Genomic DNA, 54,309 nt, shown 5'->3' on the forward strand with positions numbered 1-54,309 from the left:
GTCGAAGTCGCCGTCCGGGTCATCGGCGGAGGACCAGAGCGGACCGGCGTCGTCCCGGCCGGCCAGGACCTGCCCGAACCAGCGGCGTTCGACGTCGGTGAGGTGCCGGATCAGGCCGAGCAGCGACAAGGTGGACGGCTCGACCGCCCGCCGGCCCAACTCCGCCGCCCGCGCCCCCTCCAGGCCGCGCACTTCAGGACCAGGGTCGCGCGCTGGTCCGCCAGGCACCCGACGAGCATCTCCCGCTCGTCCCCGGTCGCGGACCCGGAGAAACGCCGCCGACCCGCCGCACCACCCGTCTCGTCGAGCACCTCCGCGCGCCGCCCGCCCGCCGTAGCGCCCGTCTCGTCGAGCACCTCCGCGCGCCGCCGGGGGCTCACCGCGTCCGCCCCTCCGGCCTCGTCGGCCGAGGCCGGCGCGGGTACGCGTACCGCCGCGCCGCCCTTCTCCGTGTACGGCATGTCCTTGTCCCGCCCTGCGCGTTCCACCGGCATGTGTGGCCTCCCCGTCGGCGTCGGCCCCATGCTGGCACGGCGCGGCAGGGCCTCAGGGAGGGGCGACTCCTGCAAGCGGCTGCTTGCAATAGTTAGCAAAGGCTGGCATGGTCGGGGCATGGCATCGCTCAACGTCGGCAATCTCGGTGAGTACCTCCGTGAGCAGCGGAGGACCGCACAGTTGTCCCTGCGGCAGCTCGCCGACGCCGCCGGGGTGTCGAATCCGTACCTGAGTCAGATCGAGCGCGGGCTGCGGAAGCCGAGCGCCGAGGTGTTGCAGCAGGTCGCGAAGGCCCTGCGGATCTCCGCCGAGACGCTCTACGTACGGGCCGGGATCCTCGACGAGAAGGAGCGGGACGAGCTGGAGACGCGCGCCGTCATCCTGGCCGATCCCTCGATCAACGAGCGGCAGAAGCAGGTGCTGCTCCAGATCTACGACTCCTTCCGCAAGGAGAACGCCGCCGAGGCAGCCGCCGCAGCACACGCTGCCGCGACAACCGACGCGGAGGCCGCCGCAGCACACGCCGCTGCCGCCGCAGCAGCCGACGCCCACGCCGACGAGGCCCCCGGGCCGGCCGCCGACGCGGCCCCCGGGTCGTCCACCGACGCGCCCGATGCCGAAACGCCCCTGAAGTAGCTCGCCCGTACGTCATATCCGGGAGGACCACCAGCATGCCCATCATCGACGAACTGCGTACCCCTCTCTACTTCGCCGCCGGCACCGCCGACCTCGCCGTGCAGCAGGCCAAGAAGGTCCCCGGCCTGATCGAGCAGATCGCCGCCGAGGCCCCCGCCCGGATCGAGGCCGTACGGAAGACCGATCCCAAGGTCGTGCAGGAGAAGGTGGCCGCCCAGGCCAAGGAGGCCCAGGCCACCGTGCAGTCGAGGTTCGCCGATGTCGTCGGCGGTCTCGACACCGACCTCAAGAAGCTCGGTGAGACGGCCCAGGACCTCGCCATGCGCGGCGTCGGCGTCGCCGCCGAGTACGCGGTCAAGGCCCGGGAGAGGTACGAGGAGGTCGCCGCCCACGGCGAGGAGGCCGTCAAGGCCTGGCGGGGCGGGGTCGCCGAGGAGATCGTCGAGATCGCCGTCGTCGTCGAGCCGGACGAGAAGGCCGACGAGGACAGGGCCGGGGACAGGGCCGACGCGTCGGTCGCGGACGCCGCCGACACCGACACCGACTCGGCCTCGAAGGCGACCGTCAGGAAGCCCGCCACCCGTAAGGCCTCCGCCAAGAAGGCGCCCGTCGCCGCCGACGAGAAGTAGGACCGGGCACTGATACGGGTATCCAAGGCGTCGGAGCGGGTACCTTGACCGCGAGGCGCTCTTCCCCTCTTCTCTAGGCGGTGCTCAGCATGTTGCGCGCGGGATTCGACTCCCTTCTCTCCCTGGTGGTCTTTCTCCTCTTCACCGGCTTCGCCGTCGCCGCGCTCGTCTTCGCCGCCATGGCGCGCGAGGACGCGTACCGCGCCGCCGAGAAGCAGACGAAGAGGTTCTGGCTGATCATCCTGGGCATCAACCTCGTCGTGAACCTGCTGCTGCCGATGCTGTTCCTGCAGATCGCCGGCGTGATCGCCGCCATCGTCTTCATGGTGGACGTACGCCCCGCGCTCGCGCAGGTCTCCGGCGGAGGCCGCGGCGGCCGCCGCGGCGGCGGCTCCAGCAGCGACGGACCGTACGGCCCGTACAACGGCGGTCGGTAGCGACCACGGAAGTCCAGCGGAAAACGCAGGTGCGGGGCCCGGGGCTATCCCCGGGTCCTGTCCCGTTCCAGGGCCAGGACCGCGACGTCGTCCGTCAGCTCGCCGCCGTTCAGCGACCGGACCTCCGTGACCGCCGCCTCCAGGAGCTCCTCGCCCCGCAGGCCCGCGGCAAGCTGCCGGTTGATCATCCCGACCATCCCGTCCTGACCGAGGCGCGGCGAGCCGGGCCCCGCCGAGCGGCCCTCGATCAGACCGTCCGTATACATGAGCAGGCTCCACGCCCCGCCCAGCTCGACCTGCCGCCGTGGCCAGCGGGCGCGCGGCAGCAGACCGAGGGCCGGGCCGCCGTCCTCGTACGGGAGCAGTCGTGCCGCCCGTCCCTGCCGGGCGATCAGGGGCGACGGGTGGCCGGCCAGGCACATGCCGGCCCGGCGTCCGTCGGGCGCGATGTCGACGGTGCAGAGGGTCGCGAAGATCTCGTCGCTCTCCCGCTCGTGCTCCAGGACCTGCTGCATCGTCGAGAGCAGCTCGTCCCCGCACAGCCCCGCGAAGGTCAGGGCCCGCCACGCGATGCGCAGCTCGACGCCGAGGGCGGCCTCGTCGGGGCCGTGTCCGCAGACGTCGCCGATCATGGCGTGGACGGTGCCGTCGGGCGTACGCACCGTGTCGTAGAAGTCGCCGCCGAGCAGGGCGCGGGAGCGGCCGGGCCGGTAGTGCGCCGCGAACCGCAGGTCGGAGCCCTCCAGGAGGGGCGTGGGGAGCAGTCCGCGCTCCAGGCGGGCGTTCTCCTGGGCCCGCAGCCGCGACTCGGCCAGCTTCACCTGGACGGCGTCGGCCCGCTTGCGTTCCACGGCGTACCGGATGGCCCGGCTGAGCAGCCGCCCGTCGAGTTCCTCGCGGAAGAGGTGGTCCTGGGCCCCGACCCGTACCGCTTCGGCCGCCAGCTCCGCGTCGGCGGACGCCGCGAGGGCGAGGACGGCGTGGCGCGGGGCGAGGCGCAGGATGTGCCGGAGCGGGGCGAGCGGGTCGTCGCCCGCGGCGGCGCGGGGGCCGGGCAGGGAGAGGTCGACGAGGACGCAGTGGACGTCGTCGGTGAGGAGCCGCTCGGCCTCGGTGAGGTTGCGGGCGGTACGGATGCGGACCCGGGTGCCGAAGGCGTCGGCCGCGTCGAGGAGCCGGGGTACGGCGAGGGCACCCGCCGGGTCGTCCTCGACGACCAGGAGAGTGAGATCGGTGCGGTCGGTACCTGTGACTGTGCCTGTCATAGCGGTGGCGTCCATGGGGGTGGCCTCGCCGGGTCCCGCAGCTGCAGAGACGACTCTCTGACGCGGTAGCGATACGGGCATCGGTCCGGTCTTCCTTCTCTCCCCCCGAGGGTGCGCGGGGCGCCGGGTGGCGTCCCGCCCGTCCCGGACCCTAGCGGTAGGGCGGTGCGCAGCGGAATGGTGGTCAGGGGGAGAGCGACCGTGGCGGGATTGGCATATGCCGCGGAAGGGGAGGTACTTGCCGCCGTACGCCGTGCGGGAGGGCGTCGGCGGCAATGAGAAAGGTCACGCGGGGGGTGGCGGTCCGCCGTCCGGAGGGCCACGGGGGTCGCCTCCGGGCGCCACGCCCTTGCCTCCAGGCGTCACGCGGTCGCGTTGGGGCGCCGCATGGTCGCCCCCCGGTCGCCACGCGGTCGCCTCGGGGTGCCACACGGTTGCCACGCGGTCGCCTGGGGCGCCGCACGGTCACCCCGGGTCGCCCCGGGTCGCAGGCGCCGGTCCGCTTCGGTTCAGGCCGGGCGTACGACTCCCAAGATCTCCATCGAGCCCGCTCCCGCCAGCGTCACGTCCCGTCCCGGGCGGGGGGCGTGCACCATCGTGCCGTTCCCGACGTACATCCCGATGTGGCTCGCGTCCGCGAAGTAGACGATCAGGTCACCCGGCTGCATGTCCTCGACGGCCACGCGCGGCAGCAGGCGCCACTGCTCCTGCGAGGTGCGCGGGATCGGCCGGCCGGCCGCGCCCCAGGCGCTCTGGGTCAGCCCCGAGCAGTCGTACGACCCCGGTCCCTCCGCCCCCCACACGTACGGCTTGCCGATCTGGGCCGTCGCGAACGCGATCGCCTTCGCGGCGTCCGGCGTCGCGTCGGCCGTCAGGCCGGTGAGGACACCGGTGCCGAGCCAGGTCGTCTGGGCCCGCTGCCGCTCCTGCTCCTCGAGGCGCCGCAGCCGCACCCGCTCCTCGGCGGCGAGTTCTGACTCCAGCTTCTTCGCGGCGGCGATCTTCTCGTCGATCTGCTTCTTCGCCTGGGCCTGCCGGATGCGGTGGGCCTCCAGCTTGGTCCAGTTGGCGCCCGCGTCCTCGGCGTAGACGTCCAACTGGGCCTGGGTGCGGTTCATCTCGCCGAGGAGGTCGGTGGTGGCCTTCGCTCCGGCCTTGAGCCGTCCCGCCGCGTCGAGGAAGAGCTGCGGGTCGTCGGTGAGGACGAGCTGCGCGCCGTCGGGAAGCCCGCCGTTGCGGTACTGGGCACGGGCGGAGGCGCCGGCCCTGGCCTTGAGCGCCTCGATCTTCGCGCGGCCCTCCACGATCATCCGGGCGACCCGGACGATCTCGGCGGACTGCTCCTCGGTCTTCTCCTCCGCGAGGTTGTACGCGTCGGTGGCGACGGCGGCCTGCCGGTACAGGGCGTCGATCTCCTGGCGTACCTGCTCCAGGCTCTTCTTCGGCGGCGGAGGAGGGAGGGGAGCGGCGGCGGCCTGGAGGGTCAGTGCGGGAGAGGCCAGCACGGTCAAGGCGCAGATCATGGTGATCGCGGCGGTGGCGTGGCGGCGTCGGTTCACTGGCTACCCCTTTTGGACGGCCACATCTGATTTACCGTCAGTAACGTGATGTCAACGATGGCGATAGTGCCATGTGAGACCGGAAAGTAACAGGGGAAACCGGGGCCCGTCGGGCCTCCTCCCCCTCCTTGGGACGGGTGAGGCGGGCGGGGCGTTCCCGGTGGAACGGAAATTCAGCGGGAGTTGGGGAAAGGCTCCCGGAACCGCGTCACCCCGTGCCCTTGGTCACCCGATCCGCCGGCCCTCACTCCCGCGGCGCCAGCGCCTCCCACCGCACCGTCACCTCGCCCTGGCGCCACCGCCGGGGACCGTCCGTCAGCGGCCAGTCCGCCGCCAGGTCGCGGACGGAGCGGATCCACCGCTGCCGCGCGCCGAGCGAGCCGTACGGGGCGGCCGCCGCCCACGCCCGGTCGAAGTCCCGCAGGAACGCGTGCACCGGCTCGCCCGGCACGTTGCGGTGGATCAGTGCCTTCGGCAGGCGCTCCGCCAGGTCCGACGGGCGGTCCAGCGAACCGAGCCGGGTCGCGAAGGTCACCGTGCGCGGCCCGCTCCGGTCGAGCGCCACCCACACGTGCCGGCGGCCGATCTCGTCGCAGGTGCCCTCCACGAGCAGCCCGCCGGGCGCCAGCCGCTCGCACAGCCGCCGCCACACGGCCGCGACCTGCTCCTCGTCGTACTGGCGCAGCACGTTCGCCACCCGGATCAGGGACGCGCGGCCGGGCACCGGCACCTCGAAGCCGCCGTGCAGGAAGGAGAGGCCCTCGTGCTCGTACGGCTTCGCGGCCTCGACGCGGGCGGGTTCGATCTCGATGCCGTACAGGCGGGTGCGGGGGTCGGCGGTGCGCAGCCGGGCGAGGAGTTCGACGGCGGTCCAGGGGGCGGCCCCGTACCCGAGGTCCACGGCGACGGGCGGTTCGGGGGAGCGGCGCAGGGCGGGTCCGTGGACGGCGGCGATCCAGCGGTCCATGCGGCGCAGCCGGTTGGGGTTGGTGGTCCCACGGGTCGGGGTGCCGACGGGGCGGGTGGTGCGCGGGGCCATGTCATGAGCGTAGAGGAGGCCGCGGGGGCGCCGACGGGGAGGCCGGGGCCCGGAGCGGCCGGTCCTGCGCACGGGCGCCGACCGGGAGGCCGGGGCCCGGGGTGCCCCTGCGCGAGGGCGCCGACCGCGGGGCTGGGCGTGGGGGGGGCGCCCACTGCGAGGCCAGTCCTGGGGCGGCCGCCCCCTGCCCCGCGGTCGCCCGGCCCCGAGCCCCCCGCCGGTAATGACTTGGCAAAGCGCCCCACCCACCGGAAATGAAAGGTGCCATTCCGGTGTTGTGGCGGCTGAAGGACGGACCGCGCCCTCCGGCGTGCCATGCCCGACCCAGGCCCCCCAGCGGAAGGACCGCCGACGTGAGCCAGTACGTGTCCCGGTTCGCCGGTACCCGGCACCGGCACCCGGCACCATCCAGGCTCCGGCTCCCCGGCCGGAACCGGACCCCCCGCCGCGTGGCCATGCTCAGCGTCCACACGTCCCCGCTGCACCAGCCGGGCACCGGGGACGCGGGCGGCATGAACGTCTACATCGTCGAACTGGCGAAACGTCTCGCCGCCATCGACATCGAGGTGGAGATCTTCACCCGGGCCACGACGGGCGGTCTCCCCCCGGTCGTGGAGCTGACCCCCGGCGTGCTCGTACGGCACGTGGACGCCGGCCCGTACGAGGGTCTGGCCAAGGAGGAGCTGCCGGCCCAGCTCTGCGCCTTCACGCACGGCGTGATGCGGGCGTGGGCGGGCCACCGTCCGGGCCACTACGACCTCGTCCACTCCCACTACTGGCTCTCCGGACACGTCGGCTGGCTCGCCGCCGAGCGCTGGGGCGTGCCGCTCGTCCACGCCATGCACACCATGGCGAAGGTCAAGAACGCGGCGCTCGCCGAGGGCGACACGCCCGAGCCCGCGGCCCGGGTGATCGGCGAGACGCAGATCGTCTCCGCGGCCGACCGGCTGATCGCGAACACGGCCGAGGAGGCCGACGAGCTGGCCCGGTTCTACGAGGCCGACCCCGGCAAGATCGCGGTTGTGCACCCCGGCGTCAACCTCGACCACTTCCGTCCCGCCGACGGTCGCGCCGCCGCCCGGGCCCGGCTCGGGCTGCCGCAGGACGCCTTCATCCCGGTCTTCGCCGGCCGCATACAGCCGCTGAAGGCCCCGGACATCCTGCTGCGGGCCGCCGCGGTGCTCCTGGAACAGGACCCCTCGCTGCGCTCGCGCATGATCGTGCCGGTGGTCGGCGGGCCGAGCGGCAGCGGCCTCGCGAAGCCGGAGGGGCTGCACAAGCTGGCCGCGCGGCTCGGCATCGCGGACCTCGTGCGCTTCCACCCGCCGGTGGGCCAGGACCGGCTCGCCGACTGGTTCCGCGCGGCGAGCGTCCTCGTCATGCCCTCGTACAGCGAGTCCTTCGGCCTGGTGGCGATCGAGGCGCAGGCGGCCGGCACCCCGGTCGTCGCGGCGGCGGTCGGCGGCCTGCCCGTCGCCGTACGGGACGACGTGACCGGTTTCCTCGTGCGGGGGCACGATCCGGCGGACTACGCCCGCGCGCTGGGCCGGTTCGTGGCGGACCCGTCCCTGTCCGACCGGATGGGCGCGGCGGCGGCCCGGCACGCCGGCTCCTTCGGCTGGGACACGGCCGCGTCGGGGACGGCGGACGTGTACACGGCGGCCATGCACGACCATCGGCTGCGCGAGAACCGCCGTCGCGTACGCTCCCCCCATGGCTGAGGCTGAAGACGTCCGGCGGATCGTCGAGGACACGTTCAAGGACGCGGAACTGGAGTGGGAGTCCCCGGAACCGGGCTCGTACGTGGTCAAACTCCCCGGCACACGCAAACTGTTCACGACGCTGTCGCTGCGCGCGGGCCGTCACTCGCTCTCGCTCAACGCCTTCGTCATCCGCCACCCCGACGAGAACGAGGCGGGCGTCCACCGCTGGCTCCTCGAACGCAACCTCAAGCTGTACGGGGTGAGTTACGCGGTCGACGGCCTCGGTGACGTCTATCTGGCCGGCAAGCTGCCGCTGTCCGCCGTCACTCCCGAGGAACTGGACCGGCTGCTCGGCTCGGTCCTCGAAGCCGCGGACGGCGACTTCAACACGCTCCTGGAGCTCGGGTTCGCGTCGGCGATCCGCCGCGAGTACGAGTGGCGGGTCTCGCGCGGCGAGTCGACCCGGAACCTCGACGCGTTCAGGAACCTGACGCGGAAGTCCGACGGCGACGGGCCGACTGACTGATCACGCCGTACCCGTACGAGGCGCGGCGGGAGTTCAGGCGTTGACGGTGTCCTGGTCCTTCGGGGTGACGGTGGGAGCGGCCACCGCCGGGTCGATGTCGTCCGCCTTGTCCGCGCCGTAGGAGTCGTCGGCGGCGTGGTCGTCGTCCGTGAGAGCGGTGCGCAGGCGGGTGAGGTAGCCGACGGCGGCGAGGACGCCGATCGCGGCCGTCGCCGCCCACAGGACGCCTGGGCCGGGGCCGTCGACGATCGCACCGGCCGCGATGGGGGCGACGAAACCGGCGACGGCCCAGGACATGCCCATCACGCCCTGGTAGCGGCCCCGCGCGTGCTCGGGGGCGAGGCGCGCGGTGGCGGCGGCGTTCGTCGGGACGTGGATCATCTCGCCGACGGTCCAGACGACCACGGTCACGGCGAAGGCCACGGAGGAGCCGGCGAGGGCGGTGGCGCCGGTGCCGACGGCGAACAGGAGAGAGGAGAGGCTCAGCAGGAGGACCGGTGAGTGCTTCTCGGTCAGCCTGTTGACGAGCAGCTGGAAGCCGACGATCACGATGCCGTTGACGGCGATGACGACGCCGTAGGAGGAGGGGGAGAGGCCCTGGCCCGCCATGGTGAGGGGCAGGCCGATCCAGGGGGCGGTGAAGACGACGCAGACCAGCAGGTTGAGCAGGACGAGGGTGCGGAAAGGGGCGTCGCGCAGCACGGTGAACATGCTGACCTCGGCCTCGACGACCGGCTCGCCCGCCGTGTCGACGCGCGCCTCGGGCCGGGTCTCGGGGAGCCGCAGGAAGACGATGACGGCGCACAGCACGGTGGCGACGGCGTCGACGACGAAGAGGGTGCGGTAGCCGAGGAAGATCGCGGCGCCGCCGCCGATGGAGGCGATGGCGAAGCCGAGGTTGAGGGCCCAGTAGTTGAGGGCGTAGGCCCTGCGCACGTCGTGGGCGGGGACCATGTCGGCGATGGTGGCGTTGATGGAGGGGCGGACGGCCTGCATGGCGACGCCCATGAGGAGGACGACGACGGCGATGGCCCAGGCGCTGGTGACGACGGCGAGGGCGGCGGCGCAGGCGGCGGCGCCGAGGTGCATGGTGACCATGGTGGGGCGCCGGCCCCAGCGGTCGGTGAGCGCGCCGCCCAGCGGCGAACCGGCGACGCCGCCGAGGCCGTGGAGGGCGACGACGAGCCCGGCGAACCAGGCGGAGTGCCCGAGCTCCACCGTCAGGTAGAGCGAGAGGAACGTGAGGACGAAAGCACCGGTCCTGTTGACCAGGGTCGACAGCCAGAGCCACCAGAAGCCCTGGGGGAGTCCGGAGACCGTCGCCCGCGCCGATCGTCTGAGCGAGTCGATGGACATGTGAGGCCGCCCCCTGCTGTACGTAAGCCCTGCTTCTGGCTTCCGTAACTTACGTATCTCACCCGTCGGACGCCAGCCAATTGACGACGCGCGTCAATCGTCAGAGGTCGATTAGGCTCGTACGCATGGCCGACGCACCGTACAAGCTGATCCTCCTCCGCCACGGCGAGAGCGAGTGGAACGAGAAGAATCTGTTCACCGGTTGGGTGGACGTGAACCTCACCGCCAAGGGCGAGAAGGAGGCGACGCGCGGCGGCGAGCTGCTCAAGGACGCCGGCCTGCTGCCCGACGTGCTCCACACCTCCCTCCAGAAGCGCGCCATCCGCACGGCACAGCTCGCGCTGGAGTCCGCGGACCGCCACTGGATCCCGGTCCACCGCTCCTGGCGCCTCAACGAGCGCCACTACGGCGCCCTCCAGGGCAAGGACAAGGCGCAGACGCTCGCCGAGTTCGGCGAGGAGCAGTTCATGCTGTGGCGCCGCTCGTACGACACCCCGCCGCCGGTCCTGTCCGACGACAACGAGTACTCGCAGGCGCGCGACGCCCGTTACGCGACGATCCCGCCGGAGCTGCGCCCGCGGACCGAGTGCCTCAAGGACGTCGTCGAGCGGATGCTCCCCTACTGGTACGACGCCATCGTCCCGGACCTCCTCACCGGCCGCACGGTCCTGGTCGCCGCCCACGGCAACAGCCTCCGTGCCCTGGTCAAGCACCTCGACGGCGTCTCGGACGCGGCCATCGCGGGCCTCAACATCCCGACGGGCATCCCCCTGTCCTACGAGCTCGACGAGAACTTCAAGCCGCTCAACCCGGGCGGCACCTACCTCGACCCGGACGCGGCCGCCGCGGCCATCGAGGCCGTGAAGAACCAGGGCAAGAAGTAACCCTGACGCACCCTCAAGGCCCCTGCCCGCGGAAGTTCACGCCGGTGGGGGCCTTGTGCCGTGCCGGGGCAGCCCCCGGGCCCGGGTCCGACAATCCGCCGCGGCCATCCCGTGGAGGCGTTACCGTCCAGGCCATGAGCACCCCCCACAGCACCTCGCTGCGCCTGGAGCGGGTCACCCCCGCCAACGTCGACGCCGCCGTCGCCCTGCGCGTCCACCCCCACCAGGAGCGCAACGTCGCCCCCGTCGTGCGGTCCCTCGCCCAGGCGTACGCCTTCGGGGAGGGCGCCTGGCCGCGCCTCGTCTTCGACGGCGACACGCTCGTCGGCTTCCTGATGGCCTTCATCGACCTCCCCTGGGACGAGGAGAAGGACCCCGCCGACCGCCGCAGCGGACTCTGGCGCCTCAACATCTCCGCCGACGCCCAGGGCAAGGGGTACGGCCGGTTCGCCGTCGACTCCGTACGCGACGAGCTCCGGCGGCGCGGAACACCGCAGATGTACGTGACGTGGGAGCCGGGCGAGAACGGCCCCGGCGCCTTCTACCGCCGACTCGGCTTCCGTACGACCGGCGAGGTCAGCGGCGGCGAGACCGTCGGCGTACTCGACGTCTGAGACGCAGGGGGAAGCGGGGGGAAGCAGGGGGAGTGGGGGCGGGGTGCGGAACCGTCCGCGCCCCGCCCCCTCGCCGTCAGCCCGTGAAGCCCCCGCACTGGCAGGGCGCGCCCGACTGGCAGCCGCAACCGCAGCCCGAACCGCAGCCGCAGGCGCCGAGCAGCGGCAGGAACACCGCCTCGCGCGGGGCCTCCGCGTCGGAGTCGGTCGTCGTCATCGGGGATTCGGCCATGGGGTCCCTCTCTTTCGAGGCGTGCGTCGCCTCCCCCCATTGCATGCCCAGTCGGACCGGCGCATCAACGGCGCATCGGCGCCCGCGCCGCCCGACCGGCCCGCGCCAGGACCTACGCGCCCTCCACCGGCGCGTCCGACGCCTGCAGCTCGTCCGCGTGCTCACCCGTCACCAGGTACACGACCCGCTTCGCCACCGACACCGCGTGGTCGGCGAACCGCTCGTAGTACCGGCCGAGCAGCGTCACGTCCACCGCCGTCTCGATGCCGTGCTTCCACCGGTCGTCGATCAGGTGCTGGAACAGCGTCCGGTGCAGCAGGTCCATCTCGTCGTCGTCCTGCTCCAGCTGGAGCGCCAGGTCGACGTCCTTCGTGATGATGACCTCCGCCGCCTTCGCCATCAGGCGCTGCGCCAGCTGCCCCATCTCCAGGATGGTCGCGTGCAGGTCACGCGGCACCGCGAAGTCCGGGAACCGCAGCCGCGCCAGCTTCGCCACGTGCTGCGCCAGGTCACCCGAGCGCTCCAGGTCGGCGCTCATCCGCAGCGAGGTCACCACTATCCGCAGATCCGTCGCGACCGGCTGCTGCCGCGCGAGCAGCGCGATCGCGCGTGCCTCCAGGTCGTGCTGCAGGTCGTCGACCTTCTGGTCCGCCGCGATCACGCTCTCCGCGAGCTTCAGATCCGCGTCGAGCATCGCCGTCGTGGCGCGCCCGACGGCCGACCCGACAAGTCGGGCCATCTCGACCAGGCTCTCGCCGATCGAGTCCAGTTCCTCGTGGTACGCGTCCCGCATGGGCTGTCCCTCTCTACGCAAAGCTCCGGGGTCCGGGTGGGGCTCGGAACCCCCACGCTCCCACGTTCGGCCCCCTACGCGTCCGGTTCCACCCCCACACATGAACCGGCACTTTCCCCCAGGTGAACTCTGGGCTACACGCGCCACCGTCCGGTCCGGGGCAAATGAACCGGCCCCGTCTACACAGTGAACTCTGAGCGACGAGTGTTCGAGTAGCCACTCGGACGGCTGGGAGAGTGTCCCTCCGCCCGCATAACCTGGTTGGCATGGACGTGAACGCGGCAGTCGCCGCATTGGCCGCGATCGCCGGAGTGTGCACCGGCGTGATCGCCATGCTGGCGTTCCGCTGGAGCGAGCGCGACCAGGCCAGGCCCACCCGTACCTCCCTGCACACCGACGCCGTGCTCCCGCCCGGCGTCGACACCGTGCTGTCCGTGCTGCGCTCCTCCGCGGTCGTCCTCGACGAGAGCGACTCCGTGGTGAAGGCCAGCTCGGCGGCGTACGCCCTCGGCCTGGTCCGGGGCGGCAAGCTGGCCATCGAGCCCATGCTCAACATGGCCCGCGACACGCGCCGGGACGGGGAGATACGCCAGGTCGAGCTGGACCTGGCGCGGCGCGGCAGCGGGCGCGGAGAGGCCCTCGCCGTCTCCGCCCGGGTCGCCCCGCTGGGCTCACGGCTGGTGCTGCTCCTGGTCGAGGACCTCACCGAGGCCCGCCGTATCGAGGCGGTACGACGGGACTTCGTCGCCAATGTGAGCCATGAGCTCAAGACCCCCACGGGCGCGCTCTCCCTGCTCTCCGAGGCGGTCATGGACGCATCGGACGACCCCGAGGCGGTCACCCGCTTCGCCGGCCGGATGCAGATAGAGGCGACCCGCCTCACCAACCTCGTACAGGAGCTGATCGACCTCTCCCGCGTGCAGAACGACGACCCGCTCGAAGACTCCGAGCCGGTGTCCGTGGACGAACTCGTCGCCGAGGCGATCGACCGCTCCCGGCACACCGCCTCCACCAAGCAGATCACCATGGTCTCCGGCGGCGCCGCCGACCTGCACGTCTGGGGCAGCCGCGGCCAGCTCGCCGCCGCCCTCGGCAACCTCGTGGAGAACGCCGTCAACTACTCACCGGCCCGGACGAGGGTGGGCATCGCCGCCCGCACCATCGCGGCGCCCGGCGGCGACCTGATCGAGATAGCCGTGACCGACCAGGGCATCGGCATCTCCGAGAAGGACCGCGAGCGGATCTTCGAGCGCTTCTACCGGGTCGACCCGGCCCGCTCCCGTGCCACCGGCGGTACGGGACTCGGTCTGGCCATCGTCAAGCACGTGGCCGCCTCCCACGGCGGGGAGGTCACCGTCTGGAGCACCGAGGGTCAGGGCTCCACCTTCACCCTGCGGCTGCCGGAGGCGGGCACCGTACGGGCCCGCCGGCCCGTCTCGTCCTCCACCCCTGATCTCATGACCGAACCGCTTCCTGCCCCGGAGGTCCTTCCGTGACCCGAGTGCTCGTCGTCGAGGATGAGGAATCCTTCAGCGACGCCCTGTCCTACATGCTTCGCAAGGAAGGCTTCGAGGTCGCCGTGGCGGCGACCGGGCCCGACGGTCTCGACGAGTTCGAGCGCAACGGGGCCGATCTGGTACTCCTCGACCTGATGCTCCCGGGGCTGCCCGGCACCGAGGTGTGCCGACAGCTGCGCGGCCGCTCGAACGTCCCGGTGATCATGGTGACCGCCAAGGACAGCGAGATCGACAAGGTCGTCGGGCTGGAGATAGGAGCCGACGACTACGTCACGAAGCCCTTCTCCTCGCGGGAGCTGGTCGCCCGCATCCGCGCGGTCCTGCGCCGCCGGGGGGAGCCGGAGGAGGTCACCCCCGCGGCCCTGGAGGCCGGCCCGGTCCGCATGGACGTCGACCGCCACGTGGTGACGGTCGCGGGCGGCAAGGTCGACCTGCCGCTGAAGGAGTTCGACCTCCTGGAGATGCTCCTGCGCAACGCGGGCCGCGTGCTGACCCGTATGCAGCTCATCGACCGGGTGTGGGGCGCGGACTACGTCGGCGACACCAAGACCCTCGACGTCCACGTCAAGCGCCTCCGCGCCAAGATCGAACCGGACCCGGGCGCCCCGCGCTACCTGGTCACGGTCCGAGGCCTGGGCTACAAGTTCGAGCCGTAGCCCCGCCCGGCCCCGGGGAGCCGGACGGAGTCCGGCACAGCGTCCCGAAGCCCGGGAGGCCCTCCGGGGCCGAGCGGCGCGAGGGGCGCACGCGGGGGAGGGGCTCGAACCGGACCCGGGCGCCCCGCGCTACCTGGTCACGGTCCGAGGCCTGAGCTACAAGTTCGAGCCGTAGACCCCGCCCGGCCCCGAAGGGCCGTGAACCACGCCCGGCCCTCAGGGGTCGCGGCCCCGCCCGGCCCCCCAGGGGACGGACGGGTCGGTGTACGTGTGAAGGGGCGCCCCCGGCCGGGGGGCGCCCCTTCACACGTGCCTGGCGGTGTCAGTGGCCGGAGCCCGTGGACTCCTCGCCGTGCTCGGCGCCGTGCTCGGCCTCGCCCGAGGGCGTCGCGGAGGCGCTGGGCGTGGTGCCCGGCGGGGCCGGGACGATGGACGGGCCGAAGTCCTTGAAGTAGCTCGACGCCGGGACGACGAAGGCGTTCATGCCGACGTCGCCGGTCTTGCTCAGCTTGAAGACGACCTTCTGGGCGTCGCCCTTGCGGGCGGCCTCGGAGCCGTTCTCGATGGTGGCGGTGGCGTTGCCCGCGCCGCCGATCACGACGGAACCGCCGGCCGGGACGGTGATCGGGCCGGTGCCCGCGGCCGCCTTCAGCTTCACCGTGGCGTTGCTGCCCGGGAGGCTGATGGCGTCGAGGGTCTGGGACGCGTCCCCGTTGTTGAAGACGGTGGCCGAGACGACGGCCGGGCCCTTGACACCCGCCTCGGGCTGGGTGATCACGAGCGCGTTCTGGATCTTGACGTCGTCCACGGTGACGGCGGGGTTGTCCGGCCGGACGCCGAGCGTCTGTGCGTCGTTGCCCGCCCCACAGGCGGAGAGCGTGGCGATGGAGAACACGATGGCGGTGGCGGCGAGGGCGCCGCGTCGAAGGCTGCGGCTCACGGCGGCGGCATCTCCTAGGACGTACGGACAGGCTTGAGGACAGGGCTTACGGACGAGCTGACGGACCGGCTGTGGAGCTGAGAGCCGACTAAAGGTGCGTCAGCGCGCTTAGGTTACCGAGCCCCACTCTCCGTCCCGCACCCGACCCGCCCCTAACCGCCCCCAACCGCCCCCGGGGTGTCGCCGCGGGGCGGCCGAGGACCCCCGGACGCCGGGCCGGACGCCGACCCGCCCGCGTCGGAAGTCGGCCGGTGTGGCCGGATCACGACCCACTGACCCGTTGTTCACATAACCGCCTTGATCAATTCGGCGGCGACCCCGCATTCCCCGGGCCGTACCTCCGGAAAATCCCGCTCCCGCGTCCACTGATCAATTACGGAATCACCCCGTGATGCGTCCGTACGGGTGGACGATCCTCGAACGGAGTAGGTGAAGAAGCCCTCTCTGAACCCGACAAATCGGGACATTGAGCCTCCTCGGCAGGGCGCCCGGTAGGTGTAACGTGCGGGTTTCTCTGCGTCCGCGCAGCCGCTCCGACCTGCGAATACCGCCTTCCGGAAGCCCTCCGCAGCACGTTCGTGGCGCCGTTGTCAAGCCCCGAGATATGCCCTGACCTGCGAAAACGCCATTCAGAAGAAGCTGAATCCGTGTTACTCTGGATAGCCACGGAAGGGGTACCTGTCACATGACGTTCAAGGTTGGCGACACCGTGGTCTATCCCCATCACGGGGCCGCGCTGATCGAGGCCATCGAAACTCGCCAGATCAAAGGCGTGGACAAGACCTACTTGGTGCTCAAGGTCGCGCAGGGCGACCTGACGGTTCGCGTGCCGGCGGACAATGCGGAGTTCGTCGGTGTTCGCGACGTTGTCGGTCAGGACGGGCTGGACCGGGTCTTCGAGGTGCTGCGCGCGCCGTACGCCGAAGAGCCGACGAACTGGTCCCGTCGCTACAAGGCAAACCTCGAGAAGCTCGCCTCCGGCGATGTCATCAAGGTCGCCGAAGTAGTCCGCGACCTGTGGCGGCGCGAGCGCGAGCGGGGTCTCTCCGCAGGCGAGAAGCGCATGCTCGCCAAGGCTCGGCAGATCCTGGTCAGCGAGCTGGCGCTCGCGGAGAACACGAACGAGGACAAGGCCGAGGCTCTCCTCGACGAGGTCCTCGCGTCCTGAGCGTGCTCTGACGACATTCGAGCGCGTATCCAAGTGAAGCGATGCCGCGGTGCCCGTTGGCGTGCTGTGATCCACACAGTGCTGCCGTCGGGCCCTGCGGCATGTTCGCGTACGCATGCGGGCATCACCGTATGCGGAGCACACGCCCACCGCCGGGAAAGAACCCGCACCCCACTGTGCCGTCCGAACCCCAGTGCTCGGGCGGCACGCCTCGACCGTCGTCACGGAAAGGGCCCGGTCAAGGCGGAGCGTCCGGCACGGTGAGGCCATACCCATGTCGGCCGCGGAAACAAACCTGCCGGAGTGCAACCGATGTCAGACGAAGCGCGTCCTTCTCGTACCGCCGTGGTGATCCCGGCGGCCGGCCGGGGCGTACGCCTCGGGCCGGGCGCCCCCAAGGCGCTGCGCACGCTGAGCGGCACCCCCATGCTCATCCACGCCGTCCGTGCGATGGCCGCCTCCCGCGCGGTCTCGCTCGTCGTCGTGGTCGCACCCCCCGAGGGCGCCGCCGAGGTCAAGAACCTCCTCGATGCCCACGCGCTCCCCGAGCGGACCGACTACCTCGTCGTGCCCGGCGGTGAGACCCGCCAGGAGTCCGTACGGCGCGGGCTCGACGCGCTCCCCGAGGGCGTCACCACCGTCCTCGTCCACGACGCGGCCCGCCCGCTCGTCCCCGTGGACACCGTGGACGCCGTCATCGAGGCCGTACGGGACGGGGCCGTCGCCGTCGTGCCCGCCCTGCCCGTCTCCGACACCGTCAAGGAGGTCGAACCGGCCGAGAAGCCGGGCGACCCCGAGCAGGTCGTCGCCACCCCGGTCCGGGCCCGGCTCCGCGCCGTCCAGACCCCGCAGGGCTTCGACCACGACACCCTGGTCCACGCCCACGCCACCGTCGCCCTCGCGGGTGAGGGCGCCACCGACGACGCCGGCATGGTCGAGCGGCTCGGCGCGCCCGTCGTCGTCGTGCCCGGTCACGAAGAGGCCTTCAAGGTGACCCGCCCCCTCGACCTCGTGCTCGCCGAGGCCGTACTCGCCCGCAGGAGGGCCAACGATGGCTTCTGAGCCGACCACGCCGCCGACCCTGCCGCTGACCCCGCCGCCGACCACGCCGCCGCTCGTCCCCCGTACCGGCATCGGCACCGACGTCCACGCCTTCGAGCAGGGCCGCGAACTGTGGTGCGCGGGTCTGCTGTGGGAGGACTCCGAGGGGTACGGCCTCGCCGGGCACTCCGACGGTGACGTCGCCGCCCACGCCGCCTGCGACGCGCTCTTCTCCGCCGCCGGGATCGGCGACCTCGGCGCCCACTTCGGCACCTCGCGCCCCGAGTGGTCCGGCGCCTCCGGCGTCACCCTCCTCGCCGAGGCCGCCCGGATCGTCCGCGCCGAGGGGTACGAGATCGGGAACATCGCCGTCCAGGTCGTCGGCGTCCGCCCCAAGGTCGGCAAGCGGCGCGACGAGGCACAGAAGGCGCTGAGCGAGGCGGCCGGAGCACCGGTCTCCGTCTCCGGCACCACCACGGACGGGCTCGGCCTCACGGGTCGCGCCGAGGGCCTCGCGGCGCTCGCGACCGCCCTCGTCTACCCCGTATCGCGACAGGGCCGGTGAAAAACGTCGTGGGAGACGGGCGACAGGTATCGGGGCACTACCACACGCCCACTACCCTGGAGTGGTGACTATTCGCCTGTACGACACCAGCGCCCGGCAGATCCGTGACTTCATCCCGCTCACGCCGGGCTGCGTCTCGATCTACCTCTGTGGCGCCACCGTCCAGGCGGCCCCGCACATCGGCCACATCCGGTCGGGGCTGAACTTCGACATCATGCGCCGCTGGTTCGCGTACCGCGGCTACGACGTCACGTTCATCCGCAACGTCACCGACATCGACGACAAGATCATCACCAAGGGCGCGGACCAGGGCCGCCCCTGGTGGTCCATCGGCTACGAGAACGAGCGCGCGTTCAACTCGGGTTACGACGCGCTCGGTTGCCTCCCGCCGACGTACGAGCCCCGGGCCACCGGGCACGTCCCCGAGATGATCGAGATGATGCGCGGCCTCATCGAGCGCGGTCACGCCTACGAGGCCGACGGCAGCGTCTACTTCGACGTGCGGTCCTTCCCGGGCTACCTGGAGCTGTCCAACCAGGACATCGACGACCTCCGCCAGCCCTCCGAGGACGGCATCACGGGCAAGCGCGACCCCCGCGACTTCGCCATGTGGAAGGCGACCAAGCCGGGCGAGCCCGACTGGGAGACCCCGTGGGGCCGGGGCCGCCCCGGCTGGCACCTGGAGTGCTCGGCCATGGCCCACAAGTACCTGGGCTCCGCCTTCGACATCCACGGCGGCGGCCTCGACCTGATCTTCCCCCACCACGAGAACGAGATCGCCCAGGCCAAGGCCTTCGGCGACGACTTCGCCTCGTACTGGGTGCACAACGCCTGGGTCACCATGAGCGGCGAGAAGATGTCGAAGTCGCTCGGCAACAGCGTGCTGGTGTCCGAGATGGTGAAGAACTGGCGGCCCATCGTCCTCCGCTACTACCTGGGCACCCCGCACTACCGCTCGATGATCGAGTACAGCGAGGAGTCCCTGCGCGAGGCCGAGTCGGCGTTCGCCCGTATCGAGGGCTTCGTCCAGCGCGCCACCGAGAAGGCGGGGACGAGCGTCGCCCCCGCCGCCGAGGTGCCGCCGGCCTTCGCCGAGGCCATGGACGACGACCTGGGCGTGCCGCACGCGCTCGCGATCATCCACACCACCGTCCGCCAGGGCAACAGCGCCCTCGCCGCGGACGACAAGGACGAGGCCATCGCCCGCCTCGCCGAGGTCCGGGCCATGCTCGGCGTCCTCGGCCTCGATCCTCTCGACCCGCACTGGGCCGAGGAGACCGGTGGCGGCGAAGAGCTCCACGGCGTCGTCGACACCCTCGTACGCCTCGTGCTCCAGCAGCGCGAGTCGGCCCGCGAGCGCAAGGACTGGGCGACCGCGGACGCGATCCGCGATCAACTGGGCCAGTCCGGCCTCGCCATCGAGGACAGCCCCGACGGCCCCCGCTGGACGCTGGGCAACCGTTAGAAGAAGTGCCGCTCGGACCCCCGGGCGGCACACTTCAGTTACAGACCTTGTACGTGGGCCGCATACGCCTCCGTACGCAATACCGAGGATGAGAGTAGTCATGGCCGGGAACAGCCAGCGCAGGAACCGTCGCACGTCCAACAAGAAGGGTGCGACGATCGGCAGCGGTGGCCAGCGGCGCAAGGGCCTCGAAGGCAAGGGCCCGACGCCCAAGGCCGAGGCCCGCAAGGGCCACAAGGCCTTCCGCGTCACCAACGCGATGGCCCGGAACACGGCCAAGCGCAAGCCCGTCGCCCGCCGCGGCGGGAAGGGCCTGTCCGAGATGGTCGTCGGCCGCAACCCGGTCTTCGAGGCCCTGCGCGACGGCGTGCCGGCCTCGACGCTGTACGTGCAGCAGTTCATCGACAACGACGAGCGCGTGCGCGAGGCCCTGAACCTCGCCACCGGCCGCGGCAACATCAACATCATGGAGGCGCCGCGCCCCGAGCTCGACCGGATGACGAACAACCTGAACCACCAGGGCCTCGTCCTCCAGGTCCCGCCGTACGAGTACGCGCACCCCGAGGACCTCGCCGCGACGGCCTACGACCACCACGAGGAGCCGCTGATCGTGGCCCTCGACGGCATCACCGACCCGCGGAACCTCGGCGCCGTCGTCCGCTCCGTCGCGGCCTTCGGCGGCCACGGCGTGGTCGTCCCCGAGCGCCGCGCCGCCGGTATGACCGCCGGTGCCTGGAAGACCTCGGCCGGCACCGCCGCCCGTACCCCGGTCGCCCGCGCCACCAACCTGACGCGCTGCCTCGAGGCGTACCAGAAGGCCGGTCTCGCGGTCGTCGGCCTCGCCGCCGACGGCGACCACGAGGTCCACGAGCTCGAAGCGCTGTCCGGCCCGGTCGTCATCGTCGTCGGCTCCGAGGGCAAGGGTCTCTCCCGGCTCGTCGGCGAGACCTGCGACTTCCTCGTCCGCATCCCGATGCCGGGCGGCGCCGAGTCGCTCAACGCCGGTGTCGCCGCCGGTGTCGTCCTCTACGAGGCGGCCCGCCGCCGTATGGCGTAACACCCGGGAGTGACACCCCGCGCACCACCCCGGCCCCGGCCGTGGCGTTGATCTTGACGGGTCTCGGACATTTGCGAGCCGTCAAGGCAGTGTCCTAAACCCAGATCACTCGGTTAGATGAGTGTGGACACCAGAACGCCCCGGCCGGGGTTCGACGATCAGCCCGCGCTGAGCATGGTCAAGGTGGATTCCGATCCCGCCCAGGTGATCGTGAACCACGCCAGCTTCCGTGTGCGGCTCGCGCCGGCTCCGCAGCCGAAGTTCGGCGCCGGCGCCCGTACCGCCGCCCTGTCCGGGGCCGCGGCCGGAGCGGGCGGACCGCGCCGTCGTCCCGTCGTATGGACCGGAAAGTCCTCACCGGGCGCGACCGGCCTCCTCCAGGCCGTCCGCGAGTCCTCCGTCTCCACCCTGGAGCCGGGCATCGGCCACCCGGGCCGGCCCGGTCTCGAGGCGGGCGTCACCCAGGCCATCCCGCGCATCGACGACACCAGGCCCACCCCCGTGGTGCCCCCCGCCGCCGGACCTCTGCTGCCGCCGATGCGCCGCGCCGAGGGCGCGTACGACGAGCTGTACGACCTCCGGTCCGAGCCCGAGGGCCCCGGAGCGTACGAGGGCGAGGACGCGCACGGCCGGCCCGCGCAGCGCCACGGCCAGGACAGCGTCCGGCACGCCTACTACCCGGGCCGCCGGATGAACCTCGGCGTCGTCCTCCTCCCGCTCCGCGTCTTCCTCGGCTTCATCTCGATCTACGCGGGCATGGGCAAGCTCTGCGACCCCGTCTACTTCGACGGCGGCGAGCGCGGCTCCATGGTGAAGTGGCTCAACTCCCTCCACCCCTGGGCCCTCGCCGAACCCCTCCGCGACTTCGCCCTCCAGCACCCCGTCGGCGCCGGACTCACCGTCGCCTTCCTCCAGGTCGTCGTCGGCGTCCTCACCGTCCTCGGCCTCTGGCAGCGCGTCGCCGCCGTCGTCGGCGCCCTGCTCTCCGCCGCGCTGCTCCTGACCGTCAGCTGGAAGACCGTCCCGGTCTACGACTCCGCCGACATCATCTACCTGGCCGCCTGGTCCCCGCTGATCATCGCCGGAGCCCCCGTCTACTCCCTCGACGGCCGCCTCGCCGGAGAGGCCTGGCGCACCCTCGGCCCCCGTGCCGACCTCTGGGACCTCCGCCGCCGCGTCATGCGCCGCAGCATCCTCGTCGCCTCCGTCGTCGTCGGTCTCACCCTCCTCGTCGGCTCCGTCCTCGGCGGCGCCGTCCGCTCCACCGAGATGGTCACCGTCCCGGGCCCCAACGACGACCCGATCAACCACCTCCCCGGCCGGCCGCTCCCCGCCGAGCCGACGCGCCGCGCCCCCTCCAAGGCCGCGCCCACCGAGCCCGCGCCCTCCGCGACCGGCGAGGCCCCGGCGGAGCGCGAGGAGACGCAGGAGGCGACCCGGCCCACCGAGCCGACCCGCGAGTCCACCCGGACCCGCGAGCAGCGCCCGACCGCCACGCAGGGCAGCGGCAGCACCGGCGGCGGCAGCAGCCGTACGCCCACGCGGTCCAGGCCGGAGCCCCCGCCGACCACCAGCGACACGCCGACCACCACCGGCGGTACGACGGGCGGCGGTTCCACGGGCGGCTCGACCGGCTCGACCGGCTCGACCGGGACCCCGTCCGAGAGCGGCTCGACGACGGGCGGCGCGAGGAACCCGATCGGTGGCCTGCTGGGCTGAGAGCCCGTACGGACGAACAACGGAAGGGCGGCACCGCAGGGATGCGGTGCCGCCCTTCCGTTGTGCCTGGCACCGCACGGAGCGGTGCCGCCCTTCCGGCGTGCCTGGACCCTGTGGTGTGGGCCCTCAACCCCGCTGCGCGGCGAGCTCCTTGGCGGCCTCGGTGAGGTCCTTGGCGGTGTCGATGGCCCTCCAGTACGCGCCCTGGGGCAGCGGGAAGCCCGCCAGGCGCCGCTCGCGGGCGAGCCGGGGGAACGTGGTGCGCTCGTGGTCGCCCAGGTCCGGGAGGAGCTCCGTGAAGGCGGCGGAGAAGACGTACACGCCGGCGTTGATGAGGAACGGCGACGGCGGCGACTCGACGAAGTCGGTGATGTGCCCGAAGGTGTCGGTCTCGACGGCGCCCCACGGGATGCGGGGGCGGGCCAGGGCGAGCGTGGCGAGGGCGTCGCGCTCCGTGTGGAAGGCGGCCATCTCGCGCAGGGAGAAACGGGTCCAGATGTCGCCGTTGGTGGCGTACCAGGGCTGGTCCGGCGCGGGCAGACGCGCGGCGGCGTGCTTGAGACCGCCACCGCGGCCCAGGGGCTCGGTCTCCACGACCGTCGTCACCCTGAGGGGCAGGTCGGCACTCTCCAGCCACTCCTGGAGCACCTCGGCCAGATGGCCACAGGAGACGACGGCGTCGGTCACGCCCTCGGCCGCGAGCCAGGAAAGCTGATGGCCGATGATCGGGGTCCCGGTGCCCGGGATCTCGACCATCGGCTTGGGGCGGTCGTCGGTGTACGGGCGGAGCCGTGAGCCCTGGCCGCCCGCCAGGACCACGGCCTGCGTCGGAGAGGTGTTGTGCATACGGGGAACGATAGGCGCCCCGTACGGCCGACTGCCGGACGCGCGACGGTGCCTCAGCTCGCGCGCATCACGCCGGTGGCGTACGAGGTGTCACAGACCGGCCGGGAGAAGGACTGGGCGCGGTGCGGGCCGTACCGCTCGACGGCGGCGCGGCCCAGGGCGCGGGCGATGGACATGCAGTGCTTGGCGAGGGAGGGCCGGTTCTCCACCTCACGCTGGAGGTGGGTGAGAGCCGTGCCGGGATCCTTCTCCTGGAGCTCGGCGAGGAGCTGGTCACGCAGGACGTCCTGCGGGGCGCGGGACTTGGCGGGGACGGAGACCTCCGAGGAGGAGGCCGTGAGCTGGGTACCGGCGTCCTGGCCGGCCCACGGAACGGCGGATACCGCGAGCGTTCCCGAGAGCACCAGGACGACGGGCAGGACGAGGGCGAGAGAGCGGCCGATTCGGCGGGCAGTGTGCGTCACGCACGAGAGCGTAGCGGTCGGTAGTGAAATGGCGACATTTAGTCACTCTCGCGGGGGATGGTTCGAGGCGGCTTTTCGAATTCCGTGTTGACGCGGGAGGTGGGTGTGGGCCCTGAATGCCGGGGTTTCACGGGTTAAACCACCACTTAGACCAACGGCCCCGCATCTGCAAGAGACGCGGGGCCGAGGAGAGGTCGTGGGCGAGCCGACCGATCGGAGGTGCGGTCGGGGTCGAGCGACCGGTCCCGAGGACAGGTCGGGGTCGAGCCGACCGAGTGCGGTCAGTCGCTGAGGCGCGCGCCCGTGGAGGTCGAGAAGACGTGGAGCTCGGAGGCGCGCGGCACGACGTGCAGCGTGGTGCCCTTGGCGGGGACGTCACGGCCGCCGACGCGGACGACCAGGTCCTTGTCCTCGCCGTCGACGCGGGTGGAGCCGTACACGAAGCCGTCGGAGCCGAGCTCCTCGACGACGTTGACGATGACGGCGAGGCCGTCCTTGCTCGTCGGGCCCGACACGTCGAAGTGCTCGGGGCGGACGCCGACGGTGACGGTGGTGTCGCCCTTGGCGGACGCCGCGGCGATCGCGTCGCGGGAGACGGGGACGATGCTGTTGCCGAACTTCACGCCGCCGTCGACGATCGGGACCTCGATCAGGTTCATGGCGGGGGAGCCGATGAAGCCGGCGACGAAGAGGTTGGCGGGCTTGTCGTACATGTTGCGCGGGGAGTCGACCTGCTGGAGCAGACCGTCCTTGAGGACGGCGACGCGGTCGCCCATCGTGAGGGCCTCGGTCTGGTCGTGGGTGACGTAGACCGTGGTGATGCCGAGACGGCGCTGGAGGCCGGCGATCTGCGTACGGGTCGAGACACGGAGCTTGGCGTCGAGGTTCGACAGCGGCTCGTCCATGAGGAAGACCTGCGGCTCACGCACGATGGCACGGCCCATGGCGACACGCTGACGCTGACCACCGGAGAGCGCCTTCGGCTTCCGGTCCAGGTACTCGGTGAGGTCGAGGATCTTCGCGGCCTCTTCGACCTTGGCGCGGATCTCGGCCTTGTTGACGCCGGCGATCTTGAGCGCGAAGCCCATGTTGTCGGCGACGCTCATGTGCGGGTACAGCGCGTAGTTCTGGAACACCATGGCGATGTCCCGGTCCTTGGGCGGCAGGTGCGTGACGTCGCGGTCCCCGATGCGGATGGAACCGGCGTTGACGTCCTCGAGACCCGCGAGCATGCGCAGGGAGGTCGACTTGCCACAGCCGGAGGGCCCGACGAGGACGAGGAACTCGCCGTCGGCGATCTCGATGTCGAGCTGGTCGACGGAGGGCTTGGTGGCACCGGGGTACACCCGGGTCGCCTTGTCGAAAGTGACGGAAGCCATGGTGATGTGTCCCTTCACCGGCAGGAACGTGCCGGACGATCCGAGTAAAGGAAGGATGGAGGTCTAGTCCACCAGGGTGAACTCCAGGCGACGCTACCTGGCGAACCGGGATCTGTCAGCAGTCCGAAGCGTGCGAGATTTCCGACCGCCTCCCGGACGAGGTTGGATACACTGCACTCGCTGCCTCCTTAGCTCAGCTGGCCAGAGCACCGCTCTTGTAAAGCGGGGGTCGTCGGTTCGAACCCGACAGGGGGCTCACGGCAAAGGGCCAGCGCAGGGGGATGATTTCCCGGCGCTGGCCCTTTCGCATGATCACGGCCGTGCCACCTACGTGCCAGAAGGCGGCGGATCGCTGTCCTTCCGGGCTTGGCGGATCAGCCCTCCGAGCTTCCCCCGCGATGTGCTGATCACGGTCGCTCGTCATGTGCTGATAGATCAGCGCGGCCCGGGTCGTGCTGTGTCCCGTCCGCGTCATCAGCTCACGCGTGCTGGCCCCGGCGATGGACGCCAGGGTGTTCCCGGTGTGCCGGAGGTCGTGGAAGTGCACGTCACCGGAGACGCCAGCCTTGGTGCGGGCGGCGGTCCAGTCGTCCCGGAAGTTGCTCCGCCGAAGGAGGCCGCCGCGGGGCCCCGGAAGAGGTGGCCGTTCTGCCCGGCCCCGGCGAAGTGCTCCAGGGCGTGGCCGCAGGGAGCTGTTACAGGTTTCTCTACCTCATCAAGGCACCCCACTCCGCGCGCGGCGGGTGGCCTCTTGCGCATGGCCGGCCGACTGCCGGGCCGGAGTAGGGCCGGGCGCCGTACCCGCGCCGTCACGGATGACGAGAGCGTGAGGCGACCGCACCACCGGGAACGGGCGGGCGGGGAGCGGCCGCTGCCGCGAAGTGGTGCCGGCCGGTATGGTCGCTCCGCGTCGGTGCCGGTATCACCGTGGCGAAGGAGCGTGTCGTTGGGACGCCCCTCTTAGGATCGGGTGCCATGGCGAGCCCCTTGGCACCCGACGATCATCTTGGCGATCGGGAGGCTTTCAGCGCCTTCCTAGTCCGTCTTCGCGAAGACCACGCCGCCAATAGTCAGCAGTGGGAGAACGCAACGCTGGAAGGGTTCTTGGAGGCCCTGCAAGCCTGGACCGATGCCTCCCCGGAGTGGTACCGAAACTTCGGTCATGATCTGCCCCGCGAAGGTGACTGGACGTTCTTCGCTCGTGCCCTGACTGCCGCTCGAATCTACGAGTAGCCCTCATGGGCCAGTGCCCCTGGCGTGCCCGATCGAGCGGGGAGTATCAGGGGACAACGGTCAGTCGCGGGCACCAAACAACACGACGGCCCCTGACCGATTTACCTGGTCAGGGGCCGTCGTCCTGCGGTGGGTGTGGGGTTTGAACCCACGGTGACATCGCTGCCACGACGGTTTTCAAGACCGTGGGCAGCAGGGGCAGCACTGGGCCCTCTGTCCCCGCTGCTTGCGGCTCTAAGCTGGCCGTCAGGCACCAAGTGCAGCTTGGTGGGCCGCGGGGGGAGAGCCTTGTCAACATCATTCGCGATAGTGCTTCTGCCACTGATTGTGGTCGTCGGTGGGGTCTGGCTCACGGGAGTTGTGCTCGGCATCCACGCTCTGCTTCTCGGACGCCTGCCAGGCCGACGGCTGCCAAGGTACGTCCGGCAACCAAGACTCTGGGGAACCGGTGCGGTGCTCGTCTCGTGCATGGGGTTCGGCAGCGCAACGCTGTTCGTGGTCGGGCTCGGTTTGGTCGCCTTGGGCCACACGATGAAGTCCGTGTCCTGATCGACTCGTCACAACATTCCGTGCCGCAACCGTGCCAGGTTGAGCGGGGAACACGGGGAATCGGGGCACGAAGCGGGCGACATGGCCGCACTGCACCAAGCCAGCGAACCCGCAGCTCAGGCCCATGATGGCCCACCCCGTCGCCCCGCATGAGGTGTGGCTTGAGATCCCCCGCGGCATCGCCCCCGACCTGGCCCTTGTTCCTGCGCGGGCGGCGTCCAGGTACAGCGCGAGCCCTTCCGTGGCCGTGCCGGGCGGCTGAGGCGTCGGACGGGGTCCTCGGCTCCGGCGTTCTTGTGTCCCGGGCCGCCCTTGTCCGGGACACTTGGGCGTTACGGGGTGTACCGGTGGTGTGGGGTGTTCTGCGGGAGGGGTGGGGCTGATGGTGCGGCGGTCCGGGGGGCTGATCGGCGTGTGGGCCGAGCAGCAGCGGGTGGCGCAGCGGCAGCGGGAGGGGCAGCATCAGGCGGTGCTGCGGCAGCAGCGGGACGCCGAGCGGGCCCAGCGGGCGTACGAGCGGGACGTCGCCCGGATGCAGCGGGAGCAGCGGGCCGCCTACCGGCAGCAGCGGGACGCGGACGCGCTGCGGCGGACCCGGGAGGTGGAGGAGCGCGTCGCCCTGCTGGAGGGTCTGCTCGCCGCCGGATGCCGGGCGCCCGCGTTCTCCGTGGGGTCGCTGCGGCGCGACGAGGCCGTCGAGCCGTTCTCGCCGGGGCCCCTCGGGGAGCCCGTCGCCCTGCCCGACCAGCGGTTCTACCAGCCCGAGAGCGCCTGGACCGCCTCCGGGCGGGCCCAGGCCGAGCGGGACGCGCGCGCCCGGTTCGAGCGGGACTGGTACGCGGCGCAGGCCGCCGAGGCCCGGCGGGTGGAGCAACTGGCCGCGTACCGGAGGGAGTACGAGAGCTGGGCCGCCGCCCGGCTCGCCGAGATACGTGCGCACAACAGTGGTGTCGCCGGGACCGAGGCGGCGTTGCGCGCCGGTGAGGCCGAGACCGTCGTGGAGTTCTTCTCCGCCGTGCTCTTCTCCTCCGCCGGCTGGCCCGAGGGCTTTCCCAGGGAGGTGTCCGCCGCCTACGCGCGCGGCGGCCGGAAGCTGGTGCTGGACTGGGACCTGCCCGGGTACGACGTCGTTCCCGAGGCCAAGGGCGTGAAGTACCTGCCCGGCACCGACCAGGAGAAGGAGGTGCCCAGGCCGGTCACCCAGCGGCGCGCCCTCTACCGGGACGTGATCGCGCAGAGCGTGCTGCTCGCCGTGCGCGAGCTGTTCGCCGCCGACCGGTTCGGCGCCCTGGAGACCGTCGTCATCAACGGGTACGTCGGCGGGGTCGATCCCGCCACCGGGCTCGCGGGGAGGGTCTGCGTCGCCTCCGTCGCCGTCGAGCGGAACGTCTTCGACCGCCTGAACCTGGAGTTCGTCGCGGCCGTGGAGTGCCTGACCGGGGCCCTCGGCGGGCGGCTGGCCACCAAGCCCGACGAGCGGGCCTCCGTCGCACCCCTGCTCACCCCCGACCAGGTCGGGCCGGACGTCGTCGTCCAGGGGGACGGCGAGGAACCCGACCTCCTCGCCATGGACCCCATCGCCTTCGAGGGGCTCGTCGCCCAGCTCTTCCGGGCCCGAGGGCTCCAAGCCGTCACCACCCGCCGCTCCAACGACGGCGGTGTGGACGTCGAGGCCCTCGACCCCGACCCCATCAGCGGCGGTTCCATCGTCGTCCAGGTGAAGCGGTACCGGAACACCGTCCCCCCGTCCGCCGTACGCGATCTGTACGGGACCGTGCAGGGTGCCGGGGCGAACAAGGGCGTCCTCGTGACCACCTCCAAGTTCGGCCCCGGCTCGTACACCTTCGCCAACGGCAAGCCCCTGACCCTCATCGCGGGGACCGAGCTCGTCGACCTGCTCCATCAGCACGGGCTCCGGGGGCGGTTGGGGCCGGGGGCCCCGGCCGTCGCCGCCGTGGACGCGCCCGTCGAGGCCGACGCCGACTTCAATCTGCTCGGGATGGTGTGGGCCGGCTCGGCGGCGCTCGACGTCTGCGCGCTGGTCTGCTCCGGCAACCAGGTCCTCGGCGACGAGTGGTTCGTCTTCTTCAACAACCCGTCCACGCCCGACGGTTCCGTCGCGATGACCTCCGCTGTGCCCGGCGACCGGGCCGCCGTACGCGTCGGCTTCGACGCGCTGCCGACGCGGGCCGACCGGCTCGTGCTCGTGGCCGCCGTCGACCCCGAGGTGAACCCCGAGGCTGACCTCGGGGGGTTCACCGATGCCGGCATCCGGCTCCGCGACGACTCCGGGACCGAGCTCGACCAGCTCGTCGTCTCCGACGGGCGCCCCGGCGAGACGGCACTCGTCCTCGGCTCGTTCCGGCGTCGCGCCGGCGGCGACTGGGACTTCGTCCTCGGGGGGAAGGGGTACCGGGGCGGCCTCGAGGAGCTCGTGGGGGACTTCGGCATCCAGGTGGAATGAGGGCCCCGGGGAGCGTGCGGCGGATGCCGGGCGGGGGCCCCACCCGGCATCCGTGCCTCTCCCCGACCCCGCCCCCTCAGCGCCTGCTCAGTGGGTGGGGGCCCCACCCGGCATCCGTGCCTCTCCCTGACCCCGCCCCTCAGCGCCCGCTCAGGCGGTTCGCCACCGCCGCCACCCGGTCCGTCGCCGCCGTGTTCCCCGTGGCCTCGCGGTGGTCCGCGCCCCGGAAGGCCGCGTACATCGTCTGGACTCCGAGCCAGCGCAGGGGCTCCGGTTCCCACTTGCGGACCTTGTGGTTCACCCAGGGCAGGGCCGTCAGGTCCGTGGGGCCCGACTGGCCCGAGTCCTCCTTGATGAGGTCGCGGAGGGTGCGGGCCGCGAGGTTGGCCGTGGCGACGCCCGAGCCGACGTAGCCGCCCGCCCAGCCGAGGCCCGTGGAGCGGTCGAGGGTGACCGTGGCGCACCAGTCGCGCGGGACGCCGAGCACTCCGGACCAGGCGTGGTCGATCCGTACCCCCGCCAGCTGGGGGAAGAGGCGGACCAGGATGTCGCGGAGGGCCTCGATCGTCTGCGGCTGGGTGCGGCCGTCGTTGTCCGTCTTCGAGCCGAAGCGGTACGGGACGCCCCGGCCGCCCAGCGCGATGCGGCCGTCGGCGGTGCGCTGGGCGTACACGTAGGCGTGGGCCATGTCGCCGAGGGTCTCGCGGCCCTTCCAGCCGACGGACTCCCACTGGGCGTCGTCGAGGGGCTCGGTGGCGATCATCGAGGAGTTCATGGGGAGCCAGGTGCGACGCTGGCCGGCCAGGGTGGCGGTGAAGCCCTCGGTGCAGCGCAGGACGTACGGGGCGCGAACCGTGCCGTACGGGGTGACCGCGTGCTTCGGCTTGATCTCGGTGACGGGGGTCGACTCGTGGATCACGACGCCCAGGGCCTCGACCGCGGCCGCGAGGCCCTTCACGAGCTTCACGGGGTGCAGTCGGGCTCCGTGCGGGGTCCAGGACGAGCCGACGGCGCCGGTGACGCGGATCCGGGCGGCGGTCTCGCGGGCCCCGTACAGGGCGCGGTCGGTCTCGCCGAAGGCGGCCTCCGCGGCGTGGAACGCCTTGAGGCGGGCGAGCTGGGCGGGGGAGAGGGCCACCTCCAGGACGCCGCCGCGGTGCTGGTCGGCCTCGATCTTCTCGGCCTCGCAGACGTCGAGGACCTCCGTCACGGTGGCGTTCATGGCCTGCTGGAGGCGGACGGCCGCGTCGTGGCCGTGCAGCTTCGCGTAGCGGTCGCGGCCGGCGATGCCGTTGTACAGCCAGCCGCCGTTGCGTCCGGAGGCTCCGTACCCGCAGAACTTCGCTTCGAGGACGGTGATGTTGAGGAAGGGGACGGCCTTCTTCAGGTAGTAGGCGGTCCACAGACCTGTGTAGCCGCCGCCGACGATGCAGACGTCGGCCGTGGTGTCGCCGGGGAGCGGTTCGCGGGGAGCGGGGGTGCCGTCCTGCGCGTACCAGAACGAGATGCCGCCGTTGACCGTACTCATGTGTATCCCTCTTCCGGGTGCGTGGGCGGGAGGTTACCCGGGGCCTCGGTCCCCTGGACACGGGCCCTCTGCGGCGTCTTCCCGAGGGCGCCCGGCCCGGGTTCGACGGTGCCCGTCCCGCGCGTGAGCGGTGCGGATTCCGTCGCGTCCGCCCTGCGGATCTCGTACGGAACTCGGCGCTCCGGAAGGCGGGTGCCCAGGGTTCGAGGATGATTCGCGTTCCTGACGGACTGGCGGCGTCGCAGGCGAAGTGCAACGGGGAGGCCGGGCGGGCGTTCGTCGCCGGGCTGCCCGCCCTCGCCGAGGAGTTCACCGGCCGGTGGGGACTGCGGGTCACGGGACTCTCGATGTACGGGGTGGCCTCCCTCGTCCTGCCCGTCGAGCGGCTCGCGGACGGCACGCGCGCGGCGCTGAAGATGCAGCTCCTCGACGAGGAGACGGAGGGCGAGCCGGTCGGCCTGCGCATCTGGGACGGTCGCGGTGGCGTGGGCGATGACCGTCGCGCGGATTCCGTTCGCCGCGAGGGCCTCGACCAGGGCACCCTGGGGCGCATGATCCGTACCGCCACGCCCGCCGACGTCCCCGTCATCCATGCCATGATCCGCGACCTCGCGGAGTACGAGAAGGCCCTCCACGAGGTCCGTACGACCCCCGAGCAGCTCCACGAGGCACTCTTCGGCGCCCGGCCCGCAGCCTTCGCCCACGTCGCGGAGACGGACGCCGGGGACGTGGTCGGCTTCGCGCTCTGGTTCCTCAACTTCTCGACCTGGCGCGGAGTCCACGGCATCTACCTGGAGGACCTGTACGTCCGCCCGGAGGCCCGTGGCGGCGGCCACGGCAAGGCGCTGCTGCGCGAACTGGCCCGGATCTGCGTGGAGCGCGGGTACGAGCGCCTGGAATGGTCCGTACTCGACTGGAACAAGCCCTCGATCGACTTCTACGAGTCCCTCGGCGCCCGTCCGCAGGACGAGTGGACGGTCTACCGGCTGACGGACGGGGCACTGGCCGGGCTCGGTGGGCCGGGGGTGTAGGAAAGGGGGCATGGATACGGACATCGAGCAGCGCTTCCAGCGGATCACGGCCTTCATCGAGGCGCGGTTGACCCCGCTCTTCGATCCCGCGAACGGGAGCGACCACGGGTTCGGGATGGACGACACGTCCCGGGCCCTGCGCGCCACGCGCTACACCGTGCAGGCCGCGGCGGCCGTCGGCGGGCTCGTGGAGAAGCGGGAGTCGGCGGAGCTGCGGCCCGTGGTGGACCAGGCCCTCGAGCAGAACTGGGACGTGCTGCGTTCCATCGCCCGGATGTGGGAGGACCACCCCGACTTCAAGAAGGAGTTCAAGGCCCACTCCTGGGACGTCGTCGGGGTCTGACCCTCGGGGCGTGACGGCGGACCCGGACCGGGGCCGCCGGCCATGCCCTACGGCACCAGGACCACCTTGCCCGTCGTGCCCCTGGTCTCCAGGGCGCGGTGGGCGCCCGCCGCGTCCGCGAGCGGGAAGCGGTGGACCGCCGGCCGGAGGGTGCCGGTGGTCGCCGCGTCGAGGGCGGCGAGTTCGAGGTTGCGGACGTCTCCGCCCGCCTTCTGGATCATGACGGGGCCGAGGACGGAGTCCGAGGTGATGCCGCGCGCGGCGAGTTCCTCCGGCGTGAAGGTGAGCGCCTCGCCGTCGTGGAGTCCGGCGCCGGACCAGCCGAAGACGACGTGTTGTCCGCCCGGGCCGAGGAGGTCGACGGCGGCGCGGCCGGTGTCGCCGCCGACCGAGTCGTAGACGACGGTGGCGGTTCGGTCGCCTAGGTACGCGCGGACCTTCTCCGGCCAGTCCGGCTCCTTGTAGTCGACGGCCAGGTCGGCGCCGTTCTCCTGGACGAGGGCGACCTTCGCGGGGCCGCCGGCGAGTCCGATGACGGTGGCGCCGGCGTTCTTGGCGTACTGGACGAGCAGGGTGCCGATGCCGCCGGCGGCGGCGGGCACGACGGCCACCGACTCGGGGCCGAGTTCGGTGAACTGCAGGATGCCCAGGGTGGTGCGGCCGGTACCGATCATGGCGACGGCCTCCGCCTCGCCGAGGTGGTCGGGCAGGGCGTGGAGGCGGGCGGTGTCGGTCACGGCGAGTTCGGCGTACCCGCCGGGGTTCATGCCGAGGTGGGCGACGACCCGCCGGCCCAGCCAGGCCGGGTCGGTGCCCTCGCCCAGGGCGTCGACGGTGCCCGCGACCTCGCGGCCGGGAATGGTGGTCAGGGTGGCGGGCGCCGGGAACGGGCCCGCCATCCCCTCGCGGAGCGCGGTGTCGAGGAGGTGCACACCGGCCGCGGCGACCCGGATGCGGACCTGACCGGGGCCCGGCACGGGGTCGGGCGTCTCCTCGTACGTGAGGTTCTCGGCGGGGCCGAAGGCGTGGAGGCGGACGGCGTGCATGGCGGTTCCCCTGTCGTCGTACGGATGGGTGTGCGGGTGTCGTGCGGTGCCGACAGGGCAAGCCTCCGACCTCAAGCTTGCTTGAGGTCAAGGGGGCAGGGAGGGGGGCAAGGGGTCAAGGGGTCAACGGGTTCCTGGGCTTCATGGGCTTCGAGGTGGTCGGCGAGTACGGCCGAGGTCACGCGTGCCTCACGGCCAGGTGGTCCGCGCGCAGGGCCAGGGACACGGCCTCGACCGCGCTCGTGAACGACACCTCCGACAGCACACCCGGCGCCGCCACCTGGTCCCCCACCAGGTACACGCCGTCGCCCCGGTCGACGGCCGGCCGGTCGCGCCAGGTCGTGCCGGGACGGTCGACCGCCCCCGTACGCCCCTGGGAGACCGACTCCCGCCGCCACACCGTCCGTTCGCGCCAGTCGGGGAAGCCCAGGTCGAGGAGGCGTTCCCCGTGGGCGACGCCGTCCGCCCTGGTCGCGCCGGGTCCGATGGGGAACTGGGCCTGGATCAGCTGCTGTCCGGCCGGGGCGAGGGACGGGTCCTGGGCGGTGAACCGTTCGATCCAGCCGGGCGCGTCCAGGTCGGAGATCACGAACGGGTCCCCCTTCCGGCCGTGCAGCGCCAGGTCGACGAGGACGGTACGGCCGCTCTCCCAGGTCAGCGACGGGTCGCGGAGGAACCGGGCGGCGGCGGGCAGGGAGGTGGCGACGATCACCGGTCCGCCGCCGCCCGCAAGGCCATCGAGGCTCTCGACGCGCGCGGACGTCTCGATCCGTACGCCCATCTCCCGCGCGCGCGTGACCATCCGCCCGATCAGCTCGCCCCAGCCGCCCCGCATGTAGTGCGCCTCGGGCGGGACGGCGGCGGCCCGGTGCAGCCGCTCCTGGACGAAGCGAGCGGAGAGTGCGCCGGGGTCGTGGTGGAAGAGCGCGACCCCGGCGTACGCGGCCGCCTCGCGCGCCGCCCGTTCGCCCGCGAGCCCCCGGGCCCAGGTGTGGAAGTCGAGGTCCACGGGGGCTTTGCCGGCGGTACGGAGGGACTGCCGCAGCAGGCCGAGCGGCGGGGTGCGGCGCAGGGCGCCGGCGCGGTGGAAGCGGAACCGGAGGCCCTCGGCGGCCGGCAGCGGCGCGAGCGGGCCGAGGAGGGCCCGCTGCCCGAGCCAGGTCCAGTGCGGGCCGCCCTCGTACAGCGCGTGCGGGCCCTCGTTGGTGCGGTACGGGCCCTCGGCCGTACGGGCCCGGCCGCCGGGGTTCCGGTGCGCCTCGTACAGGGTCACCCTGGTGCCGGCCTCGGCGGCGGTGATGGCCGCGGTCAGTCCGGCGAAGCCGCCGCCGATGATAGTGAGCTTCCGCATGTCCGTCTCCCTCGTGTCGGGCTGGTGACCGGTCCTGACCGGAGGACGGGGGGCGGGGGCGCGTTCGTGACATCGGGGGCGTTGTCAGTGGCGTACATCACCATGGGGTCATGGCGACGACTCGGAAGAAGAAGGCGGCGGTGGCGGGGGCCCGGCGGCCGGAGGTGCGGCTTCCTCCCCTGGAGGCGTACGAGGGCGGTCTCGCGCCGGACGGGGACTACGACGGCCTCGAACTGGCAGGGCTCGATCTCGCGGGGCAGTCGGGGGAGGGCGCGCGGTTCCTGGACTGCGCGCTGCGCGAGTGCGGGCTCGACGAGACCCGCCTGACGGGGGCCCGGTTCCTCGACTCGGTGCTGACCGGCGTACGCGGGGTGGGGACGGTCCTGGCCGCGGCGCAGTTGCGGGACGTGGAGGTGGTGGACGCGCGGCTCGGCGGGGTGCAGCTGCACGGGGCGGTGCTGGAGAGAGTCGTGGTGCGGGGAGGGAAGAGCGACTACCTGAACCTGCGGGGGGCGAAGCTGAAGGACGTCGTCTTCGAGGGCTGTGTGCTGAGCGAGCTCGACTTCGGGGGCGCGGTGCTTGAGCGGGTGGAGTTCGTGGACTGCGTGCTCACAGGTGTGGACTTCAGCGGGGCCCGGCTCACGGACGTGGACCTGAGAGGGGTCCAGCGCCTGGAGATCGAGCGGGGGGTGGAGTCGCTCGCGGGCGCGGTGATCTCGACGGCCCAGCTCCTCGACCTGGCGCCGGTGCTCGCGGCGCGGCTGGGGGTGCGGGTGGAGGGGTGAGGCCCGGGGGATCGCCGTAGCGCGTTGTCCGGCGGCACGCCCTACGGCAGGCGGGGGAAGCGGGCCTGCAAGGACCAGATGGCCGGGTTGTCGGCCAGGCCCTCGTGCATGTCGGTGAGGTCGGCGATCAGGTCGTGCAGGAAGTCACGGGCCTCGCGGCGCAGGAGGGAGTGGCCGAAGGTGAGGGGCGGCTCGTCCCCCGGCATCCAGTCGGCCTCGACGTCCACCCAGCCGAAGCGGCGCTCGAAGAGCATCCGGTCGGAGGACTCTGTGAAGTCGAGCTCCGCGTACTGCTGCCGGGCGGAGCGGTTGCCGCGCGGGTCCTGGTCGAGCTGCTCGACGATGTCGCACAGCGCCCACGCGAAGTCGAGCACCGGAACCCATCCCCAGGCTGTGGAGATCTCCCGGTCCGCCTTGGTGTCGGCGAGGTACACGTCCCCGCAGAACAGGTCGTGGCGCAGCGCGTGGACGTCCGCGTGGCGGTAGTCGGTCTGCGGCGGGTCGGGGAAGCGACGCGAGAGGGAGTAGCCGATGTCGAGCACGGGACCGATGGTGTCACGGTGCCGGGCCGGCGGAGACGCCGGAGGCGGCCACCGCCACGGCACGGGCGCCCGGCGCCGTGGCGGTGGCGGTGACGGGGCCTGTGGGGGATGGCCGTGGCGGTGGCCCTTGCGGGGGGTGTGGCGGTGGCCGTGACGCGGCCTGTGGCGGTGACGGGGGCCGGTGGCGGGGGCCGTGACGGGCTCGTGGTGGCGGCGGCGGCGGTGGCCGTGACGGGCTTGTGACGGCGGCTCTGGGCGCGGGCCGCCGCCGGGAGGTGTGACGGACGGTGTTCAGCGGCGGCCGTGGGTCGCCCGGGCCAGGCGGGGGCCCAGCCAGCGCTTGAGGCGGCGCAGCGGTTCCAGTTGTTCGGCGGCCCGGTCGATGCGGTAGTACAGCTGCGGCGGCACGTGGGGGAGGAGGGGCGAGTGGCGCTGGCCGAGGAGGGCGAACATCCTGGCCGGCTCCAGGCGCATGTAGCGGGGGAGGTTCTCGTACCACTGGGCGCTGTAGCGGGCCGCGCTCTGGGCGGAGACGAGTTCGGCGCGGCGCCGCTTCCCGTACAGGGTGAGGGCCGTGTCGAGGTCCGTCGAGGAGCGCAGGGCGTCCGCGAGGGCGAGCGCGTCCTCCAGGGCCAGGGTCGTGCCCGCGCCGATCGAGTAGTGGGTGGTGTGGGCGGCGTCGCCGAGGAGGACCAGGTTGCCGCGGTGCCACACCCGGTTGGTGAGGGTGCGGAAGGTGAGCCACTGGGCGGCGTCGTCGGCCCGGTCGCGGCCGATCAGCTCTTGCCCGTCGAGGAGGTCGTGGAAGAGCTTCTCCAGGAAGCGCAGGCTGTCGGTCTCGCCGCGCGTGTCGAGGCCGAGGCCCGTCCACGTCTCGGGGGAGCACTCGACGACGCAGGTGGAGCGCTCGCCGCTGAAGCCGTAGGCGTAGCACCAGATCCAGCCGTGCGCGGTCTCCTTGAACGCGAAGCTGAAGGAGTCGAAGACCTTGGTGGTGCCGAGCCAGATGTACTGGTTGCGACCGCTCACGACCTCGCTGCCGAAGTGGCCGGCGTGCGCCTCGCGGAGCACGCTCTTCACCCCGTCGGCGGCCACGACCAGATCCGCGTCGGCCAGTTCGGGCGCGTCCGCGCCGGAGATGTCGTGCTCGAACTCGACCCGTACGCCGAGTTCCCCGGCCCGGTCGGCGAGCAGCGCCAGCATCCGCCGCCGTCCGATGCCGAAGCCGGCGTCGCCGCGGTGGACGGTCCGCTCGTCGCGCACGATGGCGACCCCGTCGTTCCAGGTCACGGAGGCCTCCGCGACGGCCGCCGCGGACTCGGGGTCACCCGCGCGCAGCTTGTCGAGGAGCCCGGCCCAGTACGTGACGCCCCAGCCGTACGTGGAACCCGCCGGGTTCCGTTCGTACACGGTGATGTCGTGGGCCGGGTCCTGCCGCTTCAGGAGGATCGAGAGATAGAGGCCGGCGGGTCCGCCGCCGACGATCGCGAGCTTCACTTGCGCTCCCACTGGCTGACTGGCTGACCGTCTCGGGACACGTGCCATGACACCGTGCGGTCGGATCGTGACGCACGGTAGCAGCGGGGCGGCCCCGAGGGCGGCAGGCGCCATGGGCGGGTCCTTACGGCAGGCGCCGGGGTGGATGGCTGCCGACCGCGCCCCTACGGCAGGCGCCGGGGTGGGGTGGCTGCGGGGGCGGGGCCCTGCCTACGGCAGCAGGCGCCGCGGGCGGGTGGCTGCCGACCGCGCCCCTACGGCACCCGCCGCCCGTGGGTGGCTGCGCGGGTGGGGCCCTACGGGAGCAGGCGTCGTTCCTTCGCCACCGCTACCGCGCCCGCGCGCGTGTCGACGCCGAGCTTCGCGTAGATGCGGCCGAGGTGCGTCTTGACCGTCGCCTCGCTGATGAACAGGGCCCGAGCGATCTCCCGGTTGCCGAGGCCCCGCCCGAGCTGGCCGAGGATGTCCCGCTCCCGGTCCGTGAGACTCGGCCCCGCCGCGCCCCGCATCCGGTCCATGACCCGGCTCGCGACCGGCGGGGACAGGGCGGTGCGGCCCTGGGCGGCCGCGTGGATGGCGGCGAACAGTTCCTCCGGCCGCTCGGCCTTCAGGAGGTAGCCGGTGGCGCCCGCCTCGATCGCGCGGGTGATGTCGGCGTCCGTGTCGTACGTGGTGAGGACGAGGACGTGGACGCCCGTGGGCGCGATCCGGCGGGTCGCCTCCACACCGTCGATGCCCGCGCCCAGCTGGAGGTCCATCAGGACGACGTCGGGCGCCAACTTCGCCGCCATGGCGACGGCCTCCTCGCCGCTGCCCGCCTCGCCGACGACCTCGATGTCCGGGGTGCTGCCGAGCAGCGCGAGCAGCCCGGCGCGGACGACGACGTGGTCGTCGCAGAGGAGGATCCGTACGGACATCACGACTCCAGGGAGAGCGGGATCGCGGCCGAGAGCACGGTGCCCTCGCCGGGGGTGGACTCGACCGTCAGGGTGCCGCCGAGCTGCCGGGCCCGTACGCGCATCGCGGGCAGTCCGTGGCCGCGCACTCCGCCCGGCTTCTCGACGGGGTCGAAGCCACGGCCGTCGTCGGCGATGTCCAGGACCACCTGGTCGTCCAGGTACGTCAGGGTCAGGGCGGCGGAGTCGGCGTCCGCGTGCTCGCGGATGTTGGCGAGGGCGCCCTGCGCGATCCGCAGCAGCGCCGACTGCACCCGCTCGGGCAGTGGTACGGCCGCCCCGTCCACCCGGAAGGCCGCCGACTCGCGGGCGGCCAGAGCGCGCAGTGCCTCTTCGAGGCCACCGCCCTCGGCGAGGTCGGCGGGCGCGAGGTCGTGCACGAAGCGGCGGGCCTCGGCCAGGTTGCGTTCGGCGATCGACTCGGCGGTACGGACGTGGCGGCGGGCCGTCGCCGGGTCGCCGTCCCAGGTGCGGTCGGCCGCCTGGAGCAGCATCTGCTGGCTCGACAGGCCCTGGGCCAGGCTGTCGTGGATCTCCATGGACAGCCGCTGGCGCTCCGCGAGGGTGCCCTCGCGGCGCTCGATCGCGGCCAACTCCCGCCGGGTGCGGATCAGGTCGTGGATCAGGGCCCGCTGACGCGCCGCCTGCCGGTCGGAGTACACGAAGACCCCCGTGGCGATGGCGGCGACGGCCGGCGGCGCGACGATCAGGTTCGGGTCCCAGCCACCGTGCGCGAGCTGCACCTGCGCGAACACCACGAACACGGTGAGCAGCGCGACCAGGCCGAGCGCGGCGCGGGCAGGGAGGGTGCGAAGCCCCGTGTAGAAGAGCGGCACCGCGCACCAGGCGAAGCTGGGCGCCAGGACGACGAGCAGGATCCAGACCGCGACGACCGTGCCCAGCCAGGCGATCCGACGGGGCGCGGCGCGGGTGCCGACGACGGGGCCGAGGAGGTAGAGGGAGGCGAGGGCGCCGGAGAGGGCGACGATCCAGGGGCTGCGGTCCTCCCAGGGGTGGCGCAGCAGGAAGCGGGCGAGCGAGGCGCCGAGGAGCAGGAAGAAGGCGATGTGCATGACCCGCGCCAGCCAGGGGGCGTCGGGGTCCCGGTCGGTCTCCGTGGGGAGGTCGGTCTCGGCGGGATTCGTCGGGCGTGTCACGTTCCCACCTTCCACTGCCTTGACCTGGGGGTATCTGTCCATCCTGGCCCGGGGTGACCACAGCGGCATCAGCCGATCGGCTGACCCGCCCGTCCTCCAGTGTGCGTGAGGAGGGCAGCCGGTCCGTGGACCGGACGGCCCGGGGCGCGGCCACAGGATGGATTGCAGAGCGAACGAGGCGGACGTCCAGCCCGTCCCGCCCGCCTCACTTCACCCCGCCCCGCCCCACCCCGCTTCACCTCACCTCACGGAGTTCCCCATGAAGAAGATCCTCTTCGGAGCCACCGCCGCCGCAGTCCTCGCCGCCGGCACCTTCGGCGTGGTCTCCGCGAACGCCTCCGCCCCGGCCGCCGCCCCCGCCGCCGAGGTCCGGGCCGACGCCGGAAACGACAACCTCCAGCAGTCGACGCACCTGACGATCGAGGCCGCCACGATGGCCGCCCAGGCGACGCTCGACGCCGCCGAGAAGGAGAACCAGCGCGTCTCCGTCGCCGTCGTCGACCGCAACGGCAACACCATCGTCACCCTGCGCGGCGACGGCGCCGGCCCGCAGTCCTACGAGTCCGCCGAGAAGAAGGCGTACACCGCCGTCTCCTGGAACGCGCCCACCTCCGTCCTCGCCGGCCGCCTCGCCCAGGCACCGAACCTGAAGGACATCCCCGGCACCCTCTTCCTCGCCGGGGGCGCCCCGGTCACCGCCAAGGGCGCCCCCATCGCCGGCATCGGTGTCGCCGGCGCCCCCTCCGGCGACCTCGACGAGAAGTTCGCCAAGGCCGGCGTCGCGGCCCTCGGCAAGTAGGCGCGCAGAGCCGGCGTCGCGCGGCTCTCGGCCGGTGAGCCCGCAGAGGAGCTGTCGCGGTCCTCGGCGGGTGAGCGCGCAGAGCCGGCGTCGCGGCCCTCCGCGAGTGAGCGTCCGAGGTCGACAGGGCACGTCGTATCCGTCCTGCTTAGGATCGGTACGTGAACCTCCGCCGGACCCGGGCGGCCACGGCTCTCGCCGCCGCCCTCACCGCTCTCGCGCTCCTCGCGGGCGGCTGCACCGCGGCCCTCGGTGGCGTCCGGGGGACCCCCGGGGCCGCCGGGCTGCGCGACCCGTACTTCCCGAAGCTCGGCAACGGCGGCTACGACGTGCGGCAGTACGCCCTGACCCTCGCCTACGACCCCCGCACCGGGCAGCTCGACGGCACCGCCGAGATCACCGCCCGCGCCGGCCAGGACCTCAGTGCCTTCAACCTCGACCTGGCCGGTCTCACGGTCGGCCGGGCGACCGTCGACGGCGAGCCCGCCGCGGTCAACCGGGCCGGGAACGAGCTGACGCTCCGGCCGCGCGAGGAGATCCGCGAGGGCGCTGAGTTCCGCACGACCGTCACGTACGCGGGCGTGCCCGAGGCGGTCACCGACGCGGACGGCACCCGGGAAGGCTGGCTGCGCACCGACGACGGGGCGATCGCGGTCGGCCAGCCGGTGGGCTCGATGACCTGGTTCCCCGGCAATCACCATCCCTCGGACAAGGCCGGGTACGAGATCACCCTGACCGTCCCGGCCGGTGTCGAAGCCGTCTCCAACGGCGTCAGGACCGCCCGCCGGACGGCACCGGACGGCCGCGTCACCACCGTGTGGCAGGCGTCCGAACCGATGGCGAGCTATCTGGCGACGGTTGCCGTCGGCCGGTTCCGTACGGAGACGGCGACCGCCCTCGGCTCCGTACCCGTCCTGACCGCCGTCGATCCGGTGGTCGCCAGCGCCGCGCTCCTCGACGAGATCCCGAAGATCCTCGACCGGCAGACCCGGCGCTTCGGCCCGTACCCCTTCTCGGCCGCCGGGGCGATCGTCACCGAGGACGGCACCCTCGGCTACGCCCTGGAGACCCAGACCCGGCCCGTCTTCCCCGCGGCCTCCTTCGACCGGACGACCCTCGTCCACGAACTGGCCCACCAGTGGTTCGGCAACTCCGTGTCGCCCGCGACCTGGCGGGACCTGTGGCTGAACGAGGGTTTCGCGACGTACGCGGAATGGCTGTACGCGGAGGAGTACGGGCACGTCCCCGCCCGGACCAGCTTCGCCCGCGCGTTCGCCAAGGAGATCAACTGGACCTTCCCGCCGGCCGATCCGCCCGCCCCGGAGAACCTGTTCGACCCGCCCGTGTACCAGCGGGGCGCGATGGTCCTCCACAAGCTGCGCGAGACGGTGGGGGACGAGGTCTTCGACGAGATCCTGCGCGGCTGGCCCGCGAAGTACCGTCACGCCAACGCCTCCACGGCCGACTTCACGGCCTACGCGGAGGGCGTCGCCGGACGGGACCTCGACGGTCTGTGGAAGGTGTGGCTGTACGGCGACGGGAAGCCGGACCGGCCGTGAGGGCCCCGACGGTCACGCGGGGCGGGCAGGGCCCCGGCCGGAGAATCCCGGCGGGGGCCCTGCCCGTGTCGGCGACGGTGACGGCAGCCGTGACGGCGTCGTGTCAGCAGTCGCTGCGGCAGCCGTGTCGGCTGCCCGTGGTGCGTGCTGGGTCAGAGGTTGACGCCGAAGTCGCGGGCGATGCCCTCGAGGCCCGAGGCGTAGCCCTGGCCGACCGCGCGGAACTTCCACTCGGCGCCGTTGCGGTAGAGCTCGCCGAAGACCATGGCGGTCTCGACGGCGGCGTCCTCGGAGAGGTCGTAGCGGGCGATCTCGCCGCCGCCGGCCTGGTTGAGGATGCGGATGTACGCGTTCCGCACCTGGCCGAAGTTCTGCGAGCGGTTCACCGCGTCGTAGATGGAGACCGGGAAGACGATCTTGTCGACGTTCGGCGGGAGGGCCGCGAGGTTGACGTTGATCTGCTCGTCGTCGCCGCCGCCCTCGCCGGTGCGGTTGTCACCGGTGTGGACGATGGTCTGGTCCGGCGTCGACTTGTTGTTGAAGAACACGAAGTGCGCGTCGGAGGCGACCTTCCCGGCGGCGTCCACTCCGATCGCGGAGGCGTCGAGGTCGAAGTCGGTGCCGGTGGTCGTACGGACGTCCCAGCCGAGGCCCACGGTGACAGCGGTGAGGCCGGGGGCCTCCTTGGTCAGAGAGACGTTGCCGCCCTTGGACAGGCTCACAGCCATGGAAAGTCCCTTTCATCGTGATGTCTTCGCCTGGAGGAACGCGTGCGCGCCCCCGGCGGTTCCCGGAAGCCGTCCGGCGAAAACAGGATGACTCCGATGGCCCCCTGCGGGGAACATGGGGGGCATGTCCGGTCCGTATCCCATCCGCGGCTCCGTCTCGCTCCCCGAGGCCGAGCTCCAGTGGCGTTTCTCGCGTTCGTCGGGGCCGGGCGGACAGCACGTCAACACCAGCGACTCCCAGGTCGAGCTCCGCTTCGACCTGGCGGCCACCGCGTCGCTGCCCGAGGTGTGGAAGGCCCGCGCCCTGGAGCGTCTGGCCACCCGCCTGGTCAACGGGGTGGTGACGGTCCGCGCCTCGGAGCACCGCTCCCAGTGGCGCAACCGCGAGACGGCGGCGGTCCGTCTGGCCGCCCTCCTCGCCGAGGCGACGGCCCCGCCGCCGAAGCCCCGCAGGGCGACGAAGATCCCGCGCGGTATCAACGAGCGCCGGCTGCGGGAGAAGAAGCAGCGCTCGGAGACCAAGCGCACCCGCCAGTCCCGCGACTGGGGCTGAGCACTCCTGCCACCCGCGACGTGGGCCGAGCGCCCCGGCATGCCCCCTGACCGGGGCCGAGCGCTCCTGCATCCCCTGACCGGGGCCGAGTGTTCCTGCATCCCCGGCCGTGGCAGAGGGTCCTACGGGTCCCCGTCCGTCAGGACAGGTGCCGGTACTTCCCCTGGTAGTACGTCAGTGGGCCGCCCTCCGCCGCCAGGGCGCCGACCGTCAGGACCCGGCCCACGACCAGCGTGTGGTCACCGGCCACGACACGGCTCTCCGTACGGCACTCCAGCGTCGCCAGCGCGCCGCCCATCAGCGGGGCGCCGCTCTCCTCGCCCCGGGTGTACGGCAGGTCGGCGAAGAGCAGCCGGTCACTGACGCGGTTCCTCATCGCGAAGCGCCCGGCGATGTGCCGCTGGCCCTCGGAGAGGACCGACACCGCCCAGACGGGGACGTCGGTGAGCAGGTCGTCCATGCGGGAGCCGTTGCGGAGGCTCACCAGGACCAGCGGCGGGTCGAGGGACACCGACACGAAGGCGGTGGCCGTCATGCCGACGTCCTCGCCGCGCGGGCCGTCGTCGGGGTCGTGCGCGGTCACGAGGACCACGCCCGCCGCGAGGCGGGACATGGCCGCCCGGAAGTCGTCGTTGCTCACCCCCTCAGCATGAGGGATGGCCAGATCGGACACGGGGGGCGAGCCTGGGGTCGTCTGCAGCACACCCGCACGCTAGTCCGGGCGCTCCGGGGGCCGCATCGGACCCTGGGACCAGGCCGGCACCCCCGCCGGTCCTAGGACCTGTCCGGGACGCCCGCCTGGCTCCAGGACCTGTCGCAACCGGTCATGACCTGCTGTGACTTGAGTCACAGAGGCGAGTAATTGCTGACCCTGTGTACCGGCTACGCAGCTCGCTGTGATTCAGTGGCAGGGACACTGCAACACGAAGCCGATGAGAACCCTGGAGTTGCTGTCGAGGTCTCGGGGAGAGCGAGCGATGGAGACCGAGTCGGAGCCGTACGTCCGTCTCTCGACCCTGCGGCAGCTGCATCAGGTCGTGGCGGACCTCAACACTGCGCGCAGCCTGGCGGACACCCTGCAGACCGTCGCCGACGGTGTGGTCGCCGGTCTCAACTACGAGCTGGCCTGCGTCAACCTCGTACGCCCCGACGGTGACCTCGTCGTCGCCGCCTTCGCCGGAAGCTCCGCAGCCGAGGCCCTGATCACCGGCCGGGTCGGCTCCCGCGCCTCCTGGGAGCGGCGCCTCGCCATGGCGGACGCCTGGGGTGACCTGCGGTTCATACCGCACACCGAGGGCTGGGTCCTCATGGAGGACGACGTCCCCCAGTGGCACACCGACGGCCCCGCGCCCCGCTTCGAGGACGAGTGGCACCCGCACGACCGCCTCTACGCCCCCATGTACGCGTCGGGCTCGGGCCGGGAGCTCCTCGGCGTCATATCCGTCGACCGCCCGCGCAACGGCCGGCACCCCGGCCCCTGGGGCCAGGAGGCGCTCCAGATGTACGCCTCCCAGTCGGCGATCGCCATCAGCAACGCCCGCCTCCGCTCCAACATGCAGCGCGCACTCGTCCGGCTCGAACGGGAGCAGCAGGCCCTGCGCGCCAGCGAGGAGTCCTTCCGGCAGGCCTTCGAGTACGCCCCGTCCGGCATGGCCATCGCCGAGATGGGCGGTGACCAGCACGGCCGGCTGCTCCGCACCAACGACGCCCTGTGCCGGCTCCTCGGCCGGCCCGCCTCCGTGATGCGGCGCTACTCCTTCGCCGACCTCGTCCACCCCGAGGACATAGGGACCCTCCTGCGGACCTCCGCCGAGGGCGGCCGGGCCGAGCTGCGGCTCGGGCGGCGCGACGGCACCTATGTATGGGTGTCCCTGCGCAACTCGGTCGTCGCCGACACCGCCGACGGCCCCCGCTTCCTCCTCACCCACGTCGAGGACATCGAGGAGCGCAAGCGCCACGAGCTCCAGCTCGCCCACCGCGCCTCGCACGACGCTCTCACCGGCCTCCCCAACAGCGCCGAGCTGCGCTCCCGGCTCTCCGCCCGGATCTGCGAGCGCCCGGCGGCGCCCCCCGTGGCCGCGCAGGTCGGCGGCTTCGGCGGCGGTTACGACTCCGCGCGGGACGGCGGCTACGAGACGGGCCACGCGGGGTACGGCCCCGGCCCGGCCGGGTCCTCCACCTACGAGGTGCCGTACGAGCCCGAACACGAGCACGGCTTCGGTTTCGAGCCGGCGGGCGGCGTCGGGCCGTACGACCACCACGTCCACCTCGTCGGCCCCCCGGGCGGGGAGACCGACGACGGCACCAAGGGCCTCGCCGTCCTCTTCTGCGACCTCGACGGCTTCAAGTCGATCAACGACCGTTTCGGTCACCACACCGGTGACGCCGTCCTCATCGAGGTCGCCCGCAGGCTCACCACCTGCGTCCGGGACGGGGACACCGTCGCCCGGCTCGGTGGCGACGAATTCGTCGTCCTCGCCGACGGCCTCGGCGCGGCCGACGCCGCCGACCTCGCCGTCCGCCTGCGCAGCGCGATCATTCCGCCGATCCGGGTGGACGGTCGGGCGGTCCGGGTGGGGGCGAGTTTCGGCATCGGCTGGGCCGAATGCGGGATGTCCGTGGAGGAGGTCCTGAACTCCGCCGACCAGCGGATGTACGTGGAGAAACGCTCCCGCGCCAAGGTCCACCGCCGCGCCGGCTGAGGCCCTTGACACGCCTGGGGCCGCTTCGGGGGCTGGTCCGTTCGGGGTAGGCTCGGCCGGTCGGCGACGGCTGGCGAGCATGGAGAGGAACCCGGATGGCTGCCGGTAACGACGGCGCGAAGAAGCCCGAGAACGACGACCCGTTCGGCTACCTGTACGAGGACGGTCAGGCAGCGGGCGCTCAGCCTCCCCAGGGCGGCAGCTACGGCTACCCCGGCCCCGCGGCGGCACAGCCCGGCGTGCCCCGGACCTCGTACCACCAGGTCAGAACGGTCGGCGAGCGCCAGTACGGCGGGCCGACCCAGGGTCACGGGCAGGCCTACGTACCGCCGCAGCAGCAGGGCCCGTACCGCCAGCAGCAGGCGCAGTACGCCGCCCCCGAGACCTACGGCGGCCCGCCGAGGCAGTCCCCGCCGCCGCACCAGCAGCGCGGTGGCTCCGGCCGCGGCCCCAACACCAAGGGCCTCCTCATCGGCGCGGTCGCGGTCGTCGCGGTCGTCGTGATCGGCATCGCGGCCGCAGTGATCACCAACGCGGGCAAGGACGACAAGGGCCAGCAGGCCGGCGGCGGCACCACCCCGACGGCCCCGTCCACGGTCTCCGAGCAGCCCAGCACCGCACCGAGCGCGGACAAGACCCCGGCGGAACTGCCGAAGCAGGACGCGGCGACGCTCAAGCTGGGCGGCACGGCCGCCCTCGCCAAGGACGTGAAGGGCGCGGAGGGCTCGGACGGCACGTACGTCGCGGGCTTCAACCAGGTCGGTTCCTCGGTGACGTGGAAGGCGAACATGCCGGTGGGGGGCAAGTACCGCCTCACCGTGCGCTACGCCATCCCGGCCGTCGACGCCAACGCGACCCTGACGGTCAACGGCAAGGCGAACTCCTCGCCCCTCGGCCTGAAGAACTTCGTCCACTCCACGGACCCGAACCTGGAGAAGAACTGGCAGACCACCTGGGCGCCGGTCACCCTCAAGAAGGGCGGCAACGAGATCAAGATCTCGTGCGAGACGGGCAACCAGTGCGACGTGCTGCTCGACTGGCTGGAAGTCACGCACGGTCCGGCGAGCTGATCACGGCTGGTACGGCCGCTACACCCGGTCCCGGACCGGTACCTCGGTGATCTTCACCCGGGGCAGCAGCTCCTCGTAAGCCGCTCGGTCGAACTCCCCGGCCACCGGGGACAGTACCGTCGCCGCCGACAGGGCGACCGCGCGGGTCAGGCGGTCCGGCCAGGGGGTGTCGTCGGCCAGGCCTGCGAGGAGGCCGGCGACGGCTGAGTCGCCGGCGCCCGTGGGGTTGCCCTTCATGGCCGTGGGCGGGGTCGCTCGCCACAGGCCCTCGGGGGTGGCGGCCAGCAGGCCCTCGGGGCCGAGTGAGGAGACGACCGCGCGGGCGCCCCGGCCCCGGGCGTCGTGGGTCGCGCGCAGCGGGTCGCGGGAGCCGGTGAGCTGGGCGAGTTCGTCGGCGTTGGGCTTGACCAGGTCGGGGCGGGCGGCGATACCGCGCCGCAGGGGTTCGCCGCTGGTGTCGAGGAGGACGGGCACGGCGGCCGCGCGGGCGAGCCGGACGAGCTCCGCGTACGCCCCGACGTGGATGCCCGGCGGGAGGCTGCCGCAGAGGGCGACCGCCGTGGCGCCGTCCAGGAGCGCGGTGAAGCGGGCGCGGAAGACGGTCCACTCGGCGGCGGTGACGGTCGGGCCCGGCTCGTTGAGCTGGGTGGTGTCGCCGGTGGCGGAGTCGACGACCGCGACGGTGCGGCGGGTGGGGCCCGAGGTCTCCACCAGCTCGTCCCGGACCGGGGTCGCGGCGAGCCGGTCGCGGAGCACGGCGCCGGTCGCACCGCCCGCGAAGCCGGTGGCGACCGTCTCGTATCCGAGGGCGGCGAGGACACGGGCGACGTTGAGGCCCTTGCCGCCGGGGCGTTCGACGACCTGGGTGACCCGGTGCGAGGCGTGCGGGATGAGGGCGGGGACCCGGTAGGTCAGGTCGAGTGCCGTGTTGAGGGTGACCGTGAGAATCACCTGTTCCACCCCCGTACTCCGTGCACCGTGTGAACTTCTGTGGAACGTACGTTCCGACGGGCACCGATCATGCCAAACGAAAGGCGGTCGGCCCAGACCCCCGGCCGACCGCCCTCTCGTATGACCCCTGATCAGACCGCTGTCGGGTCCACGATCCACTCGCCCTTGCGCATGACGCCCGTGAGGTTGAACTCGGCGTCGAGGACGGCGATGTCGGCGTCCTTGCCGGGTTCGAGGGAGCCGACGCGGTCGTACACGCCGAGGAGTCGGGCGGGGTTGGCGGCGATGGCCTCGACGACCGCCGTGACGGGGAGCCGGTCGATGGTGGCGGCGCGCTTGAAGGCGCGGTCCAGGGTGAGGGTCGAGCCGGCGATGGAGCCGCCCTCGACGAGGCGGGCGACGCTGTCCTTCACCTCGACCTCCAGCGTGCCGAGCATGTACCGGCCGTCGCCGAAGCCCGCCGCGTCCATCGCGTCGGTGATGAAGGCGACGCGCTCGCTGCCCGCGTGGTGGAAGGCGAACTCCAGGGCTGCGGGGTGGAGGTGCGTGCCGTCGTTGATGAGCTCGACGGTGACCCGCTCGTCCTCCAGGAGGGCGGCGATGGGGCCGGGGGCGCGGTGGCCGAGGCCGGGCATCGCGTTGAAGAGGTGGGTGGCGACGGTGGCGCCCGCGTCGATGGCCTGGACGGTCTGCTCGTACGTCGCGTCGGTGTGGCCGATGGCGGCGATCACGCCGTGCTCGGCGAGGAGCCGTACGGAGTCGAGGCCGCCGGGCAGCTCGGTGGCGAGGGTGACCATCTTGGCCTGGCCCCGGGCGGCGTCGACCAGCTTGCGGACCTCGGCCGGGTCGGGGTCGCGCAGCAGCGACTCGTCGTGGGCGCCCTTGCGGCAGGGGGAGATGAACGGGCCCTCGAAGTGGAGGCCGGCGATCTCGCCCTGCTCGGCGAGCTCGGAGAGCAGCCCGGCCCGCTGGGTGAGGAAGTCCGCCTCGCCGGTGACGAAGGAGGCGACGACGGTGGTGGTGCCGTGCAGCCGGTGGGTGTGGACGCCCTTGAGGACCTCGTCGACGGTGCCCGAGGTGAAGGAGCCGCCGCCGCCGCCGTGGTTGTGCATGTCGACGAAGCCGGGGACGAGCCAGTGGCCGGTCAGGTCCACCACGGGCGTGCCTTCGGGGGCGGAGCCGGTGATGCGGTCACCTGTGACGATCACGCGTCCGTTCTCGACGATTCCGGTGGGCAGCACGACGTGTGCGCCGGCGAGAACCTGGTGATCGGCCATCAGGGGGAAACCTCCGGGTCGGTGGAGTGCTGGTCGGCGAGCAGATCCCAGGCGAGGAGGCCCGCGCCCAGGCATCCGGCGGTGTCCCCGAGGGCTGCCGGGACGATGGCGGGCAGCTTCTGGAACGTGACTCGCTCCTCCACCGCGGCCCGGAGTGGTGTGAACAAGGTTTCCCCCGCCTCGGCGAGTCCGCCACCGATGACGAGCGTGCGCGGGTCCAGCAGGGTGAGCGCGGTGACCAGGCCGTCGGCGAGGGCGTCGACGGCGTCCTGCCAGATCCGCAGGGCCGTGGGGTCGCCCGATTCGACGGCCTTGGCGCAGTCGGCGGCGTCGGCGTCCGGATCGCCGCTGGCCTCGGCCCAGGCCTGGGAGACGGCGGAGGCGGAGGCGTAGCGCTCCAGGCAGCCGTGCTGGCCGCAGCGGCAGACGGTGCCGCCGGGGCGGACGATGATGTGGCCGATCTCGCCGGCGTAGCCGTGGGCGCCGGCCTCGATGCGGTCGCCGATGCCGATGGCGCCGGCGATGCCGGTGCCGAGGGGCACGAAGAGGAAGCGGTCGGCGCCGTTGCCCGCGCCGATACGCCCTTCGGCGAGGCCGCCGGTGCGCACGTCGTGGCCGAGGGCGACGGGGATGCCGTCGAGGCGGCGGCTGAGGAGTTCGCGGAGGGGAACGTCGCGCCATCCGAGGTTGGCGGCGTAGACGGCGATGCCGTTCTCGGCGTCGACGATTCCGGGGACGGCGACTCCGGCGGCCGCGGCGGGCTGTCCGTACCGTTCCCGGCCGAGGGTGCGGAGGTCCGCGGCGAAGCTGAGGATCGTCTCCACGACCGCCTCGGGGCCGCGGTCGCGTCCGGTGGCGCGGCGGGCCTCGTGGAGCAGGGTGCCGTCCGCCCCGACGAGGGCGGCCTTCATACCTGTGCCGCCCACATCCAGGGCGATGACGTGTCTCACGGGGGACATTCTGACGCGCGGGGACCCAAAGGTCTAGTCCACTTTCGTGGATTGTTGCGTGCGGGTACAAAATCGGGACGGGGTTATGGGGCCCTGGTCCGCGCCGGTGTTGCGCAAGTGACACATCAGTGGTGTAGACCTCCCGTTCGCGTACAGGAGAGACTTACGGCCCTGCGCAGAGCAAACAAGGCGCTCGAAGCAGCTCAACGACGAGCAAAAGGTGGATGAAGCCGTGGAACGGCGACGATTCCTTGGACTGACCGCGGCAGCCGCCGCACTCGGCCTGACCGCGACGGTCGGGGGCTGCGGCTCCCTGGGGGGCGACTCGGGCGACGTGACCCTGCGACTGGTCGCCGCCGACTACGACCTCAACGGTGGCGACACCACCAAGAAGTACTGGACCGACCTCGTCGCCGCCTTCGAGGCCGAGCACCCGGGCGTCACCGTCGAGGTGCAGGTCGTGTCCTGGGACGACGTCGACCGCAAGGTCTCCGAGATGGTCAAGGCCGACGAGGCCCCCGACATCGCGCAGGTCGGCTCCTACGCCGACTACGCGGCCGCCGGAGAGCTCTACGCCGCCGACGAGCTGCTCTCCATACCCGTACAGGCGAACTTCCTCGCCCCGCTCGTCGACGCCGGCGAGCACAAGCGCACCCAGTACGGTCTGCCCTTCGTGGCCTCCACCCGGTCCCTCTTCTACAACAAGGCCCTCTTCGAGGACGCCGGCGCCGAGGCGCCCACCACCTGGGCCGAACTCGCCGCCACCGCCGAGAAGCTGAAGGACGACGGTGTCCGCACCCCGTTCGCGCTGCCGCTCGGCCCCGAGGAGGCTCAGGCCGAGGCCCTGATGTGGCTGCTCAGCGGCGGCGGCGGCTGGACCGACGGCACCGACCGCTACGCCGTCGACTCCGACGCCAACGTCCGCACCTTCGAGTGGCTCAAGAAGAGCCTGGTCGACAAGGGCCTGACCGGGCCCGTCGCCCCCGCCAAGCTCAACCGCAAGGCCGCCTTCGCCGCCTTCGCGAACGGCCAGGTCGGCATGCTCAACGGCCACCCGTCGCTCCTCAAGGAGGCCGCGAAGAAGGGCGTCGAGGTCGGGCAGGTCCCGCTGCCCGGCGTCGACGGGCCGCCGGACAGCGCCATGGGCGTCGCCGACTGGATCATGGGCTTCAAGCAGAACGGTCACCGCAAGGAGATCGGCGACTTCCTCAACTTCGTCTTCAGCGACGAGAACGTCCTGAAGTTCGCCGGCGACAACGACCTCCTCCCGGTCACCGTCAGCGCCTCCACCCGGATGGAGACCGAGCCGGAGCACGCCAACCTGCGGGTCTTCCTGAAGACGCTCCCGGACAGCCAGCTGCCGCCCGTCGGCAAGACGTCCTGGTCCCAGGTCAGCGAGAACATCAAGCAGAACATCGGAAAGGCCGTCGGCCCGGCCGGTCGCCCCGCCGACGTCCTCGGCTCGATCAGCCGGACGGCGACGGCGGCGGAGAACGCCGAGTAGGAGCGACGAGCCGCAGTACCGGGCAGGAGTAATAGGTTGGTCGTATGACCGAGGACCGGGAAGCGGTGGACGCCGACGACGAGAGCGGGCTCGGCGAGCGCGAACGGGCCGTCCTCGCCGTCGAGCGCCGCTCCTGGCCCGGGCCCGGCGCCAAGGAGCGGGCGGTACGCGAACGGCTCGGGCTCTCCCCGACCCGCTACTACCAGCTGCTCAACGCGCTCCTCGACGACCCGCGCGCCCTCGCCCACGACCCGGTGACGGTCAACCGCCTCCGCCGGGTCAGGGACGAGCGGCGACGGCGGCGCTGAGCCTTGTGCTGGGACCTGGGCCGAGACCTGCGCTGGGATCTGGGCCGAGACGGGCGCTGGGACCTGCGCCGAGACCTGCGCCGCAGGTCCGGTGGGGCCCCGCTGACTTGAACGCCTCACCCTGGGTAGGGTCGAAGGCATGGTCAGCAGCCTTCCGCACCCGACCACATCCGCCGGCCGGGACGGTCTGGCCGCGCTTCTCGCGCGGCCCGAGAAGGCCGTCGTCGCCCTTGACTTCGACGGCACCCTCGCCGAGATCGTCCCCGACCCCGAACAGGCCCGCGCCCACCCCGGCGCCGTCGCCGCGCTCGCCGCGCTCGCGCCCCGGGTCGCCTCCGTCGCCGTCGTGACCGGCCGCCCCGCCGGGGTCGCCGTCCGCTACGGCGGCTTCGCCGGCGTGCCCGGCCTCGAGCGCCTGGTGGTCCTCGGCCACTACGGCGCCGAACGCTGGGACGCCGTCACCGGCACCGTCCAGGCCGCCGCCCCGCACCCCGGGGTGGCCTCCGTACGCGCCGCACTCCCCGGCTTCCTCGACCGGGCCGGAGCCTGGCCGGGCGTCTGGATCGAGGAGAAGGGCCGTGCGGTCGCCGTCCACACCCGCCGCGCCTCCGACCCCGAGCGCGCCTTCGAGGCGCTGAAGGGCCCCCTCGGCGAGCTCGCCACCCACCACGGCCTCGTGCTCGAACCGGGCCGCATGGTCCTGGAGCTGCGGCCCCCGGGCATGGACAAGGGCGTGGCGCTCGCCGAGTACGTACGGGAGGTGGGCGCCGGGTCGGTGCTCTACGCGGGTGACGACCTGGGCGACCTGCCCGCCTTCGCCGCCGTCGAGAAGCTCCGCTCCGACGGCACTCCGGGCCTCCTGGTGTGCAGCGGCACCACGGAGGTGCCCGAACTCACCGACCGCGCGGACCTCGCGGTGGCCGGCCCCCGGGACGTCGTGGACCTCCTGGCGGCACTGGCGCTGGCGCTGGCGACGGCGGTACGGGGGGACTGAGCGCACCCGCCGGGCGCGTGGCTCACGGGCCCCCGCCCGGCGCGGGGCTCACGGCCCGCCGGGTGCGGGGCTCACGGGAGCAGCAGGTCGACGACGCCCGTCAGGTCCTCCTCGCCGCTGCCCACGGCCAGCCGCCGGCGCATCAGCTCGAAGTACGGCGTGAGCAGCTCAGGGCTGACGCCCTGCTGCTCGGCCGTCGCCAGGAAGGTGGGCGTGCCGGCGACCTGCATCGCCAGGTTGGAGACGACGTCCGTGGTGTAGTCGCCGCTCTTCAGCTGGGCGGCGGTCTGGAGCACGGCGGGGCCCGCCATCGCCCCGATCCAGCCGGAGAGCAGCGGGGCGAACGCGGTCGGGTCGATGTCCTCCCGGCGGATCAGGGCGAAGGCGTGCGCGACGCCCGCGAACATGCCGTACATGGCGCTCAGCAGGGCCACGTCGTGCAGCGCCGCGAACCCGGCGTCCGTACCCACGTACGTCGTGCCGACCGGGACGGCGAGGGTCGCGCGGTGCTCCTCGAACAGCTCCCGCGAGCCGCTGTAGAAGACGTACCCGCCGGCCTCCGGGACGCCGACCATCGGCGGGACGGCCATGATGCCGCCGTCCAGGTAGCGGGCCCCGCGCGCCTCTGCCCATGCGGCGCGGGCGCGGGCCTGGGCGGGGGTCGTGGTGGTCAGGTTGACCAGGTCCTTGCCGGTCAGGTCGACGCCGTCCAGGGCGGCGCCGACGGAGGCGTCGTCGAGGAGGCAGACGACGACGAGGGTGTTCGCCGTGACGGCCGCGGCCGCGCTGTCGGTGGCCTTCGCGCCCTCTGGGACGAGCGCCTCGGCGCGGGCGGGGGTGCGGTTCCAGACGGTGAGCGGGTGGCCGGCTTCGAGCCAGGTACGGGCCAGGGCGGTGCCCATCGCACCGAGGCCGAGCAGGGTGAGGGGGGACTCTTCGGCGGTGTTCCGTGTCATGCCTGCAAGGCTGCTGCACCCCTCTGACCTGCTCAAGTACCCACTTGGAAGTGGGTGGTTACTCTGGGGTGAGCGAGCAGGTCAGAGGGGTGGGGAGCATGGCGACGGTGAACCGGCCGGAGGGCGACGGAGGGCACGTGTGCGGGATCGACACCGCGATGGAGGTGATCGGCGGCAAGTGGAAGGTGCTCATCCTCTGGGCGCTCCACGAACAGCCGCACCGCCGCTTCGGCGAGCTGCGCCGCCTCGTCCCGGGCATCACCGAGAAGGTCCTCGCCTCCCATCTGCGCGAGCTGGAGGCCGACGGCATCGTGGACCGCGTCGCCTACGACGAGGTCCCGCCCCGCGTCGAGTACACCCTCACGAAGAGCGGCACCCGCCTCAACGAGGCCCTCGAACCCCTGGCCCGATGGGGGCGGGAGCGGACCTCTACGCCCTGAGTGCTTCCAGCTGGTTCAGGAACCAGCGCTGGGGCGGGAGGGACGTGGCGG

55 protein-coding genes, 2 tRNA genes and 2 pseudogenes (2 of these 59 cut by a window edge) are annotated in these 54,309 nt (G+C 72.4%); 31 read left to right on the forward strand and 28 right to left on the reverse strand.

Translation table 11 applies throughout. The annotated features are described in order from the left end of the window. Together ABZ567_RS26625 and ABZ567_RS26630 are read right to left on the reverse strand one after the other, a co-directional pair. Nucleotides 1–129: the beginning of a DinB family protein gene (locus tag ABZ567_RS26625; RefSeq protein WP_360794212.1), read on the reverse strand. 237 nt of this gene lie to the left of the window's left edge; only the first 129 of its 366 coding nucleotides appear in the window; the start codon lies at nt 127–129; its stop codon lies off the left edge, out of view. Beyond that, nucleotides 111–494, reverse strand: a complete 384-nt coding sequence (locus ABZ567_RS26630; RefSeq protein WP_360794214.1) for a hypothetical protein — start codon at nt 492–494, stop codon at nt 111–113. Before ABZ567_RS26630 ends, ABZ567_RS26625 begins: the two co-directional genes overlap by 19 nt. A gap of 118 nt (nt 495–612) precedes the next feature. On the opposite strand from ABZ567_RS26630, the gene ABZ567_RS26635 reads away from it, so the two are divergent. The 3 genes from ABZ567_RS26635 (at nt 613) to ABZ567_RS26645 (ending at nt 2,197) form a co-directional block, all read left to right on the forward strand. After that, nucleotides 613–1,131: a helix-turn-helix transcriptional regulator gene (locus ABZ567_RS26635; RefSeq protein ID WP_360794216.1), complete on the forward strand. Its 519-nt coding sequence runs from the start codon at nt 613–615 to the stop codon at nt 1,129–1,131. 35 nt (nt 1,132–1,166) lie between these two features. Further along, nucleotides 1,167–1,760, forward strand: coding sequence for a hypothetical protein (locus ABZ567_RS26640; protein ID WP_360794218.1), 594 nt, complete (start codon nt 1,167–1,169; stop codon nt 1,758–1,760). Nucleotides 1,761–1,849: 89 nt separating this feature from the next. After that, complete coding sequence (locus tag ABZ567_RS26645) at nt 1,850–2,197, forward strand: DUF2516 family protein (protein ID WP_360794220.1); 348 nt, start codon at nt 1,850–1,852, stop codon at nt 2,195–2,197. 44 nt (nt 2,198–2,241) lie between these two features. Here the strand turns inward: ABZ567_RS26645 and ABZ567_RS26650 are convergent, their stop codons facing one another. The 3 genes from ABZ567_RS26650 to ABZ567_RS26660 form a co-directional block, all read right to left on the reverse strand. Further along, nucleotides 2,242–3,477: a fused response regulator/phosphatase gene (locus ABZ567_RS26650; protein ID WP_360794222.1), complete on the reverse strand. Its 1,236-nt coding sequence runs from the start codon at nt 3,475–3,477 to the stop codon at nt 2,242–2,244. Between the two features lie 494 nt (nt 3,478–3,971). After that, complete coding sequence (locus ABZ567_RS26655; RefSeq protein ID WP_360794224.1) at nt 3,972–5,021, reverse strand: NlpC/P60 family protein; 1,050 nt, start codon at nt 5,019–5,021, stop codon at nt 3,972–3,974. A gap of 244 nt (nt 5,022–5,265) precedes the next feature. After that, complete coding sequence (locus tag ABZ567_RS26660; RefSeq protein ID WP_360794226.1) at nt 5,266–6,060, reverse strand: class I SAM-dependent methyltransferase; 795 nt, start codon at nt 6,058–6,060, stop codon at nt 5,266–5,268. A 353-nt stretch (nt 6,061–6,413) separates the two neighbouring features. Here ABZ567_RS26660 and mshA point away from each other — a divergent pair, with 353 nt between their 5' ends. Both mshA and ABZ567_RS26670 read left to right on the forward strand, forming a co-directional pair. Then, complete coding sequence (gene mshA, locus ABZ567_RS26665) at nt 6,414–7,781, forward strand: D-inositol-3-phosphate glycosyltransferase (protein WP_360794228.1); 1,368 nt, start codon at nt 6,414–6,416, stop codon at nt 7,779–7,781. Further along, nucleotides 7,774–8,289, forward strand: coding sequence for a YbjN domain-containing protein (locus ABZ567_RS26670; RefSeq protein ID WP_360794230.1), 516 nt, complete (start codon nt 7,774–7,776; stop codon nt 8,287–8,289). Before mshA ends, ABZ567_RS26670 begins: the two co-directional genes overlap by 8 nt. Before the next feature lie 33 nt (nt 8,290–8,322). Here ABZ567_RS26670 and ABZ567_RS26675 read toward each other — a convergent pair whose 3' ends face one another. After that, nucleotides 8,323–9,645 carry an MFS transporter gene (locus tag ABZ567_RS26675; RefSeq protein WP_360794232.1) on the reverse strand — a complete coding sequence of 441 codons (1,323 nt, stop codon included), beginning with the start codon at nt 9,643–9,645 and terminating at the stop codon, nt 8,323–8,325. Between the two features lie 125 nt (nt 9,646–9,770). Between ABZ567_RS26675 and ABZ567_RS26680 the strand changes: the two genes are divergently transcribed. After that, on the forward strand, nt 9,771–10,529 hold the full coding sequence (locus ABZ567_RS26680) for a phosphoglyceromutase (protein ID WP_360794234.1): 759 nt from the start codon (nt 9,771–9,773) through the stop codon (nt 10,527–10,529). A 134-nt stretch (nt 10,530–10,663) separates the two neighbouring features. Then, a complete protein-coding gene (locus ABZ567_RS26685; protein ID WP_360794236.1) occupies nt 10,664–11,143 on the forward strand; it encodes a GNAT family N-acetyltransferase in 480 nt (159 codons plus the stop codon). A 76-nt stretch (nt 11,144–11,219) separates the two neighbouring features. Here the strand turns inward: ABZ567_RS26685 and ABZ567_RS26690 are convergent, their stop codons facing one another. Together ABZ567_RS26690 and phoU are read right to left on the reverse strand one after the other, a co-directional pair. Beyond that, the gene (locus tag ABZ567_RS26690; RefSeq protein WP_360794238.1) at nt 11,220–11,375 is read right to left on the reverse strand and encodes a hypothetical protein; all 156 of its coding nucleotides are present in this window, start codon (nt 11,373–11,375) and stop codon (nt 11,220–11,222) included. 112 nt (nt 11,376–11,487) lie between these two features. Beyond that, nucleotides 11,488–12,168, reverse strand: coding sequence for a phosphate signaling complex protein PhoU (phoU, locus tag ABZ567_RS26695; protein ID WP_360794240.1), 681 nt, complete (start codon nt 12,166–12,168; stop codon nt 11,488–11,490). A 266-nt stretch (nt 12,169–12,434) separates the two neighbouring features. On the opposite strand from phoU, the gene ABZ567_RS26700 reads away from it, so the two are divergent. From ABZ567_RS26700 to ABZ567_RS26710, 3 genes and pseudogenes are all read left to right on the forward strand, one after another. Further along, nucleotides 12,435–13,664 carry an ATP-binding protein gene (locus tag ABZ567_RS26700; RefSeq protein WP_360794242.1) on the forward strand — a complete coding sequence of 410 codons (1,230 nt, stop codon included), beginning with the start codon at nt 12,435–12,437 and terminating at the stop codon, nt 13,662–13,664. After that, nucleotides 13,661–14,341, forward strand: a complete 681-nt coding sequence (locus ABZ567_RS26705) for a response regulator transcription factor (protein WP_015035162.1) — start codon at nt 13,661–13,663, stop codon at nt 14,339–14,341. Before ABZ567_RS26700 ends, ABZ567_RS26705 begins: the two co-directional genes overlap by 4 nt. A gap of 103 nt (nt 14,342–14,444) precedes the next feature. Further along, a pseudogene (locus tag ABZ567_RS26710) lies at nt 14,445–14,516 on the forward strand (DNA-binding response regulator); the annotation flags it as partial. Nucleotides 14,517–14,663: 147 nt separating this feature from the next. Here ABZ567_RS26710 and ABZ567_RS26715 read toward each other — a convergent pair. Beyond that, the gene (locus ABZ567_RS26715) at nt 14,664–15,281 is read right to left on the reverse strand and encodes a DUF461 domain-containing protein (RefSeq protein ID WP_360794244.1); all 618 of its coding nucleotides are present in this window, start codon (nt 15,279–15,281) and stop codon (nt 14,664–14,666) included. 685 nt (nt 15,282–15,966) lie between these two features. Between ABZ567_RS26715 and ABZ567_RS26720 the strand changes: the two genes are divergently transcribed. The 6 genes from ABZ567_RS26720 (at nt 15,967) to ABZ567_RS26745 (ending at nt 22,296) form a co-directional block, all read left to right on the forward strand. Beyond that, the gene (locus ABZ567_RS26720) at nt 15,967–16,449 is read left to right on the forward strand and encodes a CarD family transcriptional regulator (protein WP_003953493.1); all 483 of its coding nucleotides are present in this window, start codon (nt 15,967–15,969) and stop codon (nt 16,447–16,449) included. 312 nt (nt 16,450–16,761) lie between these two features. After that, a complete protein-coding gene (gene ispD, locus ABZ567_RS26725) occupies nt 16,762–17,511 on the forward strand; it encodes a 2-C-methyl-D-erythritol 4-phosphate cytidylyltransferase (RefSeq protein ID WP_360794246.1) in 750 nt (249 codons plus the stop codon). Continuing rightward, nucleotides 17,501–18,055 (forward strand): 2-C-methyl-D-erythritol 2,4-cyclodiphosphate synthase, encoded by a 555-nt coding sequence (gene ispF / locus ABZ567_RS26730; protein WP_360794248.1) that lies wholly within the window; start codon nt 17,501–17,503, stop codon nt 18,053–18,055. Before ispD ends, ispF begins: the two co-directional genes overlap by 11 nt. Nucleotides 18,056–18,119: 64 nt before the next feature. Further along, the gene (gene cysS, locus ABZ567_RS26735) at nt 18,120–19,520 is read left to right on the forward strand and encodes a cysteine--tRNA ligase (protein ID WP_360794250.1); all 1,401 of its coding nucleotides are present in this window, start codon (nt 18,120–18,122) and stop codon (nt 19,518–19,520) included. Between the two features lie 100 nt (nt 19,521–19,620). After that, nucleotides 19,621–20,577 (forward strand): 23S rRNA (guanosine(2251)-2'-O)-methyltransferase RlmB, encoded by a 957-nt coding sequence (rlmB, locus tag ABZ567_RS26740; RefSeq protein ID WP_360794252.1) that lies wholly within the window; start codon nt 19,621–19,623, stop codon nt 20,575–20,577. A 117-nt stretch (nt 20,578–20,694) separates the two neighbouring features. Then, nucleotides 20,695–22,296, forward strand: a complete 1,602-nt coding sequence (locus ABZ567_RS26745; RefSeq protein WP_360794254.1) for a DoxX family membrane protein — start codon at nt 20,695–20,697, stop codon at nt 22,294–22,296. 126 nt (nt 22,297–22,422) lie between these two features. Here the strand turns inward: ABZ567_RS26745 and ABZ567_RS26750 are convergent, their stop codons facing one another. From ABZ567_RS26750 to ugpC, 3 genes are all read right to left on the reverse strand, one after another. Then, nucleotides 22,423–23,142, reverse strand: a complete 720-nt coding sequence (locus ABZ567_RS26750; RefSeq protein ID WP_360794256.1) for a nucleotidyltransferase family protein — start codon at nt 23,140–23,142, stop codon at nt 22,423–22,425. 53 nt (nt 23,143–23,195) lie between these two features. Beyond that, nucleotides 23,196–23,606: a hypothetical protein gene (locus ABZ567_RS26755; RefSeq protein WP_360794258.1), complete on the reverse strand. Its 411-nt coding sequence runs from the start codon at nt 23,604–23,606 to the stop codon at nt 23,196–23,198. A gap of 281 nt (nt 23,607–23,887) precedes the next feature. Further along, entirely contained in the window at nt 23,888–24,985 is a 1,098-nt protein-coding gene (gene ugpC, locus ABZ567_RS26760; protein ID WP_360794260.1) for a sn-glycerol-3-phosphate ABC transporter ATP-binding protein UgpC, read from the reverse strand. 182 nt (nt 24,986–25,167) lie between these two features. On the opposite strand from ugpC, the gene ABZ567_RS26765 reads away from it, so the two are divergent. Continuing rightward, a tRNA-Thr gene (locus tag ABZ567_RS26765) sits at nt 25,168–25,241 on the forward strand. A 71-nt stretch (nt 25,242–25,312) separates the two neighbouring features. Here the strand turns inward: ABZ567_RS26765 and ABZ567_RS26770 are convergent. Then, nucleotides 25,313–25,660, reverse strand: a pseudogene (locus ABZ567_RS26770) (tyrosine-type recombinase/integrase); the annotation flags it as partial. 300 nt (nt 25,661–25,960) lie between these two features. Between ABZ567_RS26770 and ABZ567_RS26775 the strand changes: the two are divergent. Beyond that, nucleotides 25,961–26,218 (forward strand): hypothetical protein, encoded by a 258-nt coding sequence (locus ABZ567_RS26775; RefSeq protein WP_360794262.1) that lies wholly within the window; start codon nt 25,961–25,963, stop codon nt 26,216–26,218. Between the two features lie 125 nt (nt 26,219–26,343). Here ABZ567_RS26775 and ABZ567_RS26780 read toward each other — a convergent pair. Further along, nucleotides 26,344–26,441: transfer RNA gene (locus ABZ567_RS26780), tRNA-Ser, on the reverse strand. 708 nt (nt 26,442–27,149) lie between these two features. Between ABZ567_RS26780 and ABZ567_RS26785 the strand changes: the two genes are divergently transcribed. Further along, nucleotides 27,150–29,231, forward strand: coding sequence for a restriction endonuclease (locus ABZ567_RS26785; RefSeq protein WP_360794264.1), 2,082 nt, complete (start codon nt 27,150–27,152; stop codon nt 29,229–29,231). A gap of 139 nt (nt 29,232–29,370) precedes the next feature. Here the strand turns inward: ABZ567_RS26785 and ABZ567_RS26790 are convergent, their stop codons facing one another. Next, complete coding sequence (locus ABZ567_RS26790) at nt 29,371–30,759, reverse strand: FAD-binding oxidoreductase (RefSeq protein ID WP_360794266.1); 1,389 nt, start codon at nt 30,757–30,759, stop codon at nt 29,371–29,373. Nucleotides 30,760–31,175: 416 nt separating this feature from the next. Here ABZ567_RS26790 and ABZ567_RS26795 point away from each other — a divergent pair, with 416 nt between their 5' ends. Both ABZ567_RS26795 and ABZ567_RS26800 read left to right on the forward strand, forming a co-directional pair. Beyond that, nucleotides 31,176–31,790: a GNAT family N-acetyltransferase gene (locus ABZ567_RS26795; protein ID WP_360794364.1), complete on the forward strand. Its 615-nt coding sequence runs from the start codon at nt 31,176–31,178 to the stop codon at nt 31,788–31,790. 10 nt (nt 31,791–31,800) lie between these two features. Next, nucleotides 31,801–32,133, forward strand: coding sequence for a hypothetical protein (locus ABZ567_RS26800; RefSeq protein WP_360794268.1), 333 nt, complete (start codon nt 31,801–31,803; stop codon nt 32,131–32,133). Nucleotides 32,134–32,180: 47 nt separating this feature from the next. Here the strand turns inward: ABZ567_RS26800 and ABZ567_RS26805 are convergent, their stop codons facing one another. Continuing rightward, entirely contained in the window at nt 32,181–33,179 is a 999-nt protein-coding gene (locus tag ABZ567_RS26805) for a zinc-binding dehydrogenase (protein WP_360794270.1), read from the reverse strand. 178 nt (nt 33,180–33,357) lie between these two features. Further along, nucleotides 33,358–34,530 carry an NAD(P)-binding protein gene (locus ABZ567_RS26810; protein ID WP_360794272.1) on the reverse strand — a complete coding sequence of 391 codons (1,173 nt, stop codon included), beginning with the start codon at nt 34,528–34,530 and terminating at the stop codon, nt 33,358–33,360. 110 nt (nt 34,531–34,640) lie between these two features. Here ABZ567_RS26810 and ABZ567_RS26815 point away from each other — a divergent pair, with 110 nt between their 5' ends. Continuing rightward, a complete protein-coding gene (locus tag ABZ567_RS26815) occupies nt 34,641–35,315 on the forward strand; it encodes a pentapeptide repeat-containing protein (RefSeq protein WP_360794274.1) in 675 nt (224 codons plus the stop codon). A 41-nt stretch (nt 35,316–35,356) separates the two neighbouring features. Here ABZ567_RS26815 and ABZ567_RS26820 read toward each other — a convergent pair whose 3' ends face one another. From ABZ567_RS26820 to ABZ567_RS26835, 4 genes are all read right to left on the reverse strand, one after another. Then, nucleotides 35,357–35,857 (reverse strand): hypothetical protein, encoded by a 501-nt coding sequence (locus ABZ567_RS26820; RefSeq protein WP_360794276.1) that lies wholly within the window; start codon nt 35,855–35,857, stop codon nt 35,357–35,359. 291 nt (nt 35,858–36,148) lie between these two features. Then, the gene (locus ABZ567_RS26825; protein WP_360794278.1) at nt 36,149–37,354 is read right to left on the reverse strand and encodes an FAD-dependent monooxygenase; all 1,206 of its coding nucleotides are present in this window, start codon (nt 37,352–37,354) and stop codon (nt 36,149–36,151) included. A gap of 296 nt (nt 37,355–37,650) precedes the next feature. Continuing rightward, nucleotides 37,651–38,271 carry a response regulator transcription factor gene (locus tag ABZ567_RS26830; RefSeq protein WP_360794280.1) on the reverse strand — a complete coding sequence of 207 codons (621 nt, stop codon included), beginning with the start codon at nt 38,269–38,271 and terminating at the stop codon, nt 37,651–37,653. Beyond that, nucleotides 38,271–39,383, reverse strand: a complete 1,113-nt coding sequence (locus tag ABZ567_RS26835; RefSeq protein ID WP_360794366.1) for a sensor histidine kinase — start codon at nt 39,381–39,383, stop codon at nt 38,271–38,273. Before ABZ567_RS26835 ends, ABZ567_RS26830 begins: the two co-directional genes overlap by 1 nt. Before the next feature lie 343 nt (nt 39,384–39,726). Here ABZ567_RS26835 and ABZ567_RS26840 point away from each other — a divergent pair, with 343 nt between their 5' ends. Both ABZ567_RS26840 and ABZ567_RS26845 read left to right on the forward strand, forming a co-directional pair. Next, nucleotides 39,727–40,266, forward strand: coding sequence for a heme-binding protein (locus tag ABZ567_RS26840; protein WP_360794282.1), 540 nt, complete (start codon nt 39,727–39,729; stop codon nt 40,264–40,266). Nucleotides 40,267–40,427: 161 nt separating this feature from the next. Then, on the forward strand, nt 40,428–41,825 hold the full coding sequence (locus ABZ567_RS26845) for a M1 family metallopeptidase (RefSeq protein WP_360794284.1): 1,398 nt from the start codon (nt 40,428–40,430) through the stop codon (nt 41,823–41,825). Between the two features lie 152 nt (nt 41,826–41,977). On the opposite strand, the gene ABZ567_RS26850 is transcribed toward ABZ567_RS26845, so the two are convergent. Continuing rightward, a complete protein-coding gene (locus ABZ567_RS26850; protein ID WP_360794286.1) occupies nt 41,978–42,553 on the reverse strand; it encodes a TerD family protein in 576 nt (191 codons plus the stop codon). Nucleotides 42,554–42,668: 115 nt separating this feature from the next. Between ABZ567_RS26850 and arfB the strand changes: the two genes are divergently transcribed. Further along, nucleotides 42,669–43,106: an alternative ribosome rescue aminoacyl-tRNA hydrolase ArfB gene (arfB, locus tag ABZ567_RS26855; protein WP_360794288.1), complete on the forward strand. Its 438-nt coding sequence runs from the start codon at nt 42,669–42,671 to the stop codon at nt 43,104–43,106. Nucleotides 43,107–43,245: 139 nt separating this feature from the next. Here the strand turns inward: arfB and ABZ567_RS26860 are convergent, their stop codons facing one another. Beyond that, on the reverse strand, nt 43,246–43,809 hold the full coding sequence (locus ABZ567_RS26860) for a flavin reductase family protein (RefSeq protein WP_360794290.1): 564 nt from the start codon (nt 43,807–43,809) through the stop codon (nt 43,246–43,248). Between the two features lie 274 nt (nt 43,810–44,083). On the opposite strand from ABZ567_RS26860, the gene cdgB reads away from it, so the two are divergent. Together cdgB and ABZ567_RS26870 are read left to right on the forward strand one after the other, a co-directional pair. Next, nucleotides 44,084–45,808, forward strand: a complete 1,725-nt coding sequence (gene cdgB, locus ABZ567_RS26865) for a diguanylate cyclase CdgB (RefSeq protein ID WP_360794292.1) — start codon at nt 44,084–44,086, stop codon at nt 45,806–45,808. A 95-nt stretch (nt 45,809–45,903) separates the two neighbouring features. Beyond that, nucleotides 45,904–46,878: a CBM35 domain-containing protein gene (locus ABZ567_RS26870; protein WP_360794294.1), complete on the forward strand. Its 975-nt coding sequence runs from the start codon at nt 45,904–45,906 to the stop codon at nt 46,876–46,878. Between the two features lie 18 nt (nt 46,879–46,896). Here the strand turns inward: ABZ567_RS26870 and ABZ567_RS26875 are convergent, their stop codons facing one another. The 3 genes from ABZ567_RS26875 to ABZ567_RS26885 form a co-directional block, all read right to left on the reverse strand. Next, the gene (locus ABZ567_RS26875) at nt 46,897–47,829 is read right to left on the reverse strand and encodes a 1-phosphofructokinase family hexose kinase (RefSeq protein WP_360794368.1); all 933 of its coding nucleotides are present in this window, start codon (nt 47,827–47,829) and stop codon (nt 46,897–46,899) included. A gap of 131 nt (nt 47,830–47,960) precedes the next feature. Further along, nucleotides 47,961–49,106, reverse strand: coding sequence for an N-acetylglucosamine-6-phosphate deacetylase (gene nagA, locus ABZ567_RS26880; RefSeq protein WP_360794296.1), 1,146 nt, complete (start codon nt 49,104–49,106; stop codon nt 47,961–47,963). Then, complete coding sequence (locus ABZ567_RS26885) at nt 49,106–50,056, reverse strand: ROK family protein (RefSeq protein ID WP_360794298.1); 951 nt, start codon at nt 50,054–50,056, stop codon at nt 49,106–49,108. Before ABZ567_RS26885 ends, nagA begins: the two co-directional genes overlap by 1 nt. A 220-nt stretch (nt 50,057–50,276) precedes the next feature. On the opposite strand from ABZ567_RS26885, the gene ABZ567_RS26890 reads away from it, so the two are divergent. From ABZ567_RS26890 to otsB, 3 genes are all read left to right on the forward strand, one after another. Further along, nucleotides 50,277–51,560, forward strand: coding sequence for an extracellular solute-binding protein (locus ABZ567_RS26890; RefSeq protein WP_360794300.1), 1,284 nt, complete (start codon nt 50,277–50,279; stop codon nt 51,558–51,560). Nucleotides 51,561–51,604: 44 nt separating this feature from the next. Further along, nucleotides 51,605–51,868, forward strand: a complete 264-nt coding sequence (locus ABZ567_RS26895; protein ID WP_360794302.1) for a DUF3263 domain-containing protein — start codon at nt 51,605–51,607, stop codon at nt 51,866–51,868. Between the two features lie 139 nt (nt 51,869–52,007). Continuing rightward, a complete protein-coding gene (gene otsB, locus ABZ567_RS26900; protein ID WP_360794304.1) occupies nt 52,008–52,862 on the forward strand; it encodes a trehalose-phosphatase in 855 nt (284 codons plus the stop codon). 71 nt (nt 52,863–52,933) lie between these two features. Here otsB and ABZ567_RS26905 read toward each other — a convergent pair whose 3' ends face one another. Next, nucleotides 52,934–53,818 (reverse strand): NAD(P)-binding domain-containing protein, encoded by an 885-nt coding sequence (locus ABZ567_RS26905; RefSeq protein WP_360794306.1) that lies wholly within the window; start codon nt 53,816–53,818, stop codon nt 52,934–52,936. Nucleotides 53,819–53,916: 98 nt separating this feature from the next. On the opposite strand from ABZ567_RS26905, the gene ABZ567_RS26910 reads away from it, so the two are divergent. Beyond that, nucleotides 53,917–54,258 carry a helix-turn-helix domain-containing protein gene (locus ABZ567_RS26910; protein WP_360794308.1) on the forward strand — a complete coding sequence of 114 codons (342 nt, stop codon included), beginning with the start codon at nt 53,917–53,919 and terminating at the stop codon, nt 54,256–54,258. On the opposite strand, the gene ABZ567_RS26915 is transcribed toward ABZ567_RS26910, so the two are convergent. Continuing rightward, nucleotides 54,248–54,309, reverse strand: the 3' end of a protein-coding gene (locus ABZ567_RS26915; RefSeq protein WP_360794310.1) for a trehalose-6-phosphate synthase. It continues 1,294 nt past the right edge of the window; 62 of the gene's 1,356 nt are visible here — the last part of the coding sequence; the start codon falls outside the window, past its right edge; it ends in the stop codon at nt 54,248–54,250. The genes ABZ567_RS26910 and ABZ567_RS26915 overlap by 11 nt on opposite strands.

This window comes from Streptomyces sp. NPDC016459 (genome assembly GCF_040632845.1).
Classification (GTDB): domain Bacteria; phylum Actinomycetota; class Actinomycetes; order Streptomycetales; family Streptomycetaceae; genus Streptomyces.

Coding starts and splice junctions, on each gene's coding strand:
- ABZ567_RS26870 (WP_360794294.1), top strand. CDS start 45,904: ATGGCTGCCGGTAACGACGGCGCGAAGAAGCCCGAGAACGACGACCCG.
- nagA (WP_360794296.1), bottom strand. CDS start 49,106: ATGGCCGATCACCAGGTTCTCGCCGGCGCACACGTCGTGCTGCCCACC.
- ABZ567_RS26810 (WP_360794272.1), bottom strand. CDS start 34,530: ATGCGGAAGCTCACTATCATCGGCGGCGGCTTCGCCGGACTGACCGCG.
- ABZ567_RS26775 (WP_360794262.1), top strand. CDS start 25,961: ATGGCGAGCCCCTTGGCACCCGACGATCATCTTGGCGATCGGGAGGCT.
- ABZ567_RS26795 (WP_360794364.1), top strand. CDS start 31,176: ATGCAGCTCCTCGACGAGGAGACGGAGGGCGAGCCGGTCGGCCTGCGC.
- otsB (WP_360794304.1), top strand. CDS start 52,008: ATGGTCAGCAGCCTTCCGCACCCGACCACATCCGCCGGCCGGGACGGT.
- ugpC (WP_360794260.1), bottom strand. CDS start 24,985: ATGGCTTCCGTCACTTTCGACAAGGCGACCCGGGTGTACCCCGGTGCC.
- ABZ567_RS26750 (WP_360794256.1), bottom strand. CDS start 23,142: ATGCACAACACCTCTCCGACGCAGGCCGTGGTCCTGGCGGGCGGCCAG.
- ABZ567_RS26650 (WP_360794222.1), bottom strand. CDS start 3,477: ATGGACGCCACCGCTATGACAGGCACAGTCACAGGTACCGACCGCACC.
- ABZ567_RS26700 (WP_360794242.1), top strand. CDS start 12,435: ATGGACGTGAACGCGGCAGTCGCCGCATTGGCCGCGATCGCCGGAGTG.
- ABZ567_RS26815 (WP_360794274.1), top strand. CDS start 34,641: ATGGCGACGACTCGGAAGAAGAAGGCGGCGGTGGCGGGGGCCCGGCGG.
- ispD (WP_360794246.1), top strand. CDS start 16,762: ATGTCAGACGAAGCGCGTCCTTCTCGTACCGCCGTGGTGATCCCGGCG.
- ABZ567_RS26675 (WP_360794232.1), bottom strand. CDS start 9,645: ATGTCCATCGACTCGCTCAGACGATCGGCGCGGGCGACGGTCTCCGGA.
- arfB (WP_360794288.1), top strand. CDS start 42,669: ATGGGGGGCATGTCCGGTCCGTATCCCATCCGCGGCTCCGTCTCGCTC.
- ABZ567_RS26895 (WP_360794302.1), top strand. CDS start 51,605: ATGACCGAGGACCGGGAAGCGGTGGACGCCGACGACGAGAGCGGGCTC.
- ABZ567_RS26640 (WP_360794218.1), top strand. CDS start 1,167: ATGCCCATCATCGACGAACTGCGTACCCCTCTCTACTTCGCCGCCGGC.
- ABZ567_RS26630 (WP_360794214.1), bottom strand. CDS start 494: ATGCCGGTGGAACGCGCAGGGCGGGACAAGGACATGCCGTACACGGAG.
- ABZ567_RS26840 (WP_360794282.1), top strand. CDS start 39,727: ATGAAGAAGATCCTCTTCGGAGCCACCGCCGCCGCAGTCCTCGCCGCC.
- ABZ567_RS26745 (WP_360794254.1), top strand. CDS start 20,695: ATGAGTGTGGACACCAGAACGCCCCGGCCGGGGTTCGACGATCAGCCC.
- ABZ567_RS26905 (WP_360794306.1), bottom strand. CDS start 53,818: ATGACACGGAACACCGCCGAAGAGTCCCCCCTCACCCTGCTCGGCCTC.
- ABZ567_RS26835 (WP_360794366.1), bottom strand. CDS start 39,383: ATGCACATCGCCTTCTTCCTGCTCCTCGGCGCCTCGCTCGCCCGCTTC.
- ABZ567_RS26635 (WP_360794216.1), top strand. CDS start 613: ATGGCATCGCTCAACGTCGGCAATCTCGGTGAGTACCTCCGTGAGCAG.
- ABZ567_RS26805 (WP_360794270.1), bottom strand. CDS start 33,179: ATGCACGCCGTCCGCCTCCACGCCTTCGGCCCCGCCGAGAACCTCACG.
- cdgB (WP_360794292.1), top strand. CDS start 44,084: ATGGAGACCGAGTCGGAGCCGTACGTCCGTCTCTCGACCCTGCGGCAG.
- ABZ567_RS26670 (WP_360794230.1), top strand. CDS start 7,774: ATGGCTGAGGCTGAAGACGTCCGGCGGATCGTCGAGGACACGTTCAAG.
- ispF (WP_360794248.1), top strand. CDS start 17,501: ATGGCTTCTGAGCCGACCACGCCGCCGACCCTGCCGCTGACCCCGCCG.
- ABZ567_RS26910 (WP_360794308.1), top strand. CDS start 53,917: ATGGCGACGGTGAACCGGCCGGAGGGCGACGGAGGGCACGTGTGCGGG.
- rlmB (WP_360794252.1), top strand. CDS start 19,621: ATGGCCGGGAACAGCCAGCGCAGGAACCGTCGCACGTCCAACAAGAAG.
- ABZ567_RS26850 (WP_360794286.1), bottom strand. CDS start 42,553: ATGGCTGTGAGCCTGTCCAAGGGCGGCAACGTCTCTCTGACCAAGGAG.
- ABZ567_RS26690 (WP_360794238.1), bottom strand. CDS start 11,375: ATGGCCGAATCCCCGATGACGACGACCGACTCCGACGCGGAGGCCCCG.
- ABZ567_RS26680 (WP_360794234.1), top strand. CDS start 9,771: ATGGCCGACGCACCGTACAAGCTGATCCTCCTCCGCCACGGCGAGAGC.
- ABZ567_RS26720 (WP_003953493.1), top strand. CDS start 15,967: ATGACGTTCAAGGTTGGCGACACCGTGGTCTATCCCCATCACGGGGCC.
- ABZ567_RS26685 (WP_360794236.1), top strand. CDS start 10,664: ATGAGCACCCCCCACAGCACCTCGCTGCGCCTGGAGCGGGTCACCCCC.
- ABZ567_RS26660 (WP_360794226.1), bottom strand. CDS start 6,060: ATGGCCCCGCGCACCACCCGCCCCGTCGGCACCCCGACCCGTGGGACC.
- ABZ567_RS26830 (WP_360794280.1), bottom strand. CDS start 38,271: ATGTCCGTACGGATCCTCCTCTGCGACGACCACGTCGTCGTCCGCGCC.
- ABZ567_RS26785 (WP_360794264.1), top strand. CDS start 27,150: ATGGTGCGGCGGTCCGGGGGGCTGATCGGCGTGTGGGCCGAGCAGCAG.
- ABZ567_RS26645 (WP_360794220.1), top strand. CDS start 1,850: ATGTTGCGCGCGGGATTCGACTCCCTTCTCTCCCTGGTGGTCTTTCTC.
- ABZ567_RS26800 (WP_360794268.1), top strand. CDS start 31,801: ATGGATACGGACATCGAGCAGCGCTTCCAGCGGATCACGGCCTTCATC.
- ABZ567_RS26790 (WP_360794266.1), bottom strand. CDS start 30,759: ATGAGTACGGTCAACGGCGGCATCTCGTTCTGGTACGCGCAGGACGGC.
- phoU (WP_360794240.1), bottom strand. CDS start 12,168: ATGCGGGACGCGTACCACGAGGAACTGGACTCGATCGGCGAGAGCCTG.